Annotated in this window: 49 protein-coding genes and 1 tRNA gene; 29 read left to right on the top strand and 21 right to left on the bottom strand. The window is 33.7% G+C overall.

The features are described 5' to 3' along the window. Nucleotides 1-51: 51 nt before the first annotated feature. Complete coding sequence (locus BOW57_RS05485; protein WP_008463869.1) at nt 52-1,125, bottom strand: DUF932 domain-containing protein; 1,074 nt, start codon at nt 1,123-1,125, stop codon at nt 52-54. Between the two features lie 47 nt (nt 1,126-1,172). Further along, the gene (locus tag BOW57_RS05490; protein WP_008463870.1) at nt 1,173-1,565 is read right to left on the bottom strand and encodes a single-stranded DNA-binding protein; all 393 of its coding nucleotides are present in this window, start codon (nt 1,563-1,565) and stop codon (nt 1,173-1,175) included. Between the two features lie 623 nt (nt 1,566-2,188). Between BOW57_RS05490 and BOW57_RS05495 the strand changes: the two genes are divergently transcribed. Then, complete coding sequence (locus tag BOW57_RS05495; RefSeq protein WP_008463871.1) at nt 2,189-3,784, top strand: phospholipase D-like domain-containing protein; 1,596 nt, start codon at nt 2,189-2,191, stop codon at nt 3,782-3,784. 57 nt (nt 3,785-3,841) lie between these two features. Here BOW57_RS05495 and BOW57_RS05500 read toward each other — a convergent pair whose 3' ends face one another. The 3 genes from BOW57_RS05500 to BOW57_RS05510 form a co-directional block, all read right to left on the bottom strand. Then, nucleotides 3,842-4,681, bottom strand: a complete 840-nt coding sequence (locus tag BOW57_RS05500; protein WP_008463872.1) for a serine protease — start codon at nt 4,679-4,681, stop codon at nt 3,842-3,844. A 66-nt stretch (nt 4,682-4,747) separates the two neighbouring features. Further along, nucleotides 4,748-5,083 (bottom strand): hypothetical protein, encoded by a 336-nt coding sequence (locus tag BOW57_RS05505; RefSeq protein WP_008463873.1) that lies wholly within the window; start codon nt 5,081-5,083, stop codon nt 4,748-4,750. A 12-nt stretch (nt 5,084-5,095) separates the two neighbouring features. Next, nucleotides 5,096-5,566 (bottom strand): hypothetical protein, encoded by a 471-nt coding sequence (locus tag BOW57_RS05510; protein WP_008463874.1) that lies wholly within the window; start codon nt 5,564-5,566, stop codon nt 5,096-5,098. Between the two features lie 203 nt (nt 5,567-5,769). Between BOW57_RS05510 and BOW57_RS20575 the strand changes: the two genes are divergently transcribed. Together BOW57_RS20575 and BOW57_RS05515 are read left to right on the top strand one after the other, a co-directional pair. Further along, complete coding sequence (locus BOW57_RS20575; RefSeq protein WP_157498535.1) at nt 5,770-5,940, top strand: hypothetical protein; 171 nt, start codon at nt 5,770-5,772, stop codon at nt 5,938-5,940. After that, the gene (locus BOW57_RS05515; RefSeq protein WP_012025034.1) at nt 5,937-7,487 is read left to right on the top strand and encodes a recombinase family protein; all 1,551 of its coding nucleotides are present in this window, start codon (nt 5,937-5,939) and stop codon (nt 7,485-7,487) included. Before BOW57_RS20575 ends, BOW57_RS05515 begins: the two co-directional genes overlap by 4 nt. Here BOW57_RS05515 and BOW57_RS05520 read toward each other — a convergent pair. Then, a tRNA-Arg gene (locus BOW57_RS05520) sits at nt 7,453-7,526 on the bottom strand. The genes BOW57_RS05515 and BOW57_RS05520 overlap by 35 nt on opposite strands. A gap of 114 nt (nt 7,527-7,640) precedes the next feature. Between BOW57_RS05520 and BOW57_RS05525 the strand changes: the two genes are divergently transcribed. Then, nucleotides 7,641-8,153, top strand: coding sequence for an adenine phosphoribosyltransferase (locus BOW57_RS05525; protein WP_129053311.1), 513 nt, complete (start codon nt 7,641-7,643; stop codon nt 8,151-8,153). Between the two features lie 79 nt (nt 8,154-8,232). On the opposite strand, the gene pheT is transcribed toward BOW57_RS05525, so the two are convergent. Beyond that, nucleotides 8,233-10,653, bottom strand: a complete 2,421-nt coding sequence (pheT, locus tag BOW57_RS05530; protein WP_129053312.1) for a phenylalanine--tRNA ligase subunit beta — start codon at nt 10,651-10,653, stop codon at nt 8,233-8,235. A 275-nt stretch (nt 10,654-10,928) separates the two neighbouring features. On the opposite strand from pheT, the gene BOW57_RS05535 reads away from it, so the two are divergent. From BOW57_RS05535 to BOW57_RS05545, 3 genes are all read left to right on the top strand, one after another. Then, on the top strand, nt 10,929-12,434 hold the full coding sequence (locus tag BOW57_RS05535) for an aldehyde dehydrogenase family protein (protein WP_129053313.1): 1,506 nt from the start codon (nt 10,929-10,931) through the stop codon (nt 12,432-12,434). 93 nt (nt 12,435-12,527) lie between these two features. Beyond that, nucleotides 12,528-13,547, top strand: a complete 1,020-nt coding sequence (gene adhP, locus BOW57_RS05540; protein ID WP_241686423.1) for an alcohol dehydrogenase AdhP — start codon at nt 12,528-12,530, stop codon at nt 13,545-13,547. A gap of 65 nt (nt 13,548-13,612) precedes the next feature. After that, nucleotides 13,613-13,987, top strand: a complete 375-nt coding sequence (locus tag BOW57_RS05545) for a DUF779 domain-containing protein (protein WP_089055648.1) — start codon at nt 13,613-13,615, stop codon at nt 13,985-13,987. A gap of 119 nt (nt 13,988-14,106) precedes the next feature. Here the strand turns inward: BOW57_RS05545 and BOW57_RS05550 are convergent, their stop codons facing one another. The 5 genes from BOW57_RS05550 to BOW57_RS05570 form a co-directional block, all read right to left on the bottom strand. Then, nucleotides 14,107-15,030 carry an AraC family transcriptional regulator N-terminal domain-containing protein gene (locus tag BOW57_RS05550; protein ID WP_089055649.1) on the bottom strand — a complete coding sequence of 308 codons (924 nt, stop codon included), beginning with the start codon at nt 15,028-15,030 and terminating at the stop codon, nt 14,107-14,109. A gap of 71 nt (nt 15,031-15,101) precedes the next feature. Then, entirely contained in the window at nt 15,102-15,965 is an 864-nt protein-coding gene (locus BOW57_RS05555) for a bestrophin family protein (protein ID WP_129053314.1), read from the bottom strand. 25 nt (nt 15,966-15,990) lie between these two features. Further along, nucleotides 15,991-17,301 carry a TolC family protein gene (locus BOW57_RS05560; protein WP_129053315.1) on the bottom strand — a complete coding sequence of 437 codons (1,311 nt, stop codon included), beginning with the start codon at nt 17,299-17,301 and terminating at the stop codon, nt 15,991-15,993. 67 nt (nt 17,302-17,368) lie between these two features. Then, nucleotides 17,369-20,467, bottom strand: coding sequence for an efflux RND transporter permease subunit (locus tag BOW57_RS05565; RefSeq protein ID WP_129053316.1), 3,099 nt, complete (start codon nt 20,465-20,467; stop codon nt 17,369-17,371). A 114-nt stretch (nt 20,468-20,581) separates the two neighbouring features. After that, nucleotides 20,582-21,640 (bottom strand): efflux RND transporter periplasmic adaptor subunit, encoded by a 1,059-nt coding sequence (locus tag BOW57_RS05570; protein WP_129053317.1) that lies wholly within the window; start codon nt 21,638-21,640, stop codon nt 20,582-20,584. Between the two features lie 577 nt (nt 21,641-22,217). Between BOW57_RS05570 and BOW57_RS05575 the strand changes: the two genes are divergently transcribed. The 3 genes from BOW57_RS05575 (at nt 22,218) to BOW57_RS05585 (ending at nt 24,426) form a co-directional block, all read left to right on the top strand. After that, on the top strand, nt 22,218-22,817 hold the full coding sequence (locus tag BOW57_RS05575; protein WP_129053318.1) for a redoxin domain-containing protein: 600 nt from the start codon (nt 22,218-22,220) through the stop codon (nt 22,815-22,817). Between the two features lie 28 nt (nt 22,818-22,845). After that, on the top strand, nt 22,846-23,700 hold the full coding sequence (locus BOW57_RS05580) for a hypothetical protein (RefSeq protein ID WP_089055654.1): 855 nt from the start codon (nt 22,846-22,848) through the stop codon (nt 23,698-23,700). A gap of 123 nt (nt 23,701-23,823) precedes the next feature. Continuing rightward, nucleotides 23,824-24,426, top strand: a complete 603-nt coding sequence (locus tag BOW57_RS05585) for a PAS domain-containing protein (RefSeq protein WP_089055655.1) — start codon at nt 23,824-23,826, stop codon at nt 24,424-24,426. Nucleotides 24,427-24,663: 237 nt separating this feature from the next. Here BOW57_RS05585 and recG read toward each other — a convergent pair whose 3' ends face one another. Beyond that, complete coding sequence (recG, locus tag BOW57_RS05590) at nt 24,664-26,772, bottom strand: ATP-dependent DNA helicase RecG (protein ID WP_129053319.1); 2,109 nt, start codon at nt 26,770-26,772, stop codon at nt 24,664-24,666. 263 nt (nt 26,773-27,035) lie between these two features. Between recG and BOW57_RS05595 the strand changes: the two genes are divergently transcribed. After that, nucleotides 27,036-27,470, top strand: a complete 435-nt coding sequence (locus tag BOW57_RS05595) for a hypothetical protein (protein WP_129053320.1) — start codon at nt 27,036-27,038, stop codon at nt 27,468-27,470. Between the two features lie 158 nt (nt 27,471-27,628). Then, complete coding sequence (locus tag BOW57_RS05600; RefSeq protein ID WP_129053321.1) at nt 27,629-28,171, top strand: DUF1697 domain-containing protein; 543 nt, start codon at nt 27,629-27,631, stop codon at nt 28,169-28,171. Between the two features lie 140 nt (nt 28,172-28,311). Here the strand turns inward: BOW57_RS05600 and BOW57_RS05605 are convergent, their stop codons facing one another. Continuing rightward, a complete protein-coding gene (locus tag BOW57_RS05605) occupies nt 28,312-29,055 on the bottom strand; it encodes a diphthine--ammonia ligase (RefSeq protein WP_129053322.1) in 744 nt (247 codons plus the stop codon). A gap of 95 nt (nt 29,056-29,150) precedes the next feature. Between BOW57_RS05605 and BOW57_RS05610 the strand changes: the two genes are divergently transcribed. The 3 genes from BOW57_RS05610 (at nt 29,151) to BOW57_RS05620 (ending at nt 32,682) form a co-directional block, all read left to right on the top strand. Further along, nucleotides 29,151-31,211: a M1 family aminopeptidase gene (locus BOW57_RS05610; protein ID WP_129053323.1), complete on the top strand. Its 2,061-nt coding sequence runs from the start codon at nt 29,151-29,153 to the stop codon at nt 31,209-31,211. A 115-nt stretch (nt 31,212-31,326) separates the two neighbouring features. Then, on the top strand, nt 31,327-32,226 hold the full coding sequence (locus BOW57_RS05615; RefSeq protein WP_089055661.1) for a patatin family protein: 900 nt from the start codon (nt 31,327-31,329) through the stop codon (nt 32,224-32,226). Nucleotides 32,227-32,247: 21 nt separating this feature from the next. Beyond that, nucleotides 32,248-32,682 (top strand): hypothetical protein, encoded by a 435-nt coding sequence (locus BOW57_RS05620; RefSeq protein ID WP_129053324.1) that lies wholly within the window; start codon nt 32,248-32,250, stop codon nt 32,680-32,682. A gap of 13 nt (nt 32,683-32,695) precedes the next feature. On the opposite strand, the gene BOW57_RS05625 is transcribed toward BOW57_RS05620, so the two are convergent. After that, nucleotides 32,696-33,217 carry a hypothetical protein gene (locus BOW57_RS05625; RefSeq protein WP_089055663.1) on the bottom strand — a complete coding sequence of 174 codons (522 nt, stop codon included), beginning with the start codon at nt 33,215-33,217 and terminating at the stop codon, nt 32,696-32,698. Nucleotides 33,218-33,344: 127 nt separating this feature from the next. Between BOW57_RS05625 and BOW57_RS05630 the strand changes: the two genes are divergently transcribed. From BOW57_RS05630 to BOW57_RS05645, 4 genes are all read left to right on the top strand, one after another. Continuing rightward, a complete protein-coding gene (locus BOW57_RS05630) occupies nt 33,345-34,112 on the top strand; it encodes a TSUP family transporter (RefSeq protein ID WP_129053325.1) in 768 nt (255 codons plus the stop codon). Between the two features lie 361 nt (nt 34,113-34,473). Next, nucleotides 34,474-36,810, top strand: coding sequence for an ATP-dependent helicase (locus BOW57_RS05635; protein ID WP_129053326.1), 2,337 nt, complete (start codon nt 34,474-34,476; stop codon nt 36,808-36,810). Between the two features lie 88 nt (nt 36,811-36,898). Further along, on the top strand, nt 36,899-37,519 hold the full coding sequence (locus BOW57_RS05640; protein ID WP_089055666.1) for an L-threonylcarbamoyladenylate synthase: 621 nt from the start codon (nt 36,899-36,901) through the stop codon (nt 37,517-37,519). A gap of 80 nt (nt 37,520-37,599) precedes the next feature. After that, a complete protein-coding gene (locus tag BOW57_RS05645) occupies nt 37,600-38,637 on the top strand; it encodes a carboxypeptidase-like regulatory domain-containing protein (protein WP_129053327.1) in 1,038 nt (345 codons plus the stop codon). 242 nt (nt 38,638-38,879) lie between these two features. Here the strand turns inward: BOW57_RS05645 and BOW57_RS05650 are convergent, their stop codons facing one another. From BOW57_RS05650 to BOW57_RS05660, 3 genes are read right to left on the bottom strand one after another with little or no spacing between them, the layout of a single operon-like run. Further along, nucleotides 38,880-39,713: a flagellar motor protein MotB gene (locus tag BOW57_RS05650; RefSeq protein ID WP_129022476.1), complete on the bottom strand. Its 834-nt coding sequence runs from the start codon at nt 39,711-39,713 to the stop codon at nt 38,880-38,882. A gap of 34 nt (nt 39,714-39,747) precedes the next feature. Beyond that, nucleotides 39,748-40,767, bottom strand: coding sequence for a glycosyltransferase family 2 protein (locus BOW57_RS05655; RefSeq protein WP_129053328.1), 1,020 nt, complete (start codon nt 40,765-40,767; stop codon nt 39,748-39,750). A 29-nt stretch (nt 40,768-40,796) separates the two neighbouring features. Then, nucleotides 40,797-41,243 (bottom strand): type I restriction enzyme HsdR N-terminal domain-containing protein, encoded by a 447-nt coding sequence (locus BOW57_RS05660; RefSeq protein ID WP_089055670.1) that lies wholly within the window; start codon nt 41,241-41,243, stop codon nt 40,797-40,799. 98 nt (nt 41,244-41,341) lie between these two features. On the opposite strand from BOW57_RS05660, the gene holA reads away from it, so the two are divergent. The 3 genes from holA (at nt 41,342) to ettA (ending at nt 44,350) form a co-directional block, all read left to right on the top strand. Further along, nucleotides 41,342-42,346 carry a DNA polymerase III subunit delta gene (gene holA / locus BOW57_RS05665; RefSeq protein WP_089057835.1) on the top strand — a complete coding sequence of 335 codons (1,005 nt, stop codon included), beginning with the start codon at nt 41,342-41,344 and terminating at the stop codon, nt 42,344-42,346. Between the two features lie 67 nt (nt 42,347-42,413). Then, nucleotides 42,414-42,596: a CAL67264 family membrane protein gene (locus tag BOW57_RS05670; protein ID WP_071637907.1), complete on the top strand. Its 183-nt coding sequence runs from the start codon at nt 42,414-42,416 to the stop codon at nt 42,594-42,596. A gap of 62 nt (nt 42,597-42,658) precedes the next feature. Continuing rightward, nucleotides 42,659-44,350 carry an energy-dependent translational throttle protein EttA gene (gene ettA, locus BOW57_RS05675; RefSeq protein ID WP_129053329.1) on the top strand — a complete coding sequence of 564 codons (1,692 nt, stop codon included), beginning with the start codon at nt 42,659-42,661 and terminating at the stop codon, nt 44,348-44,350. A gap of 79 nt (nt 44,351-44,429) precedes the next feature. Here the strand turns inward: ettA and BOW57_RS05680 are convergent, their stop codons facing one another. Both BOW57_RS05680 and BOW57_RS05685 read right to left on the bottom strand, forming a co-directional pair. Beyond that, the gene (locus BOW57_RS05680; RefSeq protein ID WP_129053330.1) at nt 44,430-45,689 is read right to left on the bottom strand and encodes a mechanosensitive ion channel family protein; all 1,260 of its coding nucleotides are present in this window, start codon (nt 45,687-45,689) and stop codon (nt 44,430-44,432) included. Then, on the bottom strand, nt 45,682-45,969 hold the full coding sequence (locus BOW57_RS05685) for a DUF3817 domain-containing protein (RefSeq protein WP_089055674.1): 288 nt from the start codon (nt 45,967-45,969) through the stop codon (nt 45,682-45,684). Before BOW57_RS05685 ends, BOW57_RS05680 begins: the two co-directional genes overlap by 8 nt. 104 nt (nt 45,970-46,073) lie before the next feature. Between BOW57_RS05685 and BOW57_RS05690 the strand changes: the two genes are divergently transcribed. From BOW57_RS05690 to BOW57_RS05705, 4 genes are all read left to right on the top strand, one after another. Next, nucleotides 46,074-46,607 (top strand): DUF6155 family protein, encoded by a 534-nt coding sequence (locus tag BOW57_RS05690; RefSeq protein ID WP_129053331.1) that lies wholly within the window; start codon nt 46,074-46,076, stop codon nt 46,605-46,607. A 109-nt stretch (nt 46,608-46,716) separates the two neighbouring features. Continuing rightward, the gene (locus BOW57_RS05695) at nt 46,717-48,255 is read left to right on the top strand and encodes a DEAD/DEAH box helicase (RefSeq protein WP_089055676.1); all 1,539 of its coding nucleotides are present in this window, start codon (nt 46,717-46,719) and stop codon (nt 48,253-48,255) included. Nucleotides 48,256-48,459: 204 nt separating this feature from the next. After that, nucleotides 48,460-49,794 (top strand): DEAD/DEAH box helicase, encoded by a 1,335-nt coding sequence (locus tag BOW57_RS05700; protein ID WP_129053332.1) that lies wholly within the window; start codon nt 48,460-48,462, stop codon nt 49,792-49,794. A gap of 84 nt (nt 49,795-49,878) precedes the next feature. Beyond that, nucleotides 49,879-51,138, top strand: coding sequence for an NAD(P)/FAD-dependent oxidoreductase (locus BOW57_RS05705; protein ID WP_129053333.1), 1,260 nt, complete (start codon nt 49,879-49,881; stop codon nt 51,136-51,138). Nucleotides 51,139-51,278: 140 nt separating this feature from the next. Here BOW57_RS05705 and BOW57_RS05710 read toward each other — a convergent pair whose 3' ends face one another. Then, nucleotides 51,279-52,508, bottom strand: a complete 1,230-nt coding sequence (locus tag BOW57_RS05710; protein WP_129053334.1) for a multidrug effflux MFS transporter — start codon at nt 52,506-52,508, stop codon at nt 51,279-51,281. Between the two features lie 117 nt (nt 52,509-52,625). On the opposite strand from BOW57_RS05710, the gene BOW57_RS05715 reads away from it, so the two are divergent. The 3 genes from BOW57_RS05715 to BOW57_RS05725 all read left to right on the top strand — a co-directional run bounded on the left by BOW57_RS05715 (nt 52,626) and on the right by BOW57_RS05725 (nt 55,943). Continuing rightward, entirely contained in the window at nt 52,626-53,048 is a 423-nt protein-coding gene (locus BOW57_RS05715; protein ID WP_089055679.1) for a hypothetical protein, read from the top strand. A gap of 382 nt (nt 53,049-53,430) precedes the next feature. Continuing rightward, a complete protein-coding gene (locus tag BOW57_RS05720) occupies nt 53,431-55,344 on the top strand; it encodes a DUF294 nucleotidyltransferase-like domain-containing protein (RefSeq protein WP_089055689.1) in 1,914 nt (637 codons plus the stop codon). A gap of 2 nt (nt 55,345-55,346) precedes the next feature. Then, nucleotides 55,347-55,943 (top strand): 3'-5' exonuclease, encoded by a 597-nt coding sequence (locus tag BOW57_RS05725; RefSeq protein WP_129053335.1) that lies wholly within the window; start codon nt 55,347-55,349, stop codon nt 55,941-55,943. Nucleotides 55,944-55,980: the final 37 nt, after the last annotated feature.

The following is a 55,980-nucleotide window of genomic DNA, read 5'->3' on the forward strand; positions in this document are numbered from 1 at the left end:
ATACTGAGAAGCTGTAAGACGGCCGCTTTGAAGGCAGCCGCCCGTCTTTTTTTAATTCAGCATCAGCGCCTTATTGCCGTCCACGGCAAAAGAGGTGCAGAGTTCGAAGGCTTTCTGCGATTTCAGCTGTGCCGTTCCTCCCATCACGATGGACTGCAGTTTTGCTTCATCGTCCTTGTAGGTGCGCACGTTCTGATAATATCCTGTCACGGCATTGTATGCGCCATAAAGCGTTCCTTTTGTGGTTTCCATCTGTTGGGTGTCGCTTGCCATGGCATAGGCAAAAGCATCTTCCACGGTGTTTCTGAAAATGGCGGACACTGCATCATCTGCGCCAGTTTTAAGCATTTCCAGAGTTTCCCTGTTCGGGCATAATGCCAGCTGAATCAACTTTTTGACCTCTGTATCCGTAACTTTTACTTTAGCCCAATGGTTGAAGATGTCCTCCAGCTGACTGCTGAGCGTGTTTGCCAGTCCCATGACCTTGTGCGCATCATCAAGGCGCTGTTTTGCTCCCGAAGTGTGTCGGATGCGCACCACGTTGCTCATGCTGCGGAGCGAGGCGTTAAGTGTGTTTTGGCATACGATTCGGATGGGAGTGAAGGCTGCTGTAATGCTTCCGCTTCCATCGTGGGAGGTGGTCAGGAAAATATATTTTTCAGTCACATCATCCCCGCTGCCGACCCTGATGTAGTCGGGAAGCTTGGCTGTAATGAAGATGCGTTCCCCGTTCCCTAACGCCCCTGCGGTTTCATACAGGATGCCTTCGCCGCCGCCGACTATGGCGTCAAAAAAGCTGAACGCCTCACGGTTCTGTACTATATGGTAGTCTTTCCCCACTACGCCCAAAACCGTATTGCTGTCGGTGCGGATGGTCGAGAAATAATCGGGAACGTGCAGTTCTGCGCCTGCCGTCACAGTACCGTCCTGCATTTCCTCCTTTGCCAAGGCTTTGGTGTATAAAGGCGTTTTGGCGACCTCGTAATCCAATTGGGCGTGCCTGATGGCTTCTGCGCTTGTCGGATAGTCCTGCACCGTTTTTCCGAGATTGTGCCATGCTTTCTGCTTTACGCTGAAAAATGAATAATTTCCTGTGCTGCTGTTGTAATTGATATTGTGTGCCATGATAATTGTTTTAAAGTTGAAACTTGATATTAATTCCTATGTGAGCCTTAAAACGGCAGGTCTTCCTCAGGTTCCTGCACAGCAGGTCTGCTGCTTTTGTTCTGTGTTGCCGTAACTTCGCCCTGTTCCTTTTTTACGCCTCCGTGCAGCTTAATCTGCGAGGTATTGAAGTTCAGTCCCGCATGCAGTTCCCCGTCGCTTCCTTTCCATGCTCTTGCGCTTACCCTGCCTGACAGTTCCACAAGAGTTCCCTTTCTCAGTATTTCCGCTACTTTCGGGCTAATCCAGTAGGCGCAGTCGAAGTAAGTGGTCTGTTCCACTCGCTCGCCCTCCTTGCTTCTGTAGCTATCGTTTGTCGCTATTGAAAAATTCACGACCTGTCTGTTTCCTGACAAGGTGCGTACCTCTGCGTCTTTTGTTACTCTTCCGATGATGTTCATGATTTCTGATTTTTAAGGATTAATTTTTTTTGAAATTTTATTTATTCGGCAATGACGAGGTGGAGCTGTTTTGTTTCATTTTCCGCTTCCAATATTTTATTTCTCATTGCTGACATTTTTTTTATTCGTTTAAAGAGCCGGTGTATGCTATGTTTTGTTTCATGAGCATAAAAAGGTTAGTGTTTAGCAGAAGCAAGGCTTTGATGGAAAATACGACCCGTATGGGTGGAGATTTTATATCAAATCCGCAGGACATGGCCTTGCTTCTGGGTTAAGAACACGGAGATACCTTTGCTCCTGAAATAAGACAGAAGCATACAGGCTGTTGGCAAAAAAATAACGGGAAGCCATGTGACTAGGATATTAGAGCGGGAATAGGATGCAATCTGAAATTCTGAATTAGATAAATTGGTATATATTATTGGAAAACAGGTATTTGTACCTGTTGTCTGTTTGATGTTTTTTCTATATTTATTGTGTGTTTTGCGTTTGACATTTTTCTAGATTTAGAATTATGAATAATTGGGCGCAGATTTGAATTGTATAAGATTCGATACCTGAATTAAACTAAGATGAATATTGGTTGGAACATAAATATTAAGTGTCATTTAATATGATTTGTTATGGGAGAAAATTATAAAATGGAACTGGCGGAAGCTGTTGAGATGGCTAAGCAGGAACTTTATGGTATTCCTGGCGTCCTAAATATTGAGCAGGGCTTTAGATTTAAAAATGGATGGATTACGGACGAAGAGGTCATCTCTGTGCAAGTTGCGGAAAAAATTAATGAAAAGACGCTGCTTGAACTGGCGGTGAAACCTCTGCCTGCAGAGTTCATGGGATACGGAATCGATGTGGTGGCTGCGGGATTCGAACAGCAGCTTGAATATTTGGGGGTGGATGTAAGCTTTTGGGCTGCGCCAAAGCCAGGCAATTATCGTGAGCCTGCAAATATTGGGCTGCCCCGTGTAGTTGAGTATATGGAAGCGGTTTTTCATGTTAGCCCTGATTCGGGATGGCCAAATCTGAAGGATTTTCTTAAAAGAGTAAGCAGCAGGCTTACTGCAACCATGTACGAGTGGGAGGCTGAGCACATTAGTTCGGCAATTTTTGAGGCTGTGCAAAACTGCAACGGGAGCCTTAGAATGGTTACCCAAAACGATGGCACTGATAGAGCGGTGAATAATATGAAGAGCCGTCTAGGGAGTAAATTTGAGCATGTCTGGTCATCTGTAGGAAGCGGCAAATTAATTGCGAGCGACTATCATATAAAAGTAGCAGCGCGAGATGATGAGGAGTTCTGGCTGAGCAGCGGAAATTGGAAGAATTCGAACCAAGCCGATATTGATCCGGCAGGCAAGGGCCAGGCTATTCCCGGACCGCTTGCGAAACATAACCGGGAGTGGAATGTGGTAATAAAAAATGCGACGTTGGCTACCATTTTCAGAAAGTACATAGATTGGGATTATCAGGAAGCGCTGCGTGTGCCTTTCGATGTTAAAGAAAAGCTCGCAAATTCCTATGTCTTTATCTCTAAGGGGATCTGTCCTCCAGTACCTCCGATAGTAAGATATTTTAAGCCGTTGACAGTTAAGCGCATACTTGATGTGCAGCCTCTGCTGACTCCGGATAAAAATTCTGAGGGCCAGCGTATGTTCCTTTATCATGCGACAGAAATGGTTAAAAGTGCAAAGGTTAGCATTGACATTGAAAACCAGTCTTTTTCATTATTGGAGAACAACGATCCTGTTTATGAAAGCTTTTACAGGGCGGTTGTCGAAAAGCAGAGCAATGGCGTGGCGGTGAGGATAATTTTCAGGGATCCGCGTGAATTTGGGGCTAAAGGGCAGGCTGGTTTGGTTAAAACACTCACAAGGCTTAAAAAATTTGGCTTTAATACTGATAATATAAAAGTACAGTGCCGATGCCATACCAAAGCAATAATTGTTGATTCTTCAGACCAAGCCAATGCTCAGGTTTTATTCGGAAGCCATAATTTAACCACGACGGGAGCCATGTACAACAGGGACGCCAGCTTATTGATAAGAGACAGGCCAGTGGCGCAATATTTTCAGGAGATTTTTGATTTCGACTGGAGCAATTTAGCGGTTCAGCAGACTGTCGAAGGCCTTACTGCTGTAAAACTTGCTTTAGCGTCAGAAGCGGCGCCGGAAGGATTTAGAAAGGTTCTGCTTTCTGAAATTTTAGGAGAAGCTTAGGTAAATGAAACAGGTTTAAGATTTTTCAAAATCTAAATCTGTGCAAGACGATTATCTTTACTGTAAACGCTCGGCAAAATCCAGGATCTTGCTGCCGTTTATAGCCGCTCCAAGGTTAATTGGCAATTGCGTCTTTACAATCTTTTTCTTTTTGATTGGCACTCTTTCTATTTCTCCTTCAGCGGTGTATTGCGGTCCCTCGTATAAAATACCAAGCAGGATTATCCGATATTTGACAAAATAATGGTTTTCATTTCGATCCATATATTGGCCGATATTGTAAATAATGATCGGCGATCCGCTTGAGCCGGGAAAACACGCCGCATCAATTAAAAATTCATCGTAGCCAAGATATGGCAGTCTTGGGCTGGTTGCAGTAATTCCTTTTCTGACAATGGGTTTGTTGTTGTGGTCATCCCAAATGTTTTCAGGATATCCGACCATTATGATTTCTTCGATGGCACATAAGTTTTCAATTTCCTGTTTAGTGGGGATATGGCTGGAGTCAAACGCTCCGTAAAAAAAATCTTCTTTGATTAAGTGCTTAATTGATTTTATCGGCAGAATGCATAAGTCGACTTCGTCGTCGGGATGGTTAATCCAGTGCGATTGGAAGTCTTCAAGGAAAATTGTCAAATGTTCAGTGTTAATCTGTTCTCCATTTTGGTCTTTCTTGGTTAGGGTAAACTGGCCATTCTGGACTCCATCTACAACATGACAGTTGGTTACAATCACTAAGCTATCCAGTGTTTCTGGGGTTTGCGGATCGAAATCAAAAAAGAAGCCGGTACCTGTGCCGCCATTTTTGCCAAAAGTTTCTATTCTGACAGTTGCTGATGTGATAAGATCGGTAACGGAAATATCGTTGGAATTCTTGTTTGAGAGTTCTTTTGCCATAAAGTTTTATATTTTATCAGGGGTGGTTATTTGCAGATCTGCTGATATAATAGATTTTTAAGCCAGCTAGTTCCGGCTGGAATATTTCATGTAAGCTTCAACTTCAAGATGGAGCCGAATTATGTCTGCGATGAATTTGGACGCTGTTGAATTCCGCTTTCCAAGCAGGGATCTGGCTATTGAACCCTTCGCAGCGCCTGATGCTCCTTGTCCGCTGTAAAGCAGATTGTGTTTTATCTTATTTTTCAAGGGCATTAATTCATCAGGAACAGGAGCGCGCAAAGCGGACCTTATCTCAAGCTCGGATTCAATCAATCTTTCCTTTGCGTTGCCTTTTCCAATGCAGAGTTTATAAATTGCTGCGGTACTTTTACCGATAAAATAATTAAAACTCGGTTTCATAATTATGTGAAATTATAATAAGACGAAATTTGAATCCTTATTGAAAAAATCCTCACACCTTTTTTTAACCATTTTATAGCTGCTATCGCCGAAATAATATTTTTTTAAGTATTCTATCATGGTACGGCATCCGCTTTTGTCGTAAGCTGCAATAGATCTGGCAACAGTTAGATCTATATTTTCGGTTCTGAAAGCGGGACTTCCACCCTTGTGCAGGGGTGTAGTTTTAGGCACCAGTTCAAAATGACCGAATTTGCCGGTAGGCTGATGGATCAGGTATTCCACTTCGTATTCTTCTGGGTTTTCTTTTGGAATTTTTATGTTCTTAATCCTTTTAAATATGTACTCTGCTTCCAGCTTAAGAGGCGGATTTCTGAAAACGTTGTTCTCGTATGCCCAAATGAAATAATCTAAATCGGCAAACAAAATCTGCGGCAGCGTCTTGCCCAAATGCTTTTTTAAATTTACTGCTGTAAATACCATAGCGATTTCATTTTTTTAATTAAAATGCTGATTATTGGCGGAATTCTAATGTAAATATACTCTTTAAAAATAACAAATCAGCTATCTCTAATTGATAGACATGTGCTTCCACTTTATGCCAGTGAAAACCGATTTATACATCATGACATTTAATTAAAATAAATTTCTATCTAGTGTAATTATAATCTAAAATGGATAATGAGATGGAAAACGAGACAGGTTACAATGAGTCGAAAATTACAACTGAAAAAGCACTGCAGATGCTTAAAACTGAAGGCTTGGAGGTGACTTTTGAACAGGCTGAAGAAATCTTGTATTTCTTGAGAAAAATTGCTAATATCGCGGTGGTTAAACATTTAAATAAAACAGAATGAGCAAGATAGCAGATTTGTATATCAGGGTAAGCACTGATGAGCAGGCTGAGAAAGGCTTCTCTCAGCGCAATCAGGAAGAGATGCTGAGAAAGTACTGTGGCATCAACAGAATTCAGATACGCAATGTGATTTACGAAGATCATTCGGCAAAAACTTTCAACAGGCCGCAATGGAAAAAATTTCTTGCCGACATAAAAAAACGCAAACATAAAATAAGCCTGGTCCTTTTTATGAAATGGGATAGGTTCAGCCGAAACGCGGGCGATGCCTATCAGATGATAAATCAATTAAGGGCGTTGGGAGTCGAACCGCAGGCAATTGAGCAGCCGCTGGATCTTAGTGTTCCGGAGAATAAGATGATGCTGGCATTTTATCTTGCTGCGCCTGAGGTTGAAAATGACCGCAGGGCGCTAAATACGTTTCAGGGCCTCAGAAGGGGCAAAAAAGAGGGCAGGCATATGGGAATGGCTCCGTATGGCTATGCTAACAAAGTTACCGAAGATGGAAAAAAGTATATTGCAATTGTGCCAGATAAGGCTGCAAACGTTGTTTGGGTATATGAACAGATTGCAAAAAATATTTTCAGTACCGAATCAATATATCAGACAGCCAAAGAAAAGGGCATGGGGATCTCTAAGAACAACATGTGGCTGATTATAAGAAATCCATTATACTGCGGAATGATAGTAGTTCCAAAGTATCGAGATGAGGAGGAAAGGCTTGTAAAGGGGCAGCATGATCCAATAATCAGCCAAGATCTGTTCTATAAAGTTCAGGATATACTCAATAGTAAAGCAAGGACGTACAGGCCAAAAATCAAAACAATTGAGAATTTTCCCCTCAGGGGATTTTTTGTCTGTCCTAAATGCGGACAGAAATTGGGAGGCAGCAAGTGCAGGGGCAGAAGCAGAGATTACTTCTATTACCACTGCGATAAAGTATGCAAGTGGAGGGTAAATTCCGAAATGGCCAATAGTGTATTTAAAGGGCATTTAAATAAGTTCAAGCCTCTGGCCGAAGTAAGAAAATTATACAGTGCAGTTCTGCTTGAAGCATACAGGGAACATACAGGATTGGTTATAAATGAGAAAAAGAAATCCCTGGAACAGATTGGGGTTTACGAAAAAAAACTGGCTGTTGCCAGAAACCTGCTGGTTACCGAGAAGATAGATGCCGATGACTATCATTTAATGAAGACAGAATACAATGCTGAGATCAGCAGGCTTGAAAATGAGATTGGAAATGTGGATGAAGACCGAGCCGATATTGAATCTTTAATGAACACAGGACTGCAAAACCTAATAAAGCTCGGCGAGGCCTTTGGTGACGGGTCTTTAGTCGACTCCAGAGAGATAATCGGTTTAATTTTTCCCGAAAATTTCACATTTCAAAACAATAAAATCCAAACCGCTAGGGTCAACGAAATGTTCAAGTGCATCTATCTGGTAAACAATAGATTACGGGCAAAAAAAAACGGAACAAAAGATGATATTTTTCTTTTGTCCCGAGTAGTGACCTCGACTGGATTCAAACCAGTAACCTTCTGAGCCGTAATCAGATGCGCTATTCAGTTGCGCCACGAGGCCTTTTTGTTATCAATTAGCTAATTTTTTGTAGCTTTGTTGATTGCTTATTGCGGGTGCAAAGATAGACATAAATGTGAGATATACAAGAGAAAAATAACATAAAAATAAAAAAAAATGCAGATTAAAAATTATATACGTGATATTCAAGACTTTCCAAAAAAAGGAATTTTATTTAAAGATATCACTCCGCTGCTAAATGACCCAATTGCACGAAAAAAGTGCCTTGAAATTTTAGTAAAATCATTAAAAGATCAAAAAATTGATAAAGTGGTAGGAGCGGAGAGCCGTGGGTTTTTCTTCGGAATGTTATTAGCGCAGGAATTAAACGCAGGCTTTATTCCGGTAAGAAAGCCAAATAAACTGCCATATGAGACGATTTCTGCTTCGTATGAACTCGAATATGGTTCTGATAACTTAGAGATGCATATAGACGCTATAAAGAAGGGAGAACGCATTTTGATTCATGATGATGTTTTAGCAACAGGAGGAACCGCTAAAGCAGTTTGTGAGCTTGTAGAAAAATTAGGTGGTGAAATTGTACAATGCAACTTTTTAATGGAGCTGTCTTTTTTAAACGGACGTGAAAAAATCAATAATTATCCAATTTTTTCTGCGATTACTTATTAAGTTTTAAAAGTTATTAAATAAAAAAAATCCCAATTCTAAAATTAATTCAGAATTGGGATTTATTATTTCTAATGCTTTTTTATCTTAAACTTGCTCCAAGTTCAGTTTCAAAAGTCTGTTGCAGCTTAGACATGATTTTATCAATCTGTGCATCAGTAAGCGTTTTAGTATTGTCTTGAATAGTAAAACTCAAAGCATACGATTTTTTTCCTTCTGGAAGTTTTGCACCTTCATATACATCAAATAAATTAATGTCTTTTAAAAGTGTTTTTTCCGTTTGCTTAGCCAAGTTAAAAATACTCTCGTATGTTGTATTTTTATCAATCAATAAGGCCAAATCTCTACGTACTTCAGGATATTTAGGAATCTCAGTATATTTAATTTTTCCAGTGATGATTTTCAAAATTAAATTCCAGTTAAAATCAGCATAATACACATCTTGTTTTATTCCAAAATGTTTTAAAATAGATTTTTTAATTACTCCAGCTTCTACTAACACATCATTATTATAAGTAATTGCAGTTCCTTCAGAAAATACATCCGATTGTACTGGTGCATTCGAGATTTTTTCAATTCCTAAACGTGCCAATATACCTTTTACATATCCTTTCAATAAGAAAAAGTCAGTTCCTTTTTGCGGATTTGTCCAAGACTCTTTATTTCTATTTCCAGAGATTAATAAAGTCAAATGTTTGTGTTCTTCGTAACCGCTTAAAAACTTATGGTATGTTTTTCCGAATTCAAATAATTTTAAATCAGAATTACGTCTGTTAATATTGTACGAAACAGCTTCAAGTCCAGAAAACAATAAAGATTGGCGTAATGCTGCTAAATCACTGCTTAATGGGTTTAACATTAATACATTGTGTTCTTCTTTTAAAACAGTCGATAATTTTGCATATGAAGCCGTTGTCAAAGAGTTTGCCATCATTTCATGAAAACCTTGCGAATTCAATTGTGAAGCAATTGTATTTTGTACTTTATAGTCTTCGGTTCTTGGCGAATTTGCAACCGTCGCATTGAATTTCTTAGAGAAATTAATATTGTTGTAACCGTAAACTCTTAGAATTTCTTCGATTACATCAATTTCACGCTGAACGTCTACACGATAAGCAGGAATAGTAAGTCCTAAACCAGAATCAGAAACACTATTTACTTTAATATCTAAAGAAACTAATATTTTTTTGATGGTATCTTTTGGAATTTCTTGTCCAATGATTTTTGAAACATGGCTGAAATTCAACAAAACAGCAAAATCTTCTACTTTTTTAGGATAAACTTCTATAACATCCGAAGTTATTTTTCCACCCGCTACTTCTTGAATTAAAAGCGCGGCACGTTTCAAAGCATATTCTGTAATAGTTGGGTCAATACCTCTTTCAAATCTAAAAGAAGCATCAGTATTCAATTGATGTCTTTTTGCCGTTTTACGAACACTTACAGCATCAAAATAAGCACTTTCAAGGAATATAGTTGTTGTACCTTCAGATACACCAGATTTTTTACCTCCAAAAACTCCTGCAATACAAAGCGGTCCTTTTTCGTCGCAAATCATCAAATCCTCTTTATGTAATGTTCTTTCAACATCGTCTAAAGTGGTAAATTTTGTTCCCTCAGGAAGTGTTTTTACAATAACTTTTCCGTTAATTTTTGCTGCATCAAAAGCATGCAGAGGCTGTCCTAATTCATGCAATACATAATTAGTAACGTCAACAATATTGTTTTTTGGAGTTAAACCAATCGCTTTCAAACGATCTTGCAGCCAGCTTGGAGATTCTTGTACCGTAATTCCAGAAATGGTTACACCGCAATATCTAGGAGCCAAAAGAGGTTCCTCGACATTAACGTCAATTTTCAGCGTACGCATATCTACTCTAAAATTGCTTACAGAAGGTGTAATCAATTCTATATTTACACCACGCTGTAGCATTCCTGCTCTTAAATCACGCGCAGTACCAAAATGACTCATCGCATCGGCACGATTTGGAGTTAATCCAATTTCAAAAACTTCATCATTTGTAATTTGAAAAACTTCGGCAGCTGGAGTTCCCGGAACTAATTTATCGTCTAAAACCATAATTCCGTCATGACCAGTACCAAGACCTAACTCATCTTCAGCGCAAATCATTCCGTGACTTTCCTGTCCGCGAATCTTACCTTTTTTAATAGTAAAATCACCGCCGTCTTTATCATATAAAACAGTTCCAATAGTTGCAACCGGAACTTTTTGTCCTGCAGCAACATTTGCAGCACCGCAAACAATTTGTATAGGCGCTTCTAAACCAATATTTACAGTTGTAACTTTTAATCTGTCGGCATCAGGGTGTTTTTCGCAAGTAAGTACGTGTCCTACAACAACCCCTTCTAAACCGCCTTTAATAGATTGGTATTTTTCGACAACTTCAACCTCAAGACCTAAATCTGTCAGTAATTCTGAAGTTTCTGCAGATGTCCAATCTGTTTTAATGAATTGTTTTAACCAGTTGTAAGATATTTTCATGTTAGCTTTATTATTCTTGTATGAGGTTACAAATATAAGAATTGCGTATTGTAGTAAGAAACAATTTATTTGGTTTTTTCGAGTAAGACTTTTTTTAAACTAAATGACTAACGATCAATATAAAATCATATTTAGTATTAATTTTTTAATAAAAATTCATTAAAAATTAGATAAAAAAATGAATGTGTAATTTTTGTGCTATTAGATGAATGAATAATGCTATTCTGTTTCTAATTATGAAACTAAATTTGATACAAATCAAAAATTTACTAATTATGAGCACTACCACACAAAGACCTGAATTTAAGGCAAAATATGACAATTACATAAACGGAAAATTTACAGCTCCAATTTCAGGAGAGTATTTTGATGTAGTTTCTCCAATAAATGGAAAAGTGTTTACCAAAGCGGCTCACTCAGGCAAAGGAGATTTAGAAAAAGCAGTAGACGCAGCCCATGAAGCATTTAAAACTTGGGGAAAAACATCGGTAACAGAACGAAGCATTTTACTTAATAAAATTGCACAAAAAATTGAAGATAATCTAGAGTACATAGCGACCGTTGAAACTATAGATAACGGAAAACCTATTCGTGAAACTCTTGCTGCTGATATTCCGCTGGCAATAGATCATTTTAGATATTTTGCAGGTGTGATTCGTGCCGAAGAAAGCTCGATTTCCGAATTGGATTCGCAGACAGTTTCAATAGCTTTAAGCGAACCACTAGGAGTTGTTGCTCAGATTATTCCGTGGAATTTCCCAATTTTAATGGCCGTTTGGAAAATCGCTCCAGCCCTTGCAGCAGGAAATACCATAGTTCTAAAACCTGCAGAAAGTACACCTATATCTATTATGGTGTTAATGGAACTTATTGGAGATATTCTTCCTCCGGGAGTTTTAAACATTGTAAATGGTTTTGGCGCTGAACTTGGCCGCCCATTGGTTACCAATAAAAAAGTTTCGAAAGCAGCATTTACTGGATCTACAACAACAGGTCGTTTAGTAATGCAATATGCAACCGAAAATATTATTCCAGTTACTTTAGAATTGGGAGGGAAATCACCTAATATTTTCTTTCCATCTGTAGCAGATCACGATGATGATTTCTTCGATAAAGCCATTGAAGGTGCAGTTTTATTCGCTTTAAATCAAGGTGAAATTTGTACGTGTCCGTCAAGATTATTAGTTCATGAAGATATTTATGATAAGTTTATTGCCAAAGTAATTGAAAGAACTGAAGCTATTGTTGCTGGAAATCCATTAGACAAATCCACTATGATTGGAGCGCAGACCTCTTTAGTTCAGAAAGAAAAAATTATGTCCTATATAAAATTAGGTAAAGAAGAAGGGGCAGAATTATTAACAGGAGGTGATGCAAATCATTTGGGCGGAGATCTTGAAGGTGGTTATTACATAAAACCAACTTTATTTAAAGGTCATAACAAAATGAGAATTTTTCAGGAAGAGATTTTTGGACCAGTCTTGGCGGTAACAACTTTTAAAACTACCGAGGAAGCTATCGAAATTGCAAACGATACAATGTACGGATTGGGAGCAGGAGTATGGACACGTGATGCGCATGAAATCTATCAAGTTCCTAGAGCAATTCAATCTGGTCGTGTATGGATTAATCAATATCATTCTTATCCAGCGGGAGCACCGTTTGGAGGTTACAAACAATCAGGAATTGGGCGTGAGAATCATAAAATGATGCTGAGTCAATACCGTCAAACAAAAAACATGCTAATTTCTTATGATAAAAAGAAATTAGGTTTCTTCTAGAAAACAGTATCCCTATTAATATAAACCTGAGCATAATAAGTTAATCTGTTTATTATGCTCATTAAATCAATCTTTGTTATGTTACCAAAAACAATGAAAGCAGCAGTTATTAGAGAATTTGGTTCTCTTTTAAAAATTGAAGAAGTTGAAGTAAAACGACCGGGAAGAAATGAAATTCTTGTAAAAGTGATTGCGAGTGGTGTTTGTCATACCGATTTGCATGCCGTTGAAGGCGATTGGCCGGTAAAACCAAAAATGCCGTTAATTCCCGGACACGAAGCTGTAGGTTATGTTGCAGCTGTGGGGCAAGATGTGAAAAATGTTAAGGAGGGTGATGCTGTGGGAGTGCCTTGGCTTTATAGCGCTTGCGGCGGCTGTGACCAATGTATTACTGGATGGGAAACATTATGCGACAGTCAGCAAAATGGAGGTTATAGTGTAGACGGCGGTTTTGCCGAATTTGTAATTGCTGATGCAAGATATGTTGGAATTTTACCTTCAAATGTAAATTTTATGGAAATGGCTCCAATACTTTGTGCTGGAGTTACTGTTTATAAAGGTCTGAAAGAAACAGAAGTGAAACCTGGAGAATGGGTTGCAATTTCTGGAATTGGCGGACTAGGCCACGTTGCAGTACAATATGCAAAGGCAATGGGAATGCATGTTGCTGCAATTGATGTTGCCGATGATAAACTTAACCTGGCAAAAAAACTAGGTGCAGACTTAGTAGTTAATGCAAAAAATCAAAATCCTGGAGAATATTTGAAAAAGGAAGTCGGTGGGATGCATGGGGCATTGGTAACTGCAGTTTCTCCTATAGCTTTCAAGCAAGGTCTTGAAACCTTAAGAAGAAAAGGTACAATGGCACTCAACGGACTTCCGCCAGGTAATTTTGATTTATCTATTTTTGATACGGTTTTAAACCGAATTACAATTCGAGGCTCCATCGTTGGTACTCGTAAGGATATGAAAGAAGCAATAGAATTTGCCACCGAAGGAAAGGTAAAAGCTACTGTAACTGCCGAAAAACTGGAAAACATTAATACCGTTTTTGATAAAATGAAAAAAGGTCAGATCGAAGGACGAGTCGTTCTTGATATCGCAAATATTTAATTGGTAATGCAAAAAGCAGTAAATTTATAACAATAAGTTTACTGCTTTTTTAAATTGTAAAAGTCATGGTTAAAAGAATTGAAGCCACACAAGAAGCTGTCGAATTAATTAAAATTCTAAAGGAAAAACATGGCGATTTAATGTTTTACCAAGCTGGAGGATGTTGTGAAGGCACGCAGCCGCAGTGTTTTGAAAAAGGCGGTTACTATCAGCGAATAGGTGATGTTTGTATCGGGACTATTGAAGATACTGAATTTTGGGTTGATAATGATTTGTATGAATATTGGAAGCATTCGCATTTTACACTTAAAGTTATTGATGCTTTTGGCGTTGGCGGTTTCTCTTTAGAAACGCCTCTGAAAAAAACATTCCAAATTGAGTATAGAATCTTTACTGAAGAGGAGGAAAAAGATTTAGAACCTGTAAAGATTTTTGAGTAAGTTTAAAAAAAGGGACAGAGGTTCAAAGGGGCAAAGAGACAGAGGTTTTGCAGAGGTTTGTCATGATCGTCTATAAACTCAGAATCTTAGCGTCTTAGTGCCTTAGTGCCTTAGAACCTTTAATTAACATAAAGTAACTGATACTGTTTCGGTGTAATTCCTTCGTGTTTTTTAAACAATCGGATGAAATAGTTGGCATCTTCAAAACCAGATAAATAACAAACTTCATTTATTTGGATACTCGGATTTTTGAGCAGCTTTTTAGCATGTTTAATTTTTTCATTCAAAACATATTCTATTGGGCTCATGCCTAATTCTCTTTTGAAAAAACGATAAAAGGAAGCGGTGCTCATACAGGCTTTTTCGCTTAAGCTTTTTAGATTTATGTTTTCCTTCAAGTTAAGTTTGATAAATTCTGTAACTTCAAAAATTGGATTGTTGGATTGTAGAACAGCTCCATCATCAAGAGATTTTGCGGTTTGAGTTTGAATAATTCTGATTAATAATTCCTGTAATGTCAAATCAGCAATAACATCTTTTGTAATTGAGGTACTTGTGCACTCTTTAATTAATTTACTGATGGTTGAAGCAAGATCAACATTATTGTAAAAAAAGTAATTTTGATAATTTAACTGCCAATAATTGTCGCTTCCTTTCTTTGGATAACGCTCATTTAAGAAATCAAGAGTCTCGCTAATTTTTGTTGTGTCGATAGCTAAAGCAAGACATTGCGTTGGATTTTCTTTTGAAGCTTCTGGAAAATCAATTTTCATTTCAATATTCGAAGGAATAACAACTGTTTCGCCAGGCAGATAATCAAATCCGGGTTCGTCAAACAAATGCATGACTTTTTTTCCTCGAAGCATACTCGTAACTACAAAATCGTTAAATTTTAAAGGTACTAGTTTTGAAGATTCGTAAGTTTCAAAAATATTCAGTTCGCAATGGTTTAGAGTGTAAACACTCCTGTTTTCAACAAGTGTTTTTAATGATTTTTCATTAGATAAATCTGGCGGAGTAATTAAAACACGTTGATTTTGCATTGTATTAAATTTTCGAGTGGAACTCTAAATTTAATAAAAATAAGTTTAGCAATTTAAGATTTAACGTTTCATTAAATCAGCTCTTCAACATGTTTCTTAATATTTTCGGCCATTTTTCTTGTCGGAAGGTCATTTTCGTCATCACCAAAAGGATCTTCAATTTCTTCTGCGATAAGCTCTAAACTCGCTAAAACGTAAAAAATAAAAACAACTACAGGAATTACATAATAGCCTAATGTAAATACGTAACTAAATGGGAGTGTGAGAACAAAAATAAATATAAATTTCTTGATAAAAGCGCTGTAAGAGTAGGGAATAGGAGTGTTTTTTATTCTCTCACAGGCTCCACAAATATCTGTAAACGCTGTTACTTCATTGTTTAAGGTAATGAGCTGTTCGCCTGAAATTTTATTAGTTGTATAAAGATCGTGTATTTTTTTGAACATTATTTTGGCAACCTGATTTGGTCTGTGCTTGTGATGATCAAGTTCTAAATCTACATTATCAAACAATTGCATTCCAGTTTCTTCATCCTTCAAATGTTTATTTAAGATAGAAGCATATCCTGGAATCATCTTTCTAAAAAATGCTTTATCCTTTTCGTCCTCTAAAATAACCGAAAGTTTCATGGCAAAATTACGACTGTTATTTACCAGACTTCCCCACATCCTGCGTCCTTCCCACCAGCGATCATAGGCTGTATTGGTACGATAGGCAAGTAATAATGAAATTACAAAACCCAACATGCTGTGCATTGTTGAGATGTTTTTAACCTTACTGTCTTCTGGTAAATCCCAATATTCAAGTTCAAGATAAGCAATTGCGCCGCAATATATTGCCATAAAAAACATTACGGGAATTAATTTACGGAAAGTATCGGCTTTGCTAAAATGAAAAATAAAACTAAACCAGTCTTTTGGATTATACGAAGTCATTACTTTTTTTTGCAGTAAATTTACTTTAAAAATTAATATTTCCTGCTAATTCTTTTAAAGCAATTTCAGATAATTTCGCCTCATATTGTGCATTACTATAACGTACTTTTGCGTTTACATAATTGAGCTGAGCCGTTCTAAAATCAAGAGTTGTAATAGTTCCGATTCTAAATTTATCTAAGGTAATGTCTAAATTTTGTTTTGCAATTGCTTCGTTATCTTCTTCTAAATCGATCAATTCCAGATTGGTTAGATAAGTTTGAAAAGCAGTGCTTAACTGCGTATTCAAAATCATATTTTGCTGTTCGATAGCAATTTGAGAATTTTCAATTTGAAGTTTGGCAACCTTTTCATTTCGATGCTGATTAAAACCGTCAAAAATATTTAAAGTGGCATTAAAACCATAATTTAAACCGCGTGACGATGCTTGGCTCGTAAAACCTAAACTCGACTGACTTTCGTTAAAATTATAACCAGATGTTAAGTTTACAACAGGATATCGATCTGCTTTTACCTGCTTAAGCTGCAGTTCGGCTATACGTTTATTAATGATTTGTGCTTCTAAAGCAGGATTTTGTTTTTGTGCTAAATCCATAAGATCAGCCAAAATCAATTTATTATCAACAGTAACTAAATCTGTAACAGTAAAATTTATTTTTGGATCTCTGGCTAAGTATTGATTCAATAAAATCTTAGCATTTGCATATGATTCTTTTTGTCTTAATAAAGCAACTTGATCTGAATTTAAATCAACTTGTGCGTTCAAAACTTCCAATTTTGAAGCTTTCCCGATACTGAAACGGTTTTGGGCTAAAGTTAATCTTTGTTTCGAAATTACGATTGTAGTATCTAAAGCGGCTAACTGATGCTGTTGTTGTACTAAATTATAATAAGCAGAATTTACTTGACCAATTTTGATCAAAATTGTTCTCTTTAATTCAGCATCTCCTAATTTTTGAAGTTCTTTTAACTGATCTAGTTTTGCGAACATTTTCAAACCATCAAAAACAGTCCAGCCTAAACTTACGCCGTAATTTAAGCTGTTATTTTTAGCGTTATCCAACGAAGTTGTTGTTCCGTCTTGACGCGTCTGAGAAGAATTTGTTACGCTGTTATTGTCTGTAATCGAAGCGCCTGCATTAGGAAGCATTCCTGCATTTCCTAAAGTCACATTTGTTTCGCTTATTTTTGAGTTATTCTTAGCTATTTTAATCTCAAAATTGTTTTCTAAAGCAATTTTCATAGCATCTTCAATAGTCAAAACTTCTTGCGCATTCGTTTTTGTAATGCTTAAAAAGAGTAATAACAAACTGCTAATTAAAATTTTAATATTCATATTATTTTTCTTTTGCCTTGAATTCCTGAATTAATCAAATGCAATTCAGAAATTCAAGGCTAATAAATTATTTACTTACTTCTTTTTCGTATTCTTCGATATGATCAAATTCAGGGTAATGTTTACGCGCTTTAGACCACATCATGTATATCGCAGGAATAACAAAAAGTGTTAATGCTAATGAAAATATAGTTCCGCCAACAATTACAACTCCCATACCAATTCTACTGGTTGACGCCGCTCCAAGTGACATCGCAATTGGCAATGCTCCTAAAGCAATGGCTAAACTGGTCATTAAAATTGGACGTAAACGCGCTTCTGAAGCTTCAAGAATTGCTTCTAGTTTTGGTTTTCCCTGCTCTCGCAATTGATTGGCAAATTCTACAATCAAAATACCATTTTTAGTCACCAGACCAATAAGCATTACGGTTCCAATCTGACTGAAAATATTCCAAGTTTGATTGAATAACCATAATGAAAATAAAGCTCCAGCAACCGCCATTGGCACCGTCAAGATAATAATAAAAGGATCAATAAAACTTTCGAACTGAGCCGCAAGAATTAAAAATATTAATAATAAAGCCAATCCAAAAGCAAAAGATGTATTCGAACTGCTTTCCACAAAATCTCTCGATTCTCCGCTCAAATCTGTTGTAAAACTATCATTTAAAACTTTAGCTTTAATTCTATCCATTTCAGCAATTCCGTCGCTGATACTTTTTCCTGGAGCTAAACCTGCCGAAACAGTTGCCGACATATAACGGTTGTTGTGGTATAACTGCGGAGGATTACTTTGTTCTTCAACATTTACAACGTTATCCATCTGAATTAATTCTCCTTTTTTGTTCTTTACAAACATCGAAGTTAAATCCAATGGTTTCGATCTGTCTTTTTGATCAAATTGACCAATAACCTGATACTGTTTTCCGTTTTTGATAAAATAACCAAAACGCTGTCCGCTTAAAGAAAGTTGTAAAGTTTGCGCAATATCAATAATTGAGATGCCTAAACTCTCGGCTTTTTCACGATTAATACTAACGTTTATTTCAGGTTTGTTGAATTTTAAATTAACATCACTGATAGAGAAAACATCACTTTTACCAACTTCATCCATAAAAACAGGTATTTTTTCTCTTAATTTTTCAAAATTAGGAGCCTGAATAATATATTGAATAGGTAATCCGCCGCGTCTGTTTACAGCAATTGTAGGTTGTTGGATAACAGATGTTTTTGCATCAGGATATTGCTTTGTCCATTTTATTAATTGGTCGGCAATTTCTTTTTGTGATCTCTTTCTTTCATGAGGTTCTTTTAAAGAAAGCCTGATAAAACCAGTATTTGTAGCCGATGCTCCAAAACCTGGTGCGGTAATCACCAAACTTACTTTTTTCTCCGGAATTGAATCATCAACCAATCTTGAGATTTCCTGCATAAAACGATCTGTATATTCGTATGATGATCCTTCTGGCGTTGTCATACGCATGGTTACAGAGCTTCGATCATCATAAGGAGCTGTTTCTTTTGGTAAAATGGTAAAAAACAAATAAATCAGTCCAAAACAAGCAATTAAAATTGGAAAACTAATCCATTTTCTTTCCATAAATTTTGAAAGAGCTTCGGCATAACTGCTGTTCATCTTTTCAAAAAAGGGCTCTGTTCTTACGTAGAATTTAGATTTTTTCTGTTCTCCGCCTTTCATTAAATAGGCATTTAACATTGGCGTCAAAGTAAGAGAAACAAATGCCGAGATTAATACAGCGGCACCAATTACAACCCCAAATTCCCTAAAGAGTCGGCCTACGAAACCTTCTAAGAAAATTACGGGCAGGAATACAGCTGCCAATGTTACCGAAATCGAAATTACAGCATAAAAAATCTCGTTTGATCCTTTAATAGCAGCTTCAATAGGCGACATTCCTTCTTCGACTTTCTTAAAGATATTTTCAGTTACAACAATTCCGTCATCCACAACCAAACCTGTAGCTAAAACAATCGCTAGTAAAGTCAATACATTAATAGAAAAACCAAAAAGCCACATTATAAAAAACGTTGCAATTAAGGAAACAGGAATATCTATTAAAGGTCTAAAAGCAATTGCCCAGTCTCTAAAAAATAGATAAATAATAATGATTACTAAGATTACAGATATTCCAAGTGTCTCAGCAACTTCTAGTACCGATTTTTTTACAAATATGGTGTTATCAAGTGCAATATTTAGTTTAATATCTTTTGGAAGATCCTTTTTTAAAGCTTCGTATTTTTTATAAAATTCAGCTGAAATATCTAGATAATTTGCTCCCGGCATTGGTACAATTGCCAGTCCAATCATTGGTAATCCAGATTGGCTTAATTTGGTTTCGATATTTTCTGGACCCAATTCTGCACCTCCAACATCACTTAAGCGCACAATTTTGTCTCCATCTGTACGAATAATGATATTATTGAATTCTTCTGGTTTCGAAAGATTTCCAACTGTTTTTACTGTTAATTCAGTATTGTTTCCTGTAAGTTTACCAGAAGGTAATTCGACATTTTGAGCGTTAAGCGCATTACGAACATCTGAAACAGTACAGCCATAAGCCGTTAATTTTACTGGATCAATCCATAAACGCATGGCGTAGCGCTTTTGTCCCCATATTTGAACACCGCTGACTCCCGGAATTGTTTCTAAACGCTGCGAAATAACATTCTCCGCATAATCACTTAATTCTAATGAATTTCGGCTGTCACTTTGTACCGTCATCGAAATAATAGCATCACTATCGGCATCAGCTTTTGATACAACAGGCGGCGCATCAATATCTTGCGGTAAACTTCTGATGGCTTGAGAAACTTTATCACGCACATCATTTGCAGCTTCTTCTAGATCTTTATCTAAATTAAACTCGATGGTAATATTACTGCTTCCTTGATTACTTGATGAAGTTATATTTCGGATTCCGTCAATCGCATTTACTGCTTTTTCAAGCGGTTCTGTAATTTGTGACTCAATAATGTCAGCGTTAGCTCCTGTATAATTGGTTCTAATGGAAACCTGTGCGGGATCTATCGAAGGAAATTCGCGGACACCCAAAAAAGTATAACCAATGAAACCGAATAATATAATTAATAGATTCAGTACAATGGTTAAAACGGGTCTTTTTATACTTGTAGTTGATAAACTCATTTGCAATTTTAGATTTTAGATTATTGATTTTAGATTTTGGATTTATTACTAAATCTTACTGCATCTTTAAATCTATATTTAAGCCTTAATAACTTTAAGACTTTCGACTTTGGACTATTTTACTTTAACTATTATTGGTGCTTCATTTTTTAATGACATAACACCGCTTGTAATTAAAGTATCTCCTGCTTTTAATCCTGATAAAATCAAAATCGAAGAATCTGTTCTTGTTGTTGCATCAACCATAACTTCTTTTGCCTTGCCCATATTGGCTACATACACTTTTTTACCACTTTGTACAGGAACTATAGCTTCTGATGGAACTACGATTGCATCTTTAATAATGTTTAACGGCAGTTTTATATCGGCAAAAGTTCCAGGGAAAAGTTTTCCATCTGTATTATCAGCAATGGCACGAATTTGCAGTGTACGAGTAGCAACGGCAACTTCTGGCTCGATAGCATAAATTTTGCCGTTATATGTTTTATCTGAGCCAGAAACGGTAAAATCGATTATAGAACCTGTTTTTACTTGTGAAGCATATTTTTCTGGAATCGAAAATGTAATTTTTAGTTTTCCTGTATTCACCAGTTTTGCTACTACAACTGTTGGAGTAATATAGGTACCTGGAGAAATCGAACGTAAACCAATTTTTCCTGAAAAAGGTGCTTTTACAGAAGTTTTAGCAATCTGTGCTCTGATTAACTGACTTTGAGCTTGCGCCGAAGCATGATCTGCTCTGGCAACATCTGCTTCTTCTTGGCTGATTGCTTCTTTTTGCAATAATAATTTTGCTCTTCTTTCATTCTCAGCGGCTAAGCCTTCTCTGGTAACAGCTTGTCTTAACTGTGCTTTTAATTCAAGATCATTTACTTTTAAAAGAACTTGTCCTTTATTTACATAGCTGCCTTCATTAAAATAAATTCCCTCTACAATTCCTGATACTTCACTGTGAATCTCAATTTGCTCGTTTGCTTCAATAGAACCAGATAAAGACAAATTATTGTCAAACGTTGAAGTTTTAACTACTATTCCTGTAACTGTGGTTGGTTTGTCTTTATCGCCAAACTTCTTTGAGTCTTCATTTTTACCTTTGTTAGATAGTATCCTATAAGTGATAAATCCTCCAAAAATAATGATAATCAAGGCGTAGATTAGATGTTTAATTTTCATAAAATTTAGGTGAATGTGATTTTTTTTGGTGTATGTTTTTTGCAACTCACAAATTTAACTTTTTGTACTGAAATCAATTGACGTTAGGTTTTATTTAACACTTGTAATACAATAAACTTCAAAGCGTTGTTTTTCTAGGCTGTAACTGCAAAACTTTGCAGCTTAGATGTTGATTTTTGCAAAAGGTTTAATGATGTGAATATATTTTGTTGGGTAATTTTTAACACTAGAGTACGGTTTGTGTCTAAGAGATTATTAATCAGCAGGTTATTTGTTTTCTATTTTTTATAAATTATTTGATTTTAAAGTTCAAAAGAGGTGTTGAAAAGCTATTATTTGAGGAATTGAAAAAAAATACGCAGTTTGTCGAATTTATATTGCATTTCATCGATTTTATTTGTAACATTGATACGTTAGACAAAATAATTAATAGGGCACTATAATCAACGTGTTTTTGCATAATTAAATGTTAAAATATAGATTTTACAGCTTTTTTTAGATCATTAAAAAGAAATATAGTATTAATTGTTTTAACAAGTGTTTATGTTTTTTGTTCCAAATTATAAAATAATAATAGATGAAGAAAAAAATACTCCTAGCATTATGGTTTTCATTTTTACTTGCTGCAATTGGTTTTCTTTTTTGGCAGAATGAGTTTAAGTATAGTTTGCCAACACCAATTCCGAAAAATTATCACAGCATTGCAATGGGAGCCAAAATTGATTTGTCTCAATGCTGTCCTTTTGATCGTAAACCTGTTTTTTTTCATTTCTTTAATCCAGATTGTCCCTGCTCACGATTCAATGTGCCGCATGTGGCTGGTTTGATAAAAAAGTACGGTGACAGAGTTAACTTTAAAATTGTTGTTTTAAACAAGCAAAAAACTTTTACAATCGAAGAAATACAGAAAAAGTTTGATGCACAAATTCCTGTTTATTTTGATCAAAATATTGCTAAAAAATGTGGTGTTATTTCGACTCCGCAAGCGGTTTTATTAGACGCATCGCATAATCTATATTTTCGCGGCAATTACAACAAAACAAGATATTGTACAGATGCCGACAGTAATTATGCTCAAATGGCTATTGACTCCTTGTTAAAGCAGACTAATTCGCCCTCTTTTAATGCTTTAGCTCTTAGAGCTTACGGATGTTCGTTACCAAATTGCACTAAATAAATCTATCCCTAACTAAAATTTTTAACCTATGAAAAGAAAAGCCAGTTTGAATGAGCAAGATTACTTGCACAGTTTTATGTCTACAATGACACAAAAGTCTGATACTATTATTAATTATGTTCTTGCAGTTTATTTCCTTCTCGGAATCGCATTGTCATTCAAGTACGATACCTTTGAAATTGGAGTAGGAGTAGGAACCTTGAATCTTCTGATGTATTATTCGGCTAAATTTTTTATTAAAAATTCAAAATTCTACCAGTACGTTTTGTCTGTTGTTCTGGCTATATTCATGGCTCAGTACATTTATCAAATGCATGGTATGTTCGAAATGCATTTTACCGTTTTTATTGCCAGCACGATTTTAATTATTTATCAAAACTGGAGACTTCAAATTCCGCTTACTCTTTTAGTAGTACTTCATCACGCTGGTTTAGCATATTTGCAAAACTATATTTATAATGATGCAAATGGGCTTCAGGTTTATTTTTCGCAGGTAAATTTTGATCTTGAAACTTTAATTATTCATACTGTTTTAGCTGCAGTTGTATTTTTTATGAATGGTTATTGGGCTTATTATTTTAAGGAACACAGCGAAAATCATATTTCTAAAATTTCTGACGAATATGAGCTGGAAAATATGAAGCTTGCATCGGCTAAATACAGTTCATTAACAGCAACTAAAGAGTATAATGACTTTATTCATAGAACAACTTTAGATTTAAAACTTCCAGTAACTTCGGTGCTAAAATTAATTGATGTTTCAAAAGGACACACAGACAATGATCAAATTTTGACTTATCTGGATATGATGCGAGAAAGTGCCAAAAAAATTGATGACCTCGTAAACGATATTCATGTAAAATCAACTAACACAAGAAAGTAAAAAGTACAAAATAATTTCCAAAAATGAAAAAACTCTCAAAAGGTATTTCAAAAACAGGTTTTTAGAGAGTTTCTTTTACAAGCAAAAAAAACTCATGCCAATTAATTTTTAATATAAAATTTTATGGAGACCAGAACTACACGCCCGACTCCTTCTGACAGAGAAGTCGATTGGAATAAAAGCAAAGTATTGCTTAGCAAAACAGATAAAAATGGAACTATTTTGTATGCCAATGAAGATTTTATCGATGTTTCTGGCTATGATGAGTTTGAATTAATAGGGCAGCCTCACAATATTGTGAGGCATCCTGATATGCCTAAAGTGATTTTTAAATTTTTATGGGACAGTATAAAGTCAAGCCAAAATATTCATGTTGTTTTAAAAAACATGGCAAAAACAGGTCGCTATTATTGGGTTGTAACCGAATTTAAAATCATTGCAGATACTGACGGCGAGATCGTTGGTTTTTTTGGAACAAGAAAATCAGTTCCTGAAAATATCATCGTAAAATTTATAGAGCCATTGTATAAAAAACTTTTACAAATAGAAGAAGCAAGCGGCTTAACAGCTTCTGAAGAATATTTGGTTGGTTTTCTAGAAGAGCGTAAAAAAACGTATATGGAATATATCGATCACTTAATCGCTACAGGAAAAGATGATAAAAACAAAGTTAGTAAAGGTTTATTCAGTGGTCTTTTTGAAAAGAAAACGCCGCCAAAGAAATAGTAAAGCTGGCTGTAGAATTATTTATAACACATAGAAACATAGGTTTTGTTGCTGTTGAAAAGCGTTTCACTTACATTAACAAGCATGACTATGTCTCTATGTGTTTGATTTTTTTCAACTTTTAGCTATATTGGGATGAAAGATTTATTGCATCAGATATGATGTAATTGAACCTATTTTAATTCAAGAAACCTTTGAACCTTTGTATCTCTGCATCTTTGAATCTAAAAAAAAAAACTAACTAATATAATTCCAGATACTTTTCTTTTTAGTAAGCTCAATAAAAACAGCTTTTAGAATTGCGTGTTCTGGTTTGTTCAAAGGCCCGTCTTCTTTTAGGATCTTCATTGCATAGTTTCTAGCAAGTCCTAAAATATCTCTATCCCGAACAATATCTGCAATTTGCAGATTCAAAACACCACTTTGCTGCGTTCCCATTAAATCACCCGGACCGCGAAGTTTTAAGTCAACTTCGGCAATTTCAAAACCATCATTTGTCTGAACCATTGTTTTCATACGGGTTTTACTGTCAGAACTTAATTTATGTCCCGTCATCAAAATGCAATAACTCTGTTCGGCACCACGACCAACACGGCCGCGTAATTGATGTAACTGCGATAGACCAAAACGTTCAGCACTTTCGATAATCATAACACTGGCATTTGGCACATTTACCCCAACCTCAATTACTGTTGTAGCTACCATAATATTCGTTTTTCCTTCAGAGAAACGTTTCATTTCGGCATCTTTATCAGCCGGTTTCATTTTTCCGTGCAAAATCGAAATCGAATATTGGGGCAAAGGGAAATCGCGAGAAATACTCTCGTAACCGTCCATTAAATCCTTGTAATCCATTTTTTCTGATTCCTGAATTAGCGGATATACAATATAAATTTGTCTTCCAAGTGCAATTTCATCACGTAGAAACTTCCAAACTTTTAATCGGTTACTATCAAAACGGTGAACCGTTTGTATTGGTTTTCGTCCCGGCGGAAGTTCATCAATTACAGAAATATCAAGATCTCCATACAAACTCATTGCTAAAGTTCTCGGAATTGGTGTTGCCGTCATAACCAAAACGTGCGGAGGAATTTCATTTTTCTTCCACAATTTAGAGCGCTGCTCTACACCAAAACGATGCTGTTCGTCAATAACAGCCAGTCCAAGATTTTGAAACTTAACTTTATCTTCCAATAAAGCATGTGTGCCTATTAAAATCTGCAAAGTACCATTTTCAAGTTCTTCGTGAATCACTTTTCGAGCTGCAGTTTTAGTTGAGCCAGTTAATATTTTTATATTAATATTCAAAGTATTAGCAAATTCTGATAAACCAATAAAATGTTGATTAGCAAGAATTTCTGTCGGTGCCATTAAGCAGGCCTGAAAACCATTATCCATTGCTAAAAGCATGCTCATAAAAGCCACAATTGTTTTTCCAGAACCAACATCTCCCTGCAATAATCTGTTCATTTGAGCATTGCTTCCCATATCTGAACGAATTTCTTTAACTACTCTTTTTTGAGCATTAGTAAGTTCAAAAGGGAGATGGTTTTGATAAAATTCAGTAAAAAAATCACCCACTTTGGTAAAAGGATGCCCTTTTATTTTGTGCTTTCTAATTAGATTTTTAGTAATTAACTGCAACTGAATAAAAAACAATTCTTCAAACTTCAGTCTAAATTGAGCTTTCGCCAAAGCATCGGTGCTTTTTGGGAAATGGATATTAAATAAAGCAGCTCTTTTTGAGATTAACTTTAATTCTTCGATTAGGTATAATGGAAAAGTTTCGGTAAACAAAGCTTGAGTTTCGATAAACAATTGTTCCATTAATTTGTTAATCGTTCTATTTGAAATGCCTCTGTTTGTTAATGTTTCCGTAGATGGGTAAACGGGCTGCATGACAGAACGCAGACTTTTTTCATGTTCTTTCAGCAACTCAATTTCGGGATGTGCCATGCTGAACTGGCTTCCGTACAAAGAACATTTTCCAAAAATTACACAAGGTTCGTTTAGTTTTAAACTTTCACGAACCCATTTATGACCTTGAAACCAATTAAGGTCTAATTGTCCTGTATCATCTACAAATGTGGCAACTAAACGCTTTTTATTCTTAGCAAATTCAACTGTTTTTATATTGATTATTTTGCCAATAATCTGAACCTCAGAACCTGTATTCTGAAGTTCGTTTATTTTGTAATATCGAGTTCTGTCAATATATCTATTTGGGAAAAAATTCACCAGATCGCCATACTTATGAATTCCTAATTCCTTACGAAGCAGTTGACCGCGACTTGGGCCGACACCTTTTAAGTATTCGATAGGAGTTTCAAGCAGATTATTAGACATTTTTTTTAGACTTCTTAGATTTTTAGACTGGCTTAGATTTTAGAAAAATAGAACAAAGAATGAAGAGAAAAATCTATTCTCTTGATTCTATATTTTTCTATCATTCTTTTGGAAAAGCGAAGATAGATTTTAATTGGGAAATTTGGAAATGAATTAACTTCTTAGGATTTTGAATATTAAGTTATCGTTAAGCTGTAAAAATAAACGCAACCAATTTAAGAGCGATTAATCTTAATAATAATTAACCTTTAAAACTTAAAAAAATGAAAAAACTTGGGCTTTTAATAGTTTTGTTTATTTCTCTTGTTTCTTGCTCTAATGACGACAATGACAATAAACCAACTGAAGATTATCATGGAAAATGGAAATTAACGAGCATGAATAGAAATAAAAATCCAGCAGCAAATTCTATTGGTGTTATGGAATGGGAGGAAAGCTATGTTTTTAGCTCTGACGGGAAGTTTACTAAAACAAGAATTAGAGACAATAAAACTTCTAGTATATCAGGAACTTTTTCTGTTGTAAAAACTTTAGAGCAAACTCAATTTAAATTAATTTATAGCACTCAAAATGATATAATAGGAACTTGTACTGAGGATTTAATAGAGAATCTATATATAATTTATGCTACTGGAAAATTGTACAGTACTTGGGCAGCATGTGATGGACCTTTACTTGTATATGATAAATTAAAGTAATATTTTAAACAATGCTTACTAATTCAAATTGTTTGGCTCCGTCGGTCTTCTGGCGGAGTTTTTATTTTAATAAGCCGGCTTTTTTTAATAAAGTTTGATCGGGAGAAATAGTCATATAAAACTAAAATGAATTTTTATCTTTGAATAAAATTTTAAAGATGACAACACACTTAGCACTTTTACGCGGAATCAATGTTTCTGGACATAATATGATGAAAATGGATGCTTTGAAAACAATGCTAGAAAATATTGGTTTTCAGAATATTCGAACTTATTTGCAATCAGGAAATGTTTTTGTAGACAGCGAAGAAGATGCTTCGAAAGTTGGTTTTATGATCAAACAAGAAATATTCAAGGTTTTTGGTCATGAAGTTCCAACGATTGTAATTACAAAAGAAGATTTAGAATTATGTTTTAAGAATAGTCCTTTTTTAAAAGAAAAAGATATTGATACTAAAAAACTTTATGTAGCTTTTGTTTCAACGCAATTGAAAAAGGAAAATATAAACGATTTAAAAATCAGCCAGTTTAAACCTGATGAAGCGAGTATTGATGGAAATAGAATTTTTATTAAATACGCTGTTGGTGCTGGAAAAACTCGTTTTGACCAAAAATATATAGAGAAAAAACTTAATGTTACAGCAACAATTAGAAACTGGAATACAGTTACTAATTTATTGGCAATGTATTCTGAAGAGTAAAAGAATCTAATGATGTCACACTGAGCGAAGTCGAAGTGCCGCCACGAATTTCAAGAATTAACACAAATCAATTGGTGAAAATTAGTGAAATTCGCGGCAAAAAAATATTAAGTGGCTTCGACTTCGCTCAGCCTGACAGGCTATTTAGGAATCAAATCGCAATACCAAAATCCAAAATCGAAAGCATCAGAATCACTGGTATCGCAGGCAGTATCTGATGAATCTTCTTTCTCAGGTTTTTCATATTTGCGGTAAACAATTTCTCCTATTTCAAAATCTATTGGCTTCGAAAAAATTGGACCATCAAAGGCAAAAGTGTGAAACTCTCCATTTTCTCCGCAAACATCAACGTTTTCAGGTAAATCGTTTATAAAATCCTGATCTATAATTCGGCCGACAAAACTTTTATCTAAGTAACGCTCGTTTACACAAACCACAATAGTTTTAAATCCCAATGAAATAAATTCTTGGATTAAATCTTTTGTAGGTGTTTTCCAAAGCGGAAAAACGCCTTGAAAATCCATTTTTGCCAATTGATCTTCACGATACTTTCGTAAATCTTCCAAAAAAATATCTCCAAAAACAGAATGTGTAATACCGCTATCTTTTAGTTCTGTCAAAGTTTTAGTCATTACATCTTCATAGACTTCCATAGTAGGCATTTCTGGAATTTGCATGATTTTTAGAGGAAGCCCAATGCTTTTGGCTTGTGCATTCAGCAGTTCAACACGAACGCCGTGCATTGAAATTCGTTGGTATTGTTGATTTACGCTCGTTAGTAAGCAGTCAATTTTGTACTCAGGATCTTGAAGGATTTTGTATAATGCAAGAGCCGAATCTTTTCCGCTGCTCCAATTAAATAAGGCTTTTTTTGGTGTAAACACGTTTTGGAATTTTTGTGCGGTAAACTTACAAATTTGATTCGATTTGTTGATGAAACCTTTGTAACTTTGGAATTTTCGCCTTCAAATTTATTTCAATGAAATATATATTCTTATTATTTACCACTTTCCTTTTTGCGCAGCAAACTAAATTTGTCGATTTTAAATCGGTTAATGCACAATTGACTATTGATAATGCTCAAAAAACAATTGCAGGAAAAGTTGATTACGATTTTAGCGTTTTGCAGTCTGTTGATACGATAAAAATTGACGCTAAAAACATGGAATTCTTTAATGTTCAAATAAACGGTGAAAATGCAATTTTTATAAATACCGGTAAAGAATTACAAATTGTTAGTCATTTTGAAAAAGGAAATAAGCAACTGACATTCAATTATACTGTAAAACCAAAACAAGCATTGTATTTTGTTGAAATTGAAAATGATGATGTTCAAATCTGGACGCAAGGACAGGGAAGATACACCAGTAATTGGTTTCCGAGTTTTGATGATGTTAACGAGAAATTGATTTTTAATTTAGGTATTACTTACAATAATCAGTATCAAGTAATTTCAAACGGTGTTTTAAAAGAAAAAACAAGCAAAGGCGATTTGTTTCACTGGCAATACGAAATGGAGAAACCAATGAGTTCTTATTTATTGATGCTCGCAATTGGTAAATATGATAAAACGGAAATGCTCTCAAAGTCTAGAATTCCGTTAGAGTATTATCTAGAACCAAAAGATAAAAAGCGTTTTGAGCCAACGTATCGTTATTCTAAACGTATTTTTGATTTTTTGGAGAAAGAAATCGGAGTAAAATATCCTTGGAAAATTTATAGACAAATTCCTGTTCGCGATTTTTTATATGCTGGAATGGAAAATACAACTTCAACACTTTTGGCAACTCGCTATGTAGTAGATTCTACTGGTTTTGAAGATCGAAGTTATACTAATGTTGATGCACATGAGCTGGCGCATCATTGGTTTGGAGATTTAATTACAGCCGAAAGCAGTAAGCATCATTGGCTTCAAGAAGGTTTTGCAACTTATTTTGCTGCTTTGGCAGAAAGAGAAATTTATGGAGACGATTTCTTCTATTCTAAATTATACAATACGGCGCAGCAAATAAAATTTGCCTCACGAACAGATTCTATTCCAGTTTTAAATGCAAAAGCAAGTTCACTTACTTTTTATGAAAAAGGAGCTTGGGCATTGTTTGTACTGCATGAATCAATTGGAGATAAAGCTTTTAAAAAAGCAATAAAAAGCTATTTGAAAAAGTTTGCTTATCAAACCGTAACAACTCAAAATTTCTTTGACGAAATAAAAAAAGTATCTGATTTTGATCTTGATAAATTTCAAAGAACCTGGTTAGAATCAACTGTTTTTGATACGCCGACAGCAAATGTTTTACTTAGTAAAAATAAAGCGATTCAAACTCGCTTAGAAATTGATAAACTTAAAAAAACGCCATTCTCTGAGAAAGAAGATTTTTTAAGGAAAACTTTAGAATCTAATGTTTACGAATCTGTAAAAGAAGCAATTGTAGATCAATTAGAAAACGAAAAATATGAAGCAAAGAAAACGCTTTTACAAACGGCATTAAAAACAAATAATACTCAAGTCAGACAAGCCGTTGCAAGTTCATTGGCTAAGATTCCAGAAGATTTTAGAGTTGAATATGAAACTCTACTTGATGACAAATCCTATCAAACACAAGAAGCAGCTCTGTTTTATTTGTGGAAAAATTTTCCAAATCATAGACAAGATTATTTGAATAAATCTAAAAACTGGATTGGGTTTAACGACTTTAATCTTCGAACATTATGGCTTTCGCTGGCTTTATCAACACCAGATTACAGCACAAATTCAGAAGAATTAATAAATGAACTAATTGCTTTTTCATCAACTAAATACGAAGCTCCTACACGTCAGAATGCGCTTGAAAAACTGATTGCATTTAAAATTATTAACGATCAGGTTTTAACCAATTTAGTAAATGCAACAACGCATCATATGTGGCAGTTTTCAAAATTTGGAAGAGATTCCATTAGGATTTTATTAAAAAATTCAGAAATGCGTGCTTCGTTTAATAGAATTTTACCTAATTTAAACCCCGATGAACAATTTCAATTGAATCGTTTGCTGAAAGAGTAGAATAGAAAATAGAAGCAAGAAGAGAGATACAAGAAATTAGCGATTAAAAGAAGTTTTTATTCTTGCTTCTATTTTCTTTTAAAAAAAATCAAAAAACAAACCTACATTAAATTTTATGAAAGCATTAGTTATTTCTGGCGGTGGAAGTAAAGGCGCATTTGCCGGCGGAGTTGCACAATATTTGATTGAAGAAAAAAGAAATGAATATGATTTGTTTATCGGAACATCTACAGGAAGTCTTCTAATTCCGCATTTAGCACTTGGTCATATTAAAAAAATCCATTCCGTTTATACCAATGTCACCATGACAAGTATTTTTAATATTTGTCCGTTTGTAGTTAAAGTAAAAGAAGGAATAGATATTGTTACTATTAATCACTTCAATGTTTTACGTCAATTCTTTAAAGGAAAAAGAACTTTTGGCGAAAGTAAAGGTTTAAGGAAGTATATTCAGAATAATTTCTCGTTATCCGATTTTAATAAGTTGAAAAAACTAGATACCGATGTTATTGTAACGGTAACCAATTTTACTAAAAACGAATCGGAGTACAAATCGGTTAAAGACTGCAGCTACGAAGAGTTTTGCGAATGGTCATGGATTTCTAGTAATTATGTTCCGTTTATGAGTTTGGTTACTAAAAACAATTCGGAATATGGCGATGGAGGATTTTCAAGTTTAGTTCCCATTCGTGAGGCAATTAATCGCGGCGCAACCGAAATTGATGTTATTATTCTAGAAACCGAAGTTAATACAACAAAAACGGTAATTGGTAAAAACCCATTTTCATTGATGATTGATTTGTTTCGAATTGCCTTAGATCAGGTCGAAAAACACGATATCGCAATAGGAAAGCTAATGGCAAACAATAAAGATGTGAAGCTAAATTTATATTACACACCAACTAAACTGACAGATAATGCTTTGATTTTTAATAAAGAAGTGATGAAAGAATGGTGGGAACAAGGCTATGAATATGCTCAGAATAAATCTGAGGTTATGAGTGATAATAGGTGATTTTTAGAATTTAGATAAAATATGATAATATCCTTTGATCTTGACGATACTTTAATTGCAAAAAATAAATTTGAATTAGAAAGAAAAAAAATATTTCAGAAACTTTTCAAAATTGAAAGAGTAAGAAAAGGAACAATAACGCTGTTTAAAGAACTAAAAAAACGAAAACATAAAATTTATATTTACACAACTTCTTTTAGAAGTGAACTAAGAATTAGGTCAATGTTTTATTCTTATGGTATTTCTGTTGACTATATTATAAATCAACAGAAACATCAAAGAAAAATTAAAAAGTTAGGTTTTCAGTGCTCTAAATTTCCACCAATGTTTGGTATTGATATTCATGTCGATGATTTATTAGGAGTTAAATTAGAGGGAGAAAAATTTGGATTTCAAACTATTATAATTTCAGAAACAGATCAGAATTGGATTCAACTAATTTTAGAAGCAATTTAAAATCCTATTTTTTTTACCAAAGTTCAGCAACCTCATTTTTAATATATCCCAAAGCCGCATTACTTGGAGATTGTTTTTCAAGTAAGTCATTTAAAATTACTTCACGCAATTTATCAGCATTTTCTACTTTATCGCTCATTGCAGCTTTACGAATCATTTGGATTGTAGCATTTTTGGCTGTAGTGATAATTGTCCAACATTCGTCAGACATATAAATTTGTTGCGTTAAATTATGTTCAAATTCTTGTTCAATTTGATCAATTACGTAATTTTCATAATCATGTTTATCGTTTGAAATTGGAGAAATTCTAATTAATAATTTCGTCAAATTAATACGTTCCAAAAACAAAGTCATACGCTCGTAGGCTTGTAAACGTATTGGCAGAGATTGTTTTTGATATTCTCGATTTAATAAAAAAGCACGCTTTTTATCGTTATTTTTAATGTGCAGTTCAAAAAAACGGTATGCAACAAATCCAGTTACAATTGCAGGTAACGTATAACTGGCTAATTCTATAATTTTTGTAAAATCCATTTGGGTAATTTTTTTAGCAAAAATATACTTTTTGAGTAAAAATCTAGTTTAAATTTATCGCAATAAACAAAATGTAAACTTTACTTTTGCATCCAGATTCTCAAAATCTACCGAAAATATACTTTTAATGGATTTATACATAATACTTTTTCTTTGTTTAGCTGCATTCGCAGCAGGATTTATCGATGCTATTGTGGGCGGCGGCGGATTAATTCAAACTCCAATGGGCTTAATTTTATTGCCAAATCTTCCAGTTTCAACAGTTATTGGGAGTTTAAAAATTCCGGCTTTTACAGGAACCGCTTTTGCCGCATTTCAATATTTAAAAAAAGTAGTAATTCAGTGGAAATTACTCTTGATTATGATGTGTTTGGCTGTTCCTTCGGCATTTTTGGGATCTACAATATTAACTATGGTCAGCAATGATTTTATGAAACCGCTTTTACTTGTTGTTTTATCATTGCTGTTTGTATATACGTATGCCAAGAAAAACTTTGGTCAGCATGCTGCGAAAGATCATTCAGAAACAACCCAAATAATTTATGCTGTTGTAATTAGTACAATTGTTGGCTTTTATGACGGTTTTATTGGTCCTGGAACCGGAAGCTTTTTTGTGGTAGCTTTTATTGCACTTTTGGGTTTTGACTTTTTACACGCTTCTGCAAATGCTAAAATGGTGAATCTGGCGACAAATTTTGGTTCGATTTGTTTATTTATGATCAAAGGAAAAATCATTTGGGCAATCGCAATTCCAATGGCAATTAGTAACGGATTAGGCGGATGGCTAGGTGCAAAATTGGCTATTAATAAAGGAAATGGTTTTATTAGAATTTTCTTTTTGGTTGTTGTGGTTGGAACGTTGATTCGTTTTGCTTACGACGTTTTCTTCAAATAGTTTTTTAAACCATATCAGTGATATAAGTAATTATAAGCTTTATTTTTAATATGTTTTTAAAAATTACAGTCTATAATAAGTATTTTCAATGTTATGCTTAGTAATAGAATTAAATGAACTTATATTACTTACAGGGTTCAAAATATTTAAAGAAAGCCAATTGTTTGATTTCGGCCCTGATAGAGACGATATCCTCTTATCCCGATGGCTATCGGGAGGAGAGATAAAGCCGAAAGCAGGAAATCATATTTAATAAAATGCCTATTCTTCGGCTTCAAAAAAACTTAGAACCTTAGCGTCTTAGTATCTTAGGAACTTTCTCTTTAAATTCTTATTTTTGCATCATATGGAGAAAAATTTCATGCAAAAGTACATTGATCAACTCAATGAAGCGCAACGACAACCCGTTCTGAAAAAAGACGGGCCAATGATTATTATTGCAGGTGCAGGTTCGGGGAAAACCCGTGTTTTAACAATTAGAATTGCTTATTTGATGGCTCAAGGTATTGATGCCTTCAATATTTTATCGCTGACTTTTACTAATAAAGCGGCTCGTGAAATGAAGCACAGGATTTCAGATATTGTAGGAGCATCTGAAGCCAAAAACCTTTGGATGGGAACTTTTCACTCCATTTTTGCTCGTATCCTGCGTTCAGAATCAGATCATTTGGGTTATCCATCAAATTTTACTATTTACGATTCGCAGGATTCTGCCAGATTAATTTCTTCAATTATTAAAGAAATGCAGCTGGATCGTGACGTTTATAAACCAAAACAAATTTTAGGTCGAATTTCAAGTTATAAAAACAGCTTGATTACGGTAAAAGCCTATTTCAACAATCCAGAATTGGTTGAAGCCGATGCAATGGCAAAAAGACCAAGATTAGGAGATATTTATCAGCAATATGTAGAGCGTTGTTTCAAAGCTGGTGCAATGGATTTTGATGATTTATTATTGAAAACCAATGAATTATTAACTCGTTTTCCAGAGGTTTTGGCTAAATATCAAAACCGTTTTCGCTATATTCTGGTTGATGAGTACCAAGATACCAATCACTCGCAGTATTTGATTGTAAGAGCTTTATCGGATAAATTTCAGAATATTTGTGTGGTTGGAGATGATGCACAGAGTATCTATGCATTCCGTGGAGCAAATATTAACAATATTCTGAATTTTCAGAAAGATTACGAGGGTGTTATCATGTTTCGTTTAGAGCAAAATTACCGATCAACTCGTAATATTGTTGAAGCTGCAAATACGGTAATGGAGCATAATAAAACGAAACTTGATAAAGTAGTTTGGACAGCAAATGATTTTGGACCAAAGATTAAAGTCCACAGAAGTTTGACTGATGCCGAAGAAGGTCGTTTTGTCGCAAGCACAATTTTTGAACAAAAAATGCAAAATCAACTTCATAATGGTTCTTTTGCAATTTTGTATCGTACCAATGCACAATCGCGTGCAATGGAAGATGCGCTAAGAAAACGTGATATTCCGTATAGAATTTATGGAGGATTGTCGTTCTATCAACGTAAGGAAATAAAAGATGTTTTGTGTTATTTGCGTTTAGTAATTAATCCAAAAGATGAAGAAGCCTTAATTCGTGTTATCAATTATCCTGCTCGTGGAATTGGAGATACAACTGTAGAAAAACTAACTATTGCAGCCAATCATTACAAACGCTCGATTTGGGAAGTAATGGTTAATATTGATAAAATTGACTTAAAACTGAATGCTGGAACGAAGAATAAACTGAAGGATTTTGTAACAATGATTCAAAGTTTTCAGGTTATTGATCAAAATCAGGATGCGTTTTATATAACGGACCATGTTGCGAAAAAAACGGGTCTGGTTCAGGAATTGAAAAAAGATGCTACTCCAGAAGGAATGGCAAAAATTCAGAATATTGAAGAACTTTTAAACGGTATTAAAGATTTTACTGAAGGGCAAAAAGAAATTGACGGCGCAAGAGGTGCTTTGGCTGAATTTATGGAAGATGTTGCGCTGGCAACAGATTTAGATAAAGATACTAATGATGATGATCGTGTAGCATTGATGACAATTCACTTAGCAAAAGGACTTGAGTTTCCTCATGTTTTTGTTGTAGGTATGGAAGAAGATTTGTTTCCAAGTGCGATGAGTATGAGTACTAGGAGCGAATTAGAAGAGGAACGTCGATTATTTTACGTAGCTTTAACACGTGCAGAACATCAAGCTTATTTAACGTATGCGCAATCTCGTTATCGCTGGGGGAAATTGACAGATAGTGAGCCTTCTCGTTTTATTGAAGAAATCGACGGACAATTTCTGGAGTATTTAACTCCTGCCGAAACTAATTATCGTTATAAGTCACCTATCGACGGGGATATTTTTGGAGATGTTGATAAATCGAAATTGAGATTGGCAAAACCAATAGGAGGTACACCGCCAAAACATGTTACAGATAATAATCCGAAACCAGATTTAAATATTCGTAAACTAAAACCTGTTGCTGGAAATGCACCCGTAAGTTCAAGTGCTAATTTGTTTGATAATAAATTGACGGTTGGAAATGTAGTAATGCACGAACGTTTTGGAAAAGGCGAAGTGGTTAATCTTGAGGGTGTTGGTGCTGATAAAAAAGCAGAAATTAAATTTGAAGTAGGAGGTATTAAAAAGCTTTTGCTGAGATTTGCTAAATTAGATGTGGTGGGATAAATATATGTTTTAAGTTTCAGGTTTAAAGTTTCAAGTTTTGGAGCGTAAACTTGAAACTTGAAATAAAAAAACTTGAAACAAAAATATTATGGCAGAATTTATAAAAATATACCCAGATAAACCTAGTGAAGCTGCGATTGCAAAGGTTGTAAAAGTGCTTCAGAATGGAGGTTTGGTAATTTATCCAACAGATACTGTTTATGGTTTAGGTTGTGATATTACCAATTCACGTGCTTTAGAAAAAATTGCAAAAATTAAAGGTGTTAAATTAGAGAAAGCAAATTTTTCATTTATCTGTCATGATTTAAGTAATTTATCAGATTATGTACGTCAAATTAATACGTCTACTTTTAAAATACTAAAAAGGGCTTTACCAGGACCTTATACATTTATTTTGCCAGGGAATAATAATTTGCCTAAAGAATTTAAAAAGAAAACTACTGTTGGTATCCGTGTTCCTGATAATAATATTATTTTAGAAATTGTTCGTCAGTTAGGGAATCCTGTGGTTTCAACTTCTATTCGAGATGAAGATGATGTAATTGAGTATACTACTGATCCTGAGTTAATTTTTGAAAAATGGCAAAACATTGTAGACTTGGTAATTGATGGTGGTTATGGAGATAATGTAGGTTCAACTATTATTGACTTATCAGAACATGAGCCGGTTATTGTAAGAGAAGGAAAAGGAGATATCGATATTTTGTAAGAGTAATTTATTGATTCTTTAGGTTATTGTAAAATTTTGTGGTTAATTAGCTTGTAATTTAACTAAACCATTTCTGTTTTATGAAAAATCTTTGTTTGCTTTTCTTTTTATTTTTTACTGTTACTCTGTTTTCGCAAAACATTCTGAAAGGAAAAATTTCTAACAAGGACAATGTTCCGCTCGATGGTGTTAATATTTATTTAGACGGAACGACTATTTCTACTATTTCTGATGCTAACGGAAATTTTGCCATAAAATACGAACCTAATGCAAATAATATTGTTGTGATAAGTTCTATGGGGTATCAAACTGAATATCTTACAGGTTTAGATGTCTCGAAGCCGTTGAATGTTGTTATGACAGTTTCAAAAAACGAACTCAAAGAAGTTGTTATTACTAAAAATGAATTGTTTACAAGAGCACAAAAATTAAAATTATTCAGAGAGTATTTTTTAGGAAAAACAGCAAATGGAAAATCATCAATAATACAAAATGAAGGTGATCTTCAGTTTAAATATGATAAGGATAATTTAGTTTTTACTGCCACTTCAAATAAACCTTTGATTATTGTAAATGCATTTTTAGGCTATAAAATAGATTTTGAGTTGGTTGTGTTTGAAATTGCATTTAATAAATTGAGTATAAACTCTAAAGATGTCATAAAGAATTTTTATGGCGGAGTAAGTAAATTTGAAGAAATTGATAACTCGGCTGCAACTTTAGAACGAAGAGAGAAGACATTTCAAGGATCGCAAATTCAGTTTTTTAGAAACTTTGCTAAAAAAGATTGGGGAATCAAAAAGTTTATTTTATTGAATGATGATCAGAGTGTCGATCCACTTAAAAGATTTAAAATCATTGAAGAGGAAGATTATGTAAAAGTAGAAATACTTCCGCAGCCAAAAGGCGAAGTTAAAAACGATAATTTAAAAGATGTTGTAGCTTCTTATAATATTGCTTACAATAGACATGAAGAATCTAAAATTACTTTTCAAACAGATAGTTTTTATATTTATAAATACGGAAATAACTCTAATATCGAAAGTATACTATTTTCAGGAAAAATCTCTGAGAAAAAAGTGGGAGATATGCTGCCTTTAAATTATGGTATAAAATAAGTTTTATTTTTTTATTATCTTGTGCGACGAAATGCCAAGATGGTGTATTTGTAAAAAAAAACTTAAATAGTATAAAAGTTTGAAATAAATAACTAACTTTAATAAAGTTATAATTTAGTTAGTTAATTTAAAAATAATGCTATTCTTGATTTATATTTAATTGGTTATTAAAAAAATTAGGGATACATAAAAGCAGGTCAATTGACCTGCTTTTTCTGTATAATAAAGTATGTTACTTTAAATTATTTTGCTTGTTTTTTCATTTCTTTTTCAATCATGTCATAGAACTGATCGATTTTTGGCATAACAACAATACGAGTTCTTCTGTTACGAGCTCTGTCATCTGGAGTATCATTAGATACTAAAGGAATATAAGAACTTCTACCAGCAGCAATTAATTTTGCAGGGTTAACACCAAGATCGTTTGTTAATACACGTACAATAGAAGTTGAACGTTTAACACTTAAATCCCAGTTGTCTAGCAAAATTCCGTTGCTTTTGTATGGTACATTGTCAGTGTGACCTTCAACCATACATTCAAAATCAGGTTTGTCGTTTACTACTTTTGCAACTTTAGCCAAAACAGTTTTTGCTTTGTCAGTTACGTCGTAGCTTCCGCTTTTAAATAACAATTTGTCAGCGATAGAAATAAATACAACTCCTTTTTCTACATTAATTTCGATATCTGGATCATTGATTCCAACAGCACCTTTCAAGCTTGTAACTAAAGCTAAAGTTACACTGTCTTTTTTAGTAAGTGCGTCTTGAAGTCTAGAGATTTTTAAGTCTTTTTCTTTCAAGCTTTCTAAAGATTTTTCAAGGTTTTCAGCTCCTTTAGTAGTTAAAACAGTTAAGTCTTTAGAAGTACTGATTAAGTCTTGATTGTGTTGTTTATAGCTTTCAGCTGTAGCTGCTAATGCTGCTTTTTCTTCTAGGCAAGAATTTAACTTAACAGTACAAGAGTTTAATAAGTCTTGAGTTTCTTTGTTCTTAGCTTCTAATGCTGCGTATTGCTTTTTCGATACACACGAAGTTAAGGCCATTAATACTGATAGTGCGATAACTATTTTTCTCATAGGTATTATATTTAATTAAACGTTGATTACAAATTTAGTTTTTAATATTTTGATTACTGTTAAAGATTTCTTTAAAAACCAGTAATTTCTTTATGTAATACAAGTAAACGATACTTTTTACGGTATAGTATTGTTGTATTTGAAAATCCTTGCGGTGTTTTAGATACTTTAAAGATATGCAATAAAATGAAAAATGCGCTTTTACAATGGCGAAAGTATGTTTAAACTTACCTTGTGTAAGAAAACGGATACCTGCAATTCCGTCTAAAACCATTCTAAAGAAAATCACGAAAAATAATCCTTTTTTAGGCAGGTTTTTAACCAGCATTAATAGTGAATTTCTAAAATTCAAGAAAGTTTTCTTCGGATTTCCTTGTTGTAATGTAGCTCCGCCAACGTGATACACTACTGATTTTGAATTATACTTTATTATATGTCCTTCATTTGCGGCGCGCCAGCATAAGTCGATTTCTTCTTGATGAGCGAAAAAAGTTTCATCAAAACCGCCTAATTCATGATATACTTTCTTTCTAATAAAAAAGCAAGCGCCTGAAGCCCAGAATAATTCACAATTGTCATCGTATTGACCATTGTCTTTTTCTATGGTGTCAAAAATCCTTCCTCTGCAAAAAGGAAAACCATATTTATCAATAAAACCTCCAGCTGCTCCTGCATATTCAAAGTATTCTTTATTCTTGAAATCAAGAATTTTAGGCTGAATTATGGCTGTTTGTTTTTCTTTTTCAAAAGTCTCAATAATAGGCTGGAGCCAATTTTCGGTTACTTCAATATCAGAATTTACTAATGCATAAATTTCTGCATCTATATGCTGAAGTGCATCGTTGTAACCCTTTGCAAAACCATGGTTGCCATTATTTTGTACAATCTGTATTGTTGGGAAATTTTTCTTTACGAAATCAATAGAATCATCCGTCGAAGCATTATCTGCTACATATATAGTGGCCTCTTCTGAATACTGTAAAACAGACGGTAAAAATTGTTCTAACAATTTTACTCCGTTCCAGTTTAAAATGACAACAGCTATTTTATCCAAAAGTAATTTTTATTTATTTTAATATTATTTTATTCGCCGTAATTTGGCAGGCCTCTTAAAAACTGATATTTTTCATTTTCGAAATCCATTTGACAATAAAAATGACTCAGTCCGTTTGTTACATTCAAAAACCGTGCCTGCATTGTCATATTGTAACGTGCAATTTGATCAAAAGTTGTTTGTGATATCTTAACCTCTGGAGCTTTGCACTCTACTAATATATGTATAGTTCCGTCTGAATTAAAAACGACTACATCATATCTTTTTCGCAAACCATTGACTGTTAAAACTTTCTCTACATTTATAAGTGATTTTGGATATTTTTTCTCGTTCATTAAATAATGAACTACATGCTGACGAACCCATTCTTCTGGAGTAAGAATGATAAATTTTTTCCTGATTTCATCAAAAATAGACACTTTATTTTCGCTATTTTTGAATCGGAAAGTATAAGAAGGGAAATTTAGCTTTAACATAAAGCAAAAATATAAAATAGTTTCAGGTTTCAAATTTAAAGTTTCAAGTTATTGAGACGGGAAATTTGAAACCTGAAACTTGAAACAAAAAATATTGAATGGACGAAGTTATAAAAATTGTTAATGATATCAAGGCAGGGAATATAAAACCTATTTACTTTTTAATGGGTGAAGAACCTTATTATATAGATAAGCTGTCTGAATATATAGAACAAAATGTACTGGCTGAAGAAGAGAGAGGATTTAATCAAACTGTTTTATACGGAAGAGATGTTTCTGTAGAAGATATTGTTTCAACGGCCAAGCGCTATCCTATGATGGCTGATCGTCAGGTTGTTATTGTAAAAGAAGCACAAGATTTATCAAGAACAATTGACAAAATAGAATCGTATGTTAATAATCCGATGGAAACTACGGTTTTGGTTTTTTGTTATAAATACAAAACTCTTGATAAGCGAAAAAAAGTGACTAAACTCTTAGCTCAAAACGGAATTGTTTTTGAAAGTAAAAAATTATACGAAAATCAAGTTGGAGATTGGATAAAGCGCATCCTTGCAGGAAAAAAATACACTATTGATCCAAAAGCAAATGCAATGCTTGTTGAGTTTTTAGGAACCGATTTGAGTAAAATCAATAATGAGTTAGAAAAACTGCAGATTATTTTGCCGCAAGGAACTATGATTACGCCACAGCATATTGAAGAGAATATTGGTTTTAGTAAAGATTATAATGTTTTTGAACTTCGAAAAGCAATTGGAGAACGTAATCAGTTAAAAGCCTATAAAATTGCCGAAAATTTTGCGCACAATCCAAAAGAATATCCATTAGTTATGACCACAGGATTGGTTTTTGGATTTTTCATTCAGCTTTTAAAATACCACGGACTTAAAGATAAAAATCCTAAAAATGTTGCTGCGGCGATTGGTGTAAATCCTTATTTTTTAAAGGAATATGACTTAGCTGTAAAAAATTATCCAATGCGAAAAGTAAGTCAAATTGTTGGTGCATTACGTGATATTGATGTAAAAAGTAAAGGGGTTGGAGCGAATGCTTTACCACAGTCAGATTTGTTAAAAGAAATGCTGTATAAAATATTTAATTAAGCCGTTAAAAATCACGATATTTGCCTTTCTAAAAAAAAATACTACTTAAAATAATAATTACACAATTATGGGAATGAATAAAAATACCGTTTTAGGATGGGCTACTTTTATAATGGTACTTATGGGATTGTTGCTTATAGGTCTTGGAGCTTTTAGATACAGAGATGTTTCTGGCTGGGGATTTGCTGCAGCAGGTGTTGGTTTTTTTGCTAATGCTTGGGTTTTTAATGCATTAAAAGGCAGAGTTTAAGAGTATTTGCAATATAATTGCTGTTTAAAATCATAGAAAATAAATAATTAAAAATAAATAGAATGTCAGACGATAAGAAAGTAATTTTCTCAATGCAAAAATTGAGTAAAACCTATCAAGGAGCAGACAAACCGGTACTTAAAAACATTTATTTGAGTTTCTTTTACGGAGCTAAAATTGGTATTTTAGGACTTAACGGTTCTGGAAAATCTTCTCTTTTAAAAATTATTGCAGGAGTTGATAAAAACTATCAAGGAGATGTAGTTTTTCAGCCTGGTTATACAGTAGGTTATTTAGAGCAAGAGCCAATTCTTGATGACTCTAAAACGGTTATCGAAATTGTTCGTGAAGGAGCTGCAGAAACTATGGCTGTTTTAGAAGAATATAATCAAATTAATGATTTATTTGGTCTTGAAGAGAACTACTCAGATCCAGATAAAATGGATAAATTGATGGATCGTCAGGCAGCTTTACAAGATAAAATTGATGCTCTTGGTGCTTGGGAAATCGATACCAAATTAGAAATCGCAATGGATGCGTTACGTACACCAGAAGGTGATACACCAATTAAAAACCTTTCTGGAGGTGAGCGTCGTCGTGTAGCTTTATGTCGTTTGTTGTTGCAGCAGCCAGATGTATTGCTTTTAGATGAGCCTACCAACCACCTTGATGCTGAATCTGTACTTTGGTTAGAGCAGCATTTAGCACAATATTCAGGAACTGTTATTGCGGTAACGCACGACCGTTATTTTCTTGATAATGTTGCTGGTTGGATTCTTGAGTTGGATAGAGGAGAAGGTATTCCATGGAAAGGAAATTATTCTTCTTGGTTAGATCAAAAATCAAACCGTATGGCTCAAGAAGAAAAAGTAGCTTCAAAACGTAGAAAAACATTAGAGCGTGAGTTAGAATGGGTTCGTCAAGGTGCAAAAGGACGTCAAACCAAACAAAAAGCACGTTTACAGAATTACGATAAATTATTAAATGAAGACCAAAAACAATTGGATGAAAACTTGGAAATCTACATTCCAAATGGTCCGCGTTTAGGTACAAATGTTATCGAAGCAAAGAATGTTGCTAAAGCTTTTGGAGATAAATTATTATACGATAATTTGAACTTTACTTTACCGCAAGCTGGTATTGTTGGAATTATTGGACCTAACGGTGCTGGTAAATCGACTATTTTCAAAATGATTATGGGAGAACAAGCTACAGACAGCGGAGAATTTTCAGTTGGAGATACTGTAAAAATCGCTTACGTAGATCAATCTCACTCAAACATCGATCCGAATAAATCTATTTGGGAGAACTTTGCTGATGGTCAGGAATTGATTATGACGGGAGGAAAACAAGTAAATTCAAGAGCTTATTTATCTCGTTTCAACTTCGGAGGTGGTGAGCAAAACAAAAAAGTATCAATGTTATCAGGTGGTGAGCGTAACCGTTTGCACTTAGCAATGACTTTGAAAGAAGAAGGAAACGTACTTTTACTGGATGAGCCAACGAATGATTTGGATGTAAATACACTTCGTGCACTTGAAGAAGGTTTAGAGAATTTTGCTGGTTGTGCGGTAATTATTTCTCACGACAGATGGTTCTTGGATAGAATTTGTACACACATTTTAGCTTTTGAAGGAGATTCAGAAGTTTATTTCTTCGAAGGAAGTTTCTCTGATTATGAAGAAAACAAAAAGAAACGTCTTGGTGGTGATTTAACTCCAAAACGTTTAAAATACAGAAAATTAATTAGATAATAATTAATTTTAAGAATGTAAAAAGCCTCAAGTTCAATTGAATTTGAGGCTTTTTTAATGTCTAATTTTTATAAGTAAGCTATCTGTCTAAATGACCAATCTGTGATGGCAGTTCAAATATTTCAAGATCAAAATAAATAACTGAAGCCATAATGTGGTCAAAAATATCAGACATAATATACTCGTAGTTTGCCCAGCGTTTATCACTCGAAAACGCATAGATTTCTAATGGCACGCCATGAGCACTAGATTGCAATTGTCTACACATAATATGCATGTCCTTATTCAACCCTGGATGCGTTACAAGATATTGCATAATATATTTTCTAAACAATCCTAAGTTGGTCATATTACGACCGTTAAGGGCAAGAGATTTATCTATTTCTCGAAGATCATTATACTTCTCAATTTCAGCTTGTCTTGTTTCGATATAAGAACTTATCAGCTGTACTTTTTTCATATGATTCAGATCATCGTTATTCAAAAAGCGAATACTGCTGCTTTTTATCAAAACGTGTCTTTTTATACGTCTTCCGTCAGATTTTTGCATTCCGCGCCAGTTCTGAAAAGAATCAGAACTCAAAGCATACGTTGGAATAGTTGTTATCGTATTGTCAAAATTTCGAACTTTTACAGTTGTCAAATTAATTTCGATAACATCACCATCGGCACCAAATTTGTCCATTGTAATCCAGTCACCAATACGAACCATGTCGTTAATAGCAACCTGAACACTTGAAACAAATCCTAAAATTGTATCTCTAAAAATTAAAATAATAATTGCCGAAAGTGTTCCTAGAATAGTCAGTAATTCGCCTTTCTTAATTCCGAATAAAGTCGAAATAATCATAGCAACACCAAAAATCCAAAGTATGATCATAATAACCTGAACAAAACTGTCAATTGGTTTGTCGCTGTATTCTGGTTTTTGCTTTAAATAATCACGAAGCGCATTAAAAATAGTTCTGATGATCCATAAACTAATCAAAACAATATAAATTCCGACTATTTTTCCAAACATTAATTCCCAGTACTCATATTTGTCTAGAATAATTGGAACAGCTTTATAAATAAAGAAAAACGGAATTAAATAGGCGGTGTATTTGGTTGTTTTATTATGAATTAAATAATCATCAAATTTTGTTTTTGTACGCTGTGCAAAAACAGCAGTTAAAGTAACCAGAACAAATTTTGCGGCATAATAAATGGCGTAAGCCAAAGCTATCAGAACGACAATATTAAAAATCAGGCTGATGTACGACGCAACATTGCGGTTCATCCCCCAATCTCTAAAAAGCGGATATAAAAAATTAAATATTTTATCCAAAAATTTATGCATTACTTTCTAAATACTTTTTCTCAATATAGAATGTTCCAAATGGAATTAATGATGCAACAAGAATAATTAAAAAGGTTTTAAAATCCCAATTTTGAGATTTTCTCAATAATACTGCTAATATAATATAACCAATAAATAAAACACCGTGCGTCATTCCTAACGGGCGTAATAAAGTATGATATAGTTCTGGGTTGTTAGTTTTAATAAAAAGCATATTAGCAAACAATACTAAATAAGAGATTCCCTCTAAAATCGCAGTAACTTTAAAAATCTTGAGCATATATCTGTTTTTTTGAAATTATAGCAGCAAAATTAAGGATTCTGGTTGGTTTTTGGGTTATGTATCAATAAAGTAATTTACTTTTACAATCTTAAACTTTGATAATGAGCAAGCGTGATTTAAAAAAATATTTAACCGAATTGAGTAAAGAACAACTTGAGGAGCAGCTTATGGAGCTTTATGAAAAATTCAGTCCCGTAAAAGTGTATTATGATTTTGTTTTTAACCCAAAGGAAGACAAACTTTTACAAGAATCTAAGGTTAAGATTTCGCAAGAATATTTTCCTATAAAAAAGGCAGGTACAAAACGGTATCCAAAAGCAAAAATGCGTCGTTCTGTAGCTCAAAAAATCATCAAACATTTTATCATGCTGGGAGTAGATCCATTTATTACAGCTGATATAATGTTGTATAATATCGAAATTGCACAAACTTATTCTTCTCAAAATTTTATAAAGCAAGAATTGTTTTACAAAAGCATGTTAAATTCATTTGAACAAGCAGTTAACTTTATAATTTCAAATGGAATTTTAGCAGAATTTAAAACAAGAATTGAAGGAATAAATGAAATAGTTTTAGAACAAAAATGGAGAAATAAGTACGATTTTGAAGCTATTTTAGACAAATTAAGCCTCTAAAATGCATTCCCATAAAAAATCTTATTTATAAAAAAACATTTATTTTAGGTTAAAATAAGATGAATAACTGTTTTTTCGGTGTATTTTTGCAAAAATCCAAAAATAAACAATGTCTCAAAACACTTTAGAAATAGAAAGAGAAGAGAAAAAAGAACTTTATGCATACCAAAAAGGCGATATCGATGCCATTTTTGAACGTCTAGATAATGCTCCTTCAAAACATCATTTATTATATCAATTGCCTACTGGCGGTGGAAAAACTGTGATTTTTTCTGAAATCGTTCGTCGCTATTTATCTAATAATGATAAAAAAGTAGTGGTACTAACACACCGTATTGAACTTTGTAAACAAACTTCAAAAATGTTGAAAGGTTTTGGTGTAAGCAATAAAATCATTAACAGTAAAGTAAAAGAACTTCCTGACCAAAACGATTTTTCATGTTTTGTGGCGATGGTCGAAACTTTAAAAAACCGTATCAACGATGAAAAACTGCATCTTGATAATATTGGTTTGGTTATTATTGACGAAGCGCATTACAACTCATTTAGAAAATTATTAAACTCATTTAAAAACGCTTTTATTCTTGGAGTAACTGCAACACCTTTGAGTTCGAATATAAAATTACCAATGCATCAAAGTTATGATGAACTTATTGTAGGTGATACAATTGGTTCATTGATTGATCAAGGATTTTTGGCTAGAGCAACAACTTATAGTTATGATGTTGGTTTAACTTCGCTTAAAGTTGGTATAAATGGTGATTATACCGTAAAATCATCTGATGATTTATATACTAATACTTTAATGCAGGAGAAGTTACTGCATGCTTACACTGAACGCTCTTTAGGTAAAAAAACGTTGATTTTTAATAACGGTATCCATACTTCTTTATATGTATATGAAACTTTTAGAGAAGCAGGGTATGATATTAGACATTTAGACAACACAAGCAGTTCTGAGGAACGTAAAGATATTTTGCAGTGGTTCAAGAAAACTCCAGATGCAATTTTAACTTCGGTTGGAATTTTGACAACTGGATTTGATGAACCTACAGTTGAAACTATTATTCTAAACAGAGCAACAAAATCATTAACTTTATACTATCAGATGATTGGTCGTGGTTCTCGTAAATTACCTGGTAAAGATGAATTTACGGTTATTGATTTAGGTAACAATGCAGCTCGTTTTGGATTATGGAGCGAACCAGTAAACTGGCAGCACATTTTTAAATCTCCAGAATTTTATCTTGAAAATCTAAGAGACGATACTGAGATCGAAATGTTTTTTAAATACACCATGCCTCCCGAGTTAAGAGCAAAATTCAGCAAAACTGCCGAAGTTACTTTTGATGTAGATGAAGAGCATAAATTGGCAATAAAACAAAACTTACGTTCTAAAATTGTATTAGACAAATCGTTAGATCAGCATGCAGCAATGTGCGTCGATAATACAGAAACACTTCAAGAAGCAAAATCATTATCTAAAGAATTAGATGACGATATTGAGTGTCGTATTAAGCGTTATGCAAAATGTTTAAGTCAATGCAGTAAAAACTACCGCGAGTGGCTTCTTGATGATTACAAGCAAAGATTGACCTTATTAGTAGGTAAAAAATATCGTGAAAAAATCATGAACGAACCAGATTGATAATTTTAGGTTCTATTTGTTTCAGGTTTCATGTTTCAAGTTATTGAAATCTAAACAAAATAATGATCTTAAAAGGAGAAATCACATTTCAGAGTAATTCATTCTATTGTGATTTCTCCTTTTCGAATTAATAAAACTTATTTTAAGTTTTGAAAGTAATCTGAAACTTAAAACAAATAAAAACAAAACAAACAAAGATAAATCATGTCTAAACAATTCTCAACATTAGGTCTATCAGCACCAATTTTAAAAGCTTTAGGCGAATTAAACATTGTTGAACCTACAGAAATACAACAAAAAACAATTCCGCTTTTATTGACTGAAACACATGATGTTGTTGGTTTAGCCAAAACAGGAACCGGAAAAACGGCTGCTTTCGGATTGCCTTTATTGCAATTAATTGATACTGAATTACCAGTTGTTCAGGCTGTTATTTTGGTGCCAACAAGAGAGCTTGGTCATCAGATTTTTAGAAATTTAGAAGATTTCTCAAAACATATTCCAAATATTTCAATCGCTGCAACTTGCGGTGGAATTCCAATAAAACCTCAAATCGAGCGCCTTACTTCGCCAACACATATTGTTGTGGCAACACCTGGACGTTTAATTGATTTAATTCAAAGAAAAGCAGTTGATTTAAAACAAACTCAATATTTAGTTTTGGATGAAGCTGATGAAATGGTTTCGATTCTAAAAGAAAGTTTGGATGAAATCATTACTGAACTTCCTAAAAAACACCGTACTTTATTATTCTCAGCGACTTTACCGGGAACAATTAAGCAATTGATTCAGAATTACTTAAACAAGAATGTAGTTCAGGTAAGCGCTAGTATGGAAGTGGTTGGAAACCAAGGTATTGATCATGAATATATTGTAGTAGATCCAATTGAAAAATTAGATGTTTTGATGCATTTTCTTAATTCAAAAGATGGTGAACGCGGTATTATTTTCTGTAAAACTAAAGCTGCCGTCAATAAATTAGCTAAAAATCTAGCAATAAATCGTTTCTCTTCTGGAGCAATTCACGGGAGTTTATCGCAGGGAATTCGTGACAGAATTATGGAGCAGTTTCGTGAAGGACATATTAATATATTAGTAGCGACTGATTTAGCTGCTAGAGGAATTGATGTAAAAGAAATTTCTTATGTTGTAAATTACCATTTACCTGATGCTTACGAAACGTATGTTCATAGAAGTGGAAGAACAGCGAGAGCAGGAGCAAAGGGACTTTCTTTAACCGTTTTACAGGAAGAAGAAGTTGCAGAAATTGCCGATTTCGAAAGAGAATTGGGATTAAAGTTTTCTGAGTTCAAAAAACCTTCGGCGTTAAGTATTGAAGAAAATAACACACTTTTATGGGCAAAACAGATCTTCAAAACGAAACCAAATCATGATATTTCAAATGATTTAAAAACAAAAGTTAAAACGGTTTTTCATCATCTTACAAAAGATGAATTGATAGAAAAGTTGTTAGCCAATTATGTCCTTCAAAACAAAATCGATGTAGTTGAAAAACCTGTTAAAAAATTCAAAAAGTAACAAGCATGACATTTATCATTGCATATTAAAGTTGTATATTTATAAGGTATTATTCTATAATCCTACTTAATAACAACATATAATATGAAGATAGTCATCATAGGAGGTGGTTTTGCAGGAATCAATCTAGCAAAGGAACTTGTAAACCACCCTCAAATACAAGTTACTCTTGTAGATAAAAACAATTATAACTTTTTTCCACCACTTATATATCAAGTTGCTACAGCTTTTTTAGAACCTTCAAGTATTAGCTATCCTTTTAGAAAATTTTTTGCAGGAAAGAAAAACCTACAGTTCCGTTTAGGCGAATTACTTTCAGTAGTGCCTGCTGAAAATAAAATTATCCTTAATAACGGTGAATTGAGCTACGATCATTTGGTTTTTGCAACTGGAGCTGAAACAAGCTACTTTGGAATGGAAAATGTAATGAAAAACGCTATTCCGATGAAAACCTTAAATGATGCCATCGAAATGCGTAATACACTGCTTAAAAATCTTGAAAAAGCAGCAATTACAAAAGATATTCGTAAACGTCGTAAATTATTAACTATTGTTGTTGCAGGTGGGGGACCAACAGGAGTAGAGGTTTCAGGGATGTTCGCTGAAATGCGAAAAAACATTCTGCTAAAAGAATATCCCGAACTAGAAACATCTGCCAGCAATGTTTATTTAGTCGATGGGGGAGACGCTCTCCTTTCGCCAATGAGTAAAGCTTCGCAAAAAGATACTTTAGAGGCGCTTACAAATTTAGGAGTGGTAGTAAAATTGCACACTAGAGTAACGGATTATGTTGATGATACTGTCTTTTTTGAAAACGGAGAAAAGATTCAAACCAAAAACTTAATTTGGGCAGCTGGAGTTTCTGCAAAGCTTTTTGACGGAATTCCACAAGAAAGCTACGGGCGAGGCAGACGTATGGCAACAAATGAATACAATAAAGTAAACGGTTTTGAAAATATTTATGCAATTGGTGATACCGCAATTTTAGCTGGAGATAAAAACTTTCCTGACGGGCACCCGCAAGTTGCTCAAGTTGCTATACAACAAGGATTAAACCTAGCTAAAAACTTTAAAGCAATAGCACAGAACAAACCTTTAAAAGCATTTGCTTATATAGACAAAGGATCAATGGCGATTATTGGAAAAAATAAAGCAGTAGTAGATTTACCAAGTCCTAAATGGCATTTTAAAGGATTTTTTGCTTGGGTAATTTGGTTGTTTATTCACTTAATTTCCTTAATTACATATAGAAATAGATTGAATACTTTCTGGAATTGGATGGTTGCTTATTTTGCAAGGGATCAATCACTTAGAATGATTATTAGACCTGATAAAAGATCTTAAAAAGTAAATGTAAATCTCAATATTAAAAATTTCAAATTCCAAAACTGGAACGAGCATAAAAAAACAGAATCTAAAAAGATTCTGTTTTTTTTTTATAAGTAAACTAAATTTTTGGAATTTAAGTTTTGGAATTTAAAAAGTTAGTGCCCAATCAGCACATCATCATTTTCGGATAATTCTACTTTATGTTTAATAAAGCGTTTTCCAATATTTAGAACAATAAAAGCTGTTATTGTTGTTGTAGTCATAATAGCAACCATTGGTGCAATAGAATCTTTTACAAAAACACCAATCGCAAATGATGCAAAAGCACCAATTCCTAATTGAATTGCACCCATTAATGCAGAAGCACTTCCAGTATTTTTTGCAAACGGAGCTAAAGTTAGTCCAGCTGTATTTGGATTTGAAATTCCTAAACAAGCCAAAAATAAAAACAACATTCCAATAGTTTCATATAATCCTAAAAGATTATTTAGAGATAAAATTAGAAAAACAATGCTCACTACAGATTGTGAAATCAAAGCGCCATATATCATTTGTTCGCTCGAAAAGCGTTTCAATAAAATAGAATTTAATTGACTGGAACCAATAAAACTAACAGACATAAATGCAAAAATCCAACCATAAGTTTTAGCATCAACATGGTAAATATCCATAAAAATAATAGGAGAGGCCGCTACATACGAAAATAATCCAGAAAAAGCGATTGCTCCAGTAAAAGCATAAGTGTAAAACTGCGGTTCTTTTAATACTTTCAGAAAATTGGTAATGATGGGTTTAGGTTTTAAAGATATTGACGGGTCTGGTTTATAGGTATTTGGTAAACCAATTTGCGAAGCTGCCAGAATAAAAATCCCCATAAACATTAAAATCAAAAATACGGTATGCCAGCCAAAATCCTCAGTAACATATCCGCCGACTGTTGGTGCTAACATTGGCGAAAGCCCAACGACAAGCATTAATAACGAAAAAACTTTAGGAATATCTTTAACCGGAAATAAATCTCTAACCATTGCAACTGATGCAACTGTGGCAGCACAACTTCCAATAGCTTGAACAAAACGTAAAAATATAAATGAATCAATATTAGTCACATATATACAGCCTAACGAAGCTAAAATATAGACTAATAAACCAATAAATAATGGTTTTTTTCGTCCAAATCTATCCAATAATGGCCCGTAAAGCAATTGCCCAGCTGAAATTCCAACAAAATAACTAGACAAACTCATAGAAACTTTTGCAACAGTTGTGTTCAAATCTTTTGCAATATCAGAGAAGCCTGGTAAATACATATCGATTGAAAACGGACCAAGCGCAGTTAAAGAACCTAAAATAAGTATGAGTTTAATATATTTTTTTGTAGTCATTTTTTGAAATAAAAGGCGTTTAATTTTTTGCAAAGGTAAAGATTTCATATCTTGTAATAGAATTAAACACATTTATATCTAAAACAAAACATTATTAATCCTAAAAATTAAGTAATTATGAAGAAGTATATTTTGTTGTTATCGTTAGCTTTTACAGCTGTTTCATTTGCACAAACAATCACATCAAAAAAAGAAGATGTGAGTATTGAACAGTACGAATTATTAAAAAAAGTAAATCAGTATTATCCTGATATCACATTAAACAAGACAATTACAAATTTTTACGCTGACGGAAATATAATCGATTCTCAGCAAGAATTTGACGTAAGCTCGTCAAAATTTTCCAGCTATAAAATTGGTATTGAACCGGGAAATAAAAAATTATCATTTGAATATGTTTCTGACGAAACTGGAAAAGTTTACGGTGATGTTTCAATTTTTAAAGGAAATGCTTTAAGAACAACTTTTTCAGAAAAGAATAACGAAATAAACGTTTCTTTAAATGGCAAGTCAGTTTATCTGAAGAAATTAAAACAATAAACAATATTAGTAAAAAGCACCACAATTGTGGTGCTTTTTAGATTATCAGCCGTTCTACGGCTGATTTATTACTTACATACAATTTGAACTATAATTTATATTATGTAAAATAGAAAATTAAAGACGCGAGAATCTCATAAATGCACTTCTGTATTAAAATTTTGTAAATATTCAAATCTCAGCGACTACTCATAGAATACATTCCTTATAAAGTCTATTACAGAAAAAAATATTTTTGAAATGACAAAATGCATTTTAAAGCCTTGAATTTGCTAAATCTTAACATTTCTTTAAAATAATCACTTTCTAATCAAGATGCGTTCAAAGTGAAACTAAATTTTATTATTTTTACATTAGATACTTTAAAAAAAATATCAACTCTATGAATACAATTGCTGAGCATATTGCAGATTTTTTAAAAGAATACCCGCCGTTTGATAATTTGACTTTTCAAGAATTATCAGAAATTGCAACTAATATTCGTGTTATCAATTTAGAAAAACATGCTGTATTGTTTCAAAATAATGATTTATTGCACGACAGTTTTTATGTTGTTGCTTCTGGTATCATTAATTTGACAACAATTGCTGATGCTGAGGAAACAATTATAAATAAATGTCATGAAGGCGATATTTTTGGTTTACGTCCGTTTTTTGCCAAAAATAACTACATGATGACTGCAAAAGCACGTGAAGAAAGTATAATTTATGCTATTCCTATCGCTGTTTTTAGACCATTTGTGGCTAATAATCCTGACGTTTTAAATTTTTTGTTGGAAAGTTTTGCAATAAATTCAAGACATACTAAAGATAATGTGCGTTCTAATGGAAAATTAGATGCTGACAACAGCTATATAGATCAGCAGTCAGAAATGCAATATATACAGTCTCTAGCCTATAATAATTCTCCGTTAACAACTGAGGCGCATCATATTGTAAAAGATGTTGCGATTTTAATGACGGAATCTATGGTAGATAATATTGTGGTTACTGAAAAAACAAAACCAATTGGTATTGTTACAAATGCCGATTTGTCTTCAAAAATTGCAACTGGCCGTTATCCAATATCAGAAACTATAGATAAAATTATGTCCTCGCCTGTTGTTACCGTAATTGAAAACGTTTCTTTAGCTGAAGCTCAATTACTAATGCTGAAACATAATGTATCACATTTATGCGTAACAAAAGACGGTACAAGTAAATCTGCGGTAAAAGGAATAATTTCTGAGCACGATTTAATTGTGGCTCAAGCAAGTAACCCTGGTGTTTTAATTAAAGAGATTAAACGTTCGCAACTGCCAAAAGATCTAAAACAAATACGCGATCGATTATCAGATTTAATTCAGAATTCGATTCAAAAAAACATACCAATTTCTCATATCAGCAATATTGCGAGTGAAATTAATTTGGCAATCATAAAACGTGCTGTCGAATTATCAATTTTAGATTTAGGCTCACCTCCTGCTCGATTTGCGTGGTTAAGTATAGGAAGTCAAGGTCGTAAAGAACAGCTTTTGCTAACAGATCAAGACAGTATTTTGATCTTTGAAGATGTGGCTCCAGAAAAATATAGAGAAGTAAAAGATTATTTTTTGAGACTTGCAAAAAGAACTACTTCTATCCTTGAAAAAGTAGGTTACGAATATTGTCCAAACGGACATATGGGCAGTAATATGCTTTGGTGTAAATCATTGACAGACTGGACGAAACAATATAACAGCTGGATGAATACTCCAGGTGAAAACAGTAATGATTTAAGTTCTATTTTTTTTGATTATGAAATCGTTTTTGGTGAACCAAAGATTGAAGAAGTGATTGAAAATGTGATTTTTAAAAATGCTGTAAACAATACTTTGTTCTTCGACTTTTTAGGAAACGATGCTTTAAAGAGAAATTCTCCTTTAAGCTTTTTCAAAAAATTCATTGTAGAAGAAGACGGCCCGCATAAAACTAAATTTGATATTAAAACCCGTGCTTTAATGCCGTTGATTGATGGCGCGCGCTTGTTAATTTTGAATGCGAATATAAAAGGAATCAAAAATACCTATTTAAGATTTAAACAATTAGCAATTACTGATTCTAAAAATGCCGAAATATATTTAAGTTGTGCTGAAGCTTTTCTAACGCTTTCAAAGTTTAGAACGGTCGAAGGATTAAAGAATGATGATTCTGGACAATACATTAATCTAAGAGAAATGTCTAAAACAGACAAAGAAAAGTTAAAAAATGCTTTAACCCCAATGAAAGACCTTGAGGAACTTATTAAGAGTAAATTTCAACTTACACAATTCTCGTAAATATGCTAGACTGGCTTAAAAATATTAATAAAGAATATCCGGATTTTTGGAAGGACTATTTGAATAAATTAGAAACGAAACCGTCCAAGTTTGTGGTGTTGTCGACTGAAACATCTGGTTTAAATCCAAACAAAGACGTCATTCTGTCTTTGGGAGCATTTTCTGTTGTGGAAGACAGTATTTTAATTAAAGAAAATTTTGAAGCCGTTTTACTTCAATACAAATTTCTGCAGGATAACGGACTCTCAAATGAGTTTATCATTGAAAGTAAAATGATGAAAATGCCGGAACCTGATGCTGTTGAAGCTTTTGTCAACTTTATTGGAAATGCAATTCTAGTGGGGCATCATATCAATTTTGATATAGAAATGCTTAATGCGGCTTTGGAAAGATTAAATTGCGGCAGACTTAAAAATGAAGCTTTAGATGTAGATGTTATGTATCGTAAATTAACGGACATTAACGACAAGCAGTTTTCATTAAATGATCTATGCGAAATTTACAAAATTCCAAAAAGCGATCGAAATTCTTCTGCTGAAGATGCTTATAAAATCGGACTTTTATTTCTGAAATTGAAATCTCGATTAGGAATAAAATAGTTTTAAAAAAACATTAAAAACAAAAAGACTACTAATT

This window comes from Flavobacterium sp. YO64, assembly GCF_004119505.1.
Classification (GTDB): domain Bacteria; phylum Bacteroidota; class Bacteroidia; order Flavobacteriales; family Flavobacteriaceae; genus Flavobacterium; species Flavobacterium oncorhynchi.

Excerpts from the sequence above, each read along its gene's own strand:
- BOW57_RS05585 (WP_089055655.1), top strand. The coding sequence starts at position 23,824 with ATGGAGACCAGAACTACACGCCCGACTCCTTCTGACAGAGAAGTCGAT.
- pheT (WP_129053312.1), bottom strand. The coding sequence starts at position 10,653 with ATGAAAATATCTTACAACTGGTTAAAACAATTCATTAAAACAGATTGG.
- BOW57_RS05640 (WP_089055666.1), top strand. The coding sequence starts at position 36,899 with ATGGCAGAATTTATAAAAATATACCCAGATAAACCTAGTGAAGCTGCG.
- BOW57_RS05635 (WP_129053326.1), top strand. The coding sequence starts at position 34,474 with ATGCAAAAGTACATTGATCAACTCAATGAAGCGCAACGACAACCCGTT.
- BOW57_RS05595 (WP_129053320.1), top strand. The coding sequence starts at position 27,036 with ATGAAAAAACTTGGGCTTTTAATAGTTTTGTTTATTTCTCTTGTTTCT.
- BOW57_RS05690 (WP_129053331.1), top strand. The coding sequence starts at position 46,074 with ATGAGCAAGCGTGATTTAAAAAAATATTTAACCGAATTGAGTAAAGAA.
- BOW57_RS20575 (WP_157498535.1), top strand. The coding sequence starts at position 5,770 with ATGGAAAACGAGACAGGTTACAATGAGTCGAAAATTACAACTGAAAAA.
- BOW57_RS05720 (WP_089055689.1), top strand. The coding sequence starts at position 53,431 with ATGAATACAATTGCTGAGCATATTGCAGATTTTTTAAAAGAATACCCG.
- BOW57_RS05660 (WP_089055670.1), bottom strand. The coding sequence starts at position 41,243 with ATGTTAAAGCTAAATTTCCCTTCTTATACTTTCCGATTCAAAAATAGC.
- BOW57_RS05620 (WP_129053324.1), top strand. The coding sequence starts at position 32,248 with ATGATAATATCCTTTGATCTTGACGATACTTTAATTGCAAAAAATAAA.
- BOW57_RS05570 (WP_129053317.1), bottom strand. The coding sequence starts at position 21,640 with ATGAAAATTAAACATCTAATCTACGCCTTGATTATCATTATTTTTGGA.
- BOW57_RS05495 (WP_008463871.1), top strand. The coding sequence starts at position 2,189 with ATGGGAGAAAATTATAAAATGGAACTGGCGGAAGCTGTTGAGATGGCT.
- BOW57_RS05705 (WP_129053333.1), top strand. The coding sequence starts at position 49,879 with ATGAAGATAGTCATCATAGGAGGTGGTTTTGCAGGAATCAATCTAGCA.
- BOW57_RS05525 (WP_129053311.1), top strand. The coding sequence starts at position 7,641 with ATGCAGATTAAAAATTATATACGTGATATTCAAGACTTTCCAAAAAAA.
- recG (WP_129053319.1), bottom strand. The coding sequence starts at position 26,772 with ATGTCTAATAATCTGCTTGAAACTCCTATCGAATACTTAAAAGGTGTC.
- BOW57_RS05560 (WP_129053315.1), bottom strand. The coding sequence starts at position 17,301 with ATGAATATTAAAATTTTAATTAGCAGTTTGTTATTACTCTTTTTAAGC.
- BOW57_RS05695 (WP_089055676.1), top strand. The coding sequence starts at position 46,717 with ATGTCTCAAAACACTTTAGAAATAGAAAGAGAAGAGAAAAAAGAACTT.
- BOW57_RS05515 (WP_012025034.1), top strand. The coding sequence starts at position 5,937 with ATGAGCAAGATAGCAGATTTGTATATCAGGGTAAGCACTGATGAGCAG.
- BOW57_RS05490 (WP_008463870.1), bottom strand. The coding sequence starts at position 1,565 with ATGAACATCATCGGAAGAGTAACAAAAGACGCAGAGGTACGCACCTTG.
- BOW57_RS05500 (WP_008463872.1), bottom strand. The coding sequence starts at position 4,681 with ATGGCAAAAGAACTCTCAAACAAGAATTCCAACGATATTTCCGTTACC.
- BOW57_RS05550 (WP_089055649.1), bottom strand. The coding sequence starts at position 15,030 with ATGCAAAATCAACGTGTTTTAATTACTCCGCCAGATTTATCTAATGAA.
- BOW57_RS05510 (WP_008463874.1), bottom strand. The coding sequence starts at position 5,566 with ATGGTATTTACAGCAGTAAATTTAAAAAAGCATTTGGGCAAGACGCTG.
- BOW57_RS05700 (WP_129053332.1), top strand. The coding sequence starts at position 48,460 with ATGTCTAAACAATTCTCAACATTAGGTCTATCAGCACCAATTTTAAAA.
- BOW57_RS05485 (WP_008463869.1), bottom strand. The coding sequence starts at position 1,125 with ATGGCACACAATATCAATTACAACAGCAGCACAGGAAATTATTCATTT.
- BOW57_RS05710 (WP_129053334.1), bottom strand. The coding sequence starts at position 52,508 with ATGACTACAAAAAAATATATTAAACTCATACTTATTTTAGGTTCTTTA.
- holA (WP_089057835.1), top strand. The coding sequence starts at position 41,342 with ATGGACGAAGTTATAAAAATTGTTAATGATATCAAGGCAGGGAATATA.
- BOW57_RS05545 (WP_089055648.1), top strand. The coding sequence starts at position 13,613 with ATGGTTAAAAGAATTGAAGCCACACAAGAAGCTGTCGAATTAATTAAA.
- BOW57_RS05725 (WP_129053335.1), top strand. The coding sequence starts at position 55,347 with ATGCTAGACTGGCTTAAAAATATTAATAAAGAATATCCGGATTTTTGG.
- BOW57_RS05685 (WP_089055674.1), bottom strand. The coding sequence starts at position 45,969 with ATGCTCAAGATTTTTAAAGTTACTGCGATTTTAGAGGGAATCTCTTAT.
- BOW57_RS05600 (WP_129053321.1), top strand. The coding sequence starts at position 27,629 with ATGACAACACACTTAGCACTTTTACGCGGAATCAATGTTTCTGGACAT.
- BOW57_RS05580 (WP_089055654.1), top strand. The coding sequence starts at position 22,846 with ATGAAAAGAAAAGCCAGTTTGAATGAGCAAGATTACTTGCACAGTTTT.
- BOW57_RS05715 (WP_089055679.1), top strand. The coding sequence starts at position 52,626 with ATGAAGAAGTATATTTTGTTGTTATCGTTAGCTTTTACAGCTGTTTCA.
- BOW57_RS05505 (WP_008463873.1), bottom strand. The coding sequence starts at position 5,083 with ATGAAACCGAGTTTTAATTATTTTATCGGTAAAAGTACCGCAGCAATT.
- BOW57_RS05555 (WP_129053314.1), bottom strand. The coding sequence starts at position 15,965 with ATGACTTCGTATAATCCAAAAGACTGGTTTAGTTTTATTTTTCATTTT.
- BOW57_RS05645 (WP_129053327.1), top strand. The coding sequence starts at position 37,600 with ATGAAAAATCTTTGTTTGCTTTTCTTTTTATTTTTTACTGTTACTCTG.
- BOW57_RS05575 (WP_129053318.1), top strand. The coding sequence starts at position 22,218 with ATGAAGAAAAAAATACTCCTAGCATTATGGTTTTCATTTTTACTTGCT.
- BOW57_RS05610 (WP_129053323.1), top strand. The coding sequence starts at position 29,151 with ATGAAATATATATTCTTATTATTTACCACTTTCCTTTTTGCGCAGCAA.
- BOW57_RS05650 (WP_129022476.1), bottom strand. The coding sequence starts at position 39,713 with ATGAGAAAAATAGTTATCGCACTATCAGTATTAATGGCCTTAACTTCG.
- BOW57_RS05630 (WP_129053325.1), top strand. The coding sequence starts at position 33,345 with ATGGATTTATACATAATACTTTTTCTTTGTTTAGCTGCATTCGCAGCA.
- BOW57_RS05680 (WP_129053330.1), bottom strand. The coding sequence starts at position 45,689 with ATGCATAAATTTTTGGATAAAATATTTAATTTTTTATATCCGCTTTTT.
- BOW57_RS05670 (WP_071637907.1), top strand. The coding sequence starts at position 42,414 with ATGGGAATGAATAAAAATACCGTTTTAGGATGGGCTACTTTTATAATG.
- ettA (WP_129053329.1), top strand. The coding sequence starts at position 42,659 with ATGTCAGACGATAAGAAAGTAATTTTCTCAATGCAAAAATTGAGTAAA.
- BOW57_RS05615 (WP_089055661.1), top strand. The coding sequence starts at position 31,327 with ATGAAAGCATTAGTTATTTCTGGCGGTGGAAGTAAAGGCGCATTTGCC.
- BOW57_RS05625 (WP_089055663.1), bottom strand. The coding sequence starts at position 33,217 with ATGGATTTTACAAAAATTATAGAATTAGCCAGTTATACGTTACCTGCA.
- BOW57_RS05535 (WP_129053313.1), top strand. The coding sequence starts at position 10,929 with ATGAGCACTACCACACAAAGACCTGAATTTAAGGCAAAATATGACAAT.
- BOW57_RS05565 (WP_129053316.1), bottom strand. The coding sequence starts at position 20,467 with ATGAGTTTATCAACTACAAGTATAAAAAGACCCGTTTTAACCATTGTA.
- adhP (WP_241686423.1), top strand. The coding sequence starts at position 12,528 with ATGAAAGCAGCAGTTATTAGAGAATTTGGTTCTCTTTTAAAAATTGAA.